Annotated in this window: 56 protein-coding genes and 1 riboswitch (1 of these 57 cut by a window edge); of the genes, 18 read left to right on the forward strand and 38 right to left on the reverse strand. The window is 36.2% G+C overall.

Translation table 11 applies throughout. From position 1 onward, the window contains the following. The 10 genes from MHB55_RS15170 to MHB55_RS15215 form a co-directional block, all read right to left on the reverse strand. Nucleotides 1-319, reverse strand: partial view of a MetQ/NlpA family ABC transporter substrate-binding protein gene (locus tag MHB55_RS15170; RefSeq protein ID WP_340863556.1) — the 5' end (the start) only. The gene continues 485 nt to the left of window position 1, outside the view; the window shows 319 of its 804 coding nt (coding positions 1-319); it begins with the start codon at nt 317-319; its stop codon lies beyond the left edge, outside the window. Between the two features lie 13 nt (nt 320-332). Further along, nucleotides 333-1001, reverse strand: coding sequence for a methionine ABC transporter permease (locus MHB55_RS15175; RefSeq protein WP_144538656.1), 669 nt, complete (start codon nt 999-1001; stop codon nt 333-335). Beyond that, entirely contained in the window at nt 994-2019 is a 1026-nt protein-coding gene (locus MHB55_RS15180) for a methionine ABC transporter ATP-binding protein (RefSeq protein ID WP_191697683.1), read from the reverse strand. The genes MHB55_RS15175 and MHB55_RS15180 overlap by 8 nt, the downstream gene beginning before the upstream one ends. Before the next feature lie 91 nt (nt 2020-2110). Continuing rightward, nucleotides 2111-2215: riboswitch (SAM riboswitch) on the reverse strand. Nucleotides 2216-2254: 39 nt separating this feature from the next. Further along, nucleotides 2255-2575, reverse strand: coding sequence for a thioredoxin family protein (locus MHB55_RS15185; RefSeq protein WP_340863558.1), 321 nt, complete (start codon nt 2573-2575; stop codon nt 2255-2257). Between the two features lie 11 nt (nt 2576-2586). Next, nucleotides 2587-2937, reverse strand: a complete 351-nt coding sequence (locus MHB55_RS15190) for a toprim domain-containing protein (protein ID WP_144538659.1) — start codon at nt 2935-2937, stop codon at nt 2587-2589. Between the two features lie 76 nt (nt 2938-3013). Further along, nucleotides 3014-3394, reverse strand: a complete 381-nt coding sequence (gene gcvH, locus MHB55_RS15195; protein WP_144538660.1) for a glycine cleavage system protein GcvH — start codon at nt 3392-3394, stop codon at nt 3014-3016. Nucleotides 3395-3466: 72 nt separating this feature from the next. Next, entirely contained in the window at nt 3467-3829 is a 363-nt protein-coding gene (locus MHB55_RS15200) for an arsenate reductase family protein (protein ID WP_340863559.1), read from the reverse strand. Between the two features lie 489 nt (nt 3830-4318). Then, nucleotides 4319-6100 carry an acyl-CoA dehydrogenase family protein gene (locus MHB55_RS15205; RefSeq protein ID WP_144538662.1) on the reverse strand — a complete coding sequence of 594 codons (1782 nt, stop codon included), beginning with the start codon at nt 6098-6100 and terminating at the stop codon, nt 4319-4321. An 85-nt stretch (nt 6101-6185) separates the two neighbouring features. Then, the gene (locus MHB55_RS15210) at nt 6186-7361 is read right to left on the reverse strand and encodes an acetyl-CoA C-acetyltransferase (RefSeq protein ID WP_340863560.1); all 1176 of its coding nucleotides are present in this window, start codon (nt 7359-7361) and stop codon (nt 6186-6188) included. Between the two features lie 28 nt (nt 7362-7389). Beyond that, complete coding sequence (locus tag MHB55_RS15215) at nt 7390-9774, reverse strand: 3-hydroxyacyl-CoA dehydrogenase/enoyl-CoA hydratase family protein (RefSeq protein WP_340863561.1); 2385 nt, start codon at nt 9772-9774, stop codon at nt 7390-7392. 197 nt (nt 9775-9971) lie between these two features. Between MHB55_RS15215 and MHB55_RS15220 the strand changes: the two genes are divergently transcribed. Further along, complete coding sequence (locus tag MHB55_RS15220) at nt 9972-10289, forward strand: thioredoxin family protein (RefSeq protein WP_340863562.1); 318 nt, start codon at nt 9972-9974, stop codon at nt 10287-10289. A 601-nt stretch (nt 10290-10890) separates the two neighbouring features. Continuing rightward, entirely contained in the window at nt 10891-11367 is a 477-nt protein-coding gene (locus MHB55_RS15225) for an STAS domain-containing protein (protein ID WP_260866628.1), read from the forward strand. 43 nt (nt 11368-11410) lie between these two features. Here the strand turns inward: MHB55_RS15225 and MHB55_RS15230 are convergent, their stop codons facing one another. After that, nucleotides 11411-12667: a GNAT family N-acetyltransferase gene (locus MHB55_RS15230; protein ID WP_195761986.1), complete on the reverse strand. Its 1257-nt coding sequence runs from the start codon at nt 12665-12667 to the stop codon at nt 11411-11413. 221 nt (nt 12668-12888) lie between these two features. Between MHB55_RS15230 and MHB55_RS15235 the strand changes: the two genes are divergently transcribed. After that, nucleotides 12889-13407, forward strand: a complete 519-nt coding sequence (locus MHB55_RS15235) for a C39 family peptidase (protein WP_151113286.1) — start codon at nt 12889-12891, stop codon at nt 13405-13407. On the opposite strand, the gene MHB55_RS15240 is transcribed toward MHB55_RS15235, so the two are convergent. Beyond that, complete coding sequence (locus MHB55_RS15240) at nt 13400-14281, reverse strand: 5'-3' exonuclease (RefSeq protein WP_151113284.1); 882 nt, start codon at nt 14279-14281, stop codon at nt 13400-13402. The genes MHB55_RS15235 and MHB55_RS15240 overlap by 8 nt on opposite strands. Before the next feature lie 99 nt (nt 14282-14380). Between MHB55_RS15240 and MHB55_RS15245 the strand changes: the two genes are divergently transcribed. After that, the gene (locus tag MHB55_RS15245) at nt 14381-15595 is read left to right on the forward strand and encodes an NAD(P)/FAD-dependent oxidoreductase (RefSeq protein WP_340863563.1); all 1215 of its coding nucleotides are present in this window, start codon (nt 14381-14383) and stop codon (nt 15593-15595) included. A gap of 99 nt (nt 15596-15694) precedes the next feature. Here the strand turns inward: MHB55_RS15245 and MHB55_RS15250 are convergent, their stop codons facing one another. From MHB55_RS15250 to MHB55_RS15315, 14 genes are all read right to left on the reverse strand, one after another. Beyond that, nucleotides 15695-16615, reverse strand: coding sequence for a polysaccharide deacetylase family protein (locus MHB55_RS15250; RefSeq protein ID WP_191963835.1), 921 nt, complete (start codon nt 16613-16615; stop codon nt 15695-15697). Between the two features lie 70 nt (nt 16616-16685). Continuing rightward, entirely contained in the window at nt 16686-17420 is a 735-nt protein-coding gene (locus MHB55_RS15255) for a hypothetical protein (protein ID WP_340863564.1), read from the reverse strand. Between the two features lie 24 nt (nt 17421-17444). Then, entirely contained in the window at nt 17445-18857 is a 1413-nt protein-coding gene (locus tag MHB55_RS15260; protein ID WP_340863565.1) for a hypothetical protein, read from the reverse strand. 144 nt (nt 18858-19001) lie between these two features. Continuing rightward, nucleotides 19002-20099 carry a glycosyltransferase family 4 protein gene (locus MHB55_RS15265; RefSeq protein WP_144538675.1) on the reverse strand — a complete coding sequence of 366 codons (1098 nt, stop codon included), beginning with the start codon at nt 20097-20099 and terminating at the stop codon, nt 19002-19004. Between the two features lie 27 nt (nt 20100-20126). Continuing rightward, nucleotides 20127-21836: a GNAT family N-acetyltransferase gene (locus MHB55_RS15270; protein WP_144538677.1), complete on the reverse strand. Its 1710-nt coding sequence runs from the start codon at nt 21834-21836 to the stop codon at nt 20127-20129. Then, nucleotides 21824-23380, reverse strand: coding sequence for a murein biosynthesis integral membrane protein MurJ (gene murJ, locus MHB55_RS15275; protein WP_225216139.1), 1557 nt, complete (start codon nt 23378-23380; stop codon nt 21824-21826). The genes MHB55_RS15270 and murJ overlap by 13 nt, the downstream gene beginning before the upstream one ends. Before the next feature lie 3 nt (nt 23381-23383). Next, entirely contained in the window at nt 23384-24607 is a 1224-nt protein-coding gene (locus MHB55_RS15280) for a hypothetical protein (protein WP_340863566.1), read from the reverse strand. Nucleotides 24608-24701: 94 nt separating this feature from the next. Next, a complete protein-coding gene (locus MHB55_RS15285) occupies nt 24702-25739 on the reverse strand; it encodes a glycosyltransferase (RefSeq protein ID WP_340863567.1) in 1038 nt (345 codons plus the stop codon). A 94-nt stretch (nt 25740-25833) separates the two neighbouring features. Beyond that, nucleotides 25834-26526: a CpsD/CapB family tyrosine-protein kinase gene (locus MHB55_RS15290; RefSeq protein ID WP_340863568.1), complete on the reverse strand. Its 693-nt coding sequence runs from the start codon at nt 26524-26526 to the stop codon at nt 25834-25836. Next, complete coding sequence (locus MHB55_RS15295; protein ID WP_340863569.1) at nt 26495-27253, reverse strand: YveK family protein; 759 nt, start codon at nt 27251-27253, stop codon at nt 26495-26497. Before MHB55_RS15295 ends, MHB55_RS15290 begins: the two co-directional genes overlap by 32 nt. Before the next feature lie 50 nt (nt 27254-27303). Next, nucleotides 27304-27885 carry a sugar transferase gene (locus MHB55_RS15300; RefSeq protein ID WP_225321648.1) on the reverse strand — a complete coding sequence of 194 codons (582 nt, stop codon included), beginning with the start codon at nt 27883-27885 and terminating at the stop codon, nt 27304-27306. Between the two features lie 492 nt (nt 27886-28377). Then, nucleotides 28378-28866 carry an MgtC/SapB family protein gene (locus tag MHB55_RS15305; RefSeq protein WP_144538689.1) on the reverse strand — a complete coding sequence of 163 codons (489 nt, stop codon included), beginning with the start codon at nt 28864-28866 and terminating at the stop codon, nt 28378-28380. A gap of 62 nt (nt 28867-28928) precedes the next feature. Beyond that, a complete protein-coding gene (locus MHB55_RS15310) occupies nt 28929-29279 on the reverse strand; it encodes a VOC family protein (RefSeq protein WP_340863571.1) in 351 nt (116 codons plus the stop codon). A gap of 65 nt (nt 29280-29344) precedes the next feature. Further along, complete coding sequence (locus MHB55_RS15315; protein WP_340863572.1) at nt 29345-29809, reverse strand: SAM-dependent methyltransferase; 465 nt, start codon at nt 29807-29809, stop codon at nt 29345-29347. Between the two features lie 151 nt (nt 29810-29960). Here MHB55_RS15315 and MHB55_RS15320 point away from each other — a divergent pair, with 151 nt between their 5' ends. Next, complete coding sequence (locus MHB55_RS15320; RefSeq protein ID WP_340863573.1) at nt 29961-30392, forward strand: GNAT family N-acetyltransferase; 432 nt, start codon at nt 29961-29963, stop codon at nt 30390-30392. Nucleotides 30393-31517: 1125 nt separating this feature from the next. Then, complete coding sequence (locus tag MHB55_RS15325; RefSeq protein WP_340863574.1) at nt 31518-34535, forward strand: efflux RND transporter permease subunit; 3018 nt, start codon at nt 31518-31520, stop codon at nt 34533-34535. 60 nt (nt 34536-34595) lie between these two features. On the opposite strand, the gene MHB55_RS15330 is transcribed toward MHB55_RS15325, so the two are convergent. Next, nucleotides 34596-35447, reverse strand: a complete 852-nt coding sequence (locus tag MHB55_RS15330; RefSeq protein WP_144538699.1) for a hypothetical protein — start codon at nt 35445-35447, stop codon at nt 34596-34598. 257 nt (nt 35448-35704) lie between these two features. Between MHB55_RS15330 and MHB55_RS15335 the strand changes: the two genes are divergently transcribed. Both MHB55_RS15335 and MHB55_RS15340 read left to right on the forward strand, forming a co-directional pair. Further along, nucleotides 35705-36187 (forward strand): RNA polymerase sigma factor, encoded by a 483-nt coding sequence (locus MHB55_RS15335; protein ID WP_151113256.1) that lies wholly within the window; start codon nt 35705-35707, stop codon nt 36185-36187. Beyond that, a complete protein-coding gene (locus tag MHB55_RS15340) occupies nt 36177-37064 on the forward strand; it encodes a zf-HC2 domain-containing protein (RefSeq protein ID WP_191697707.1) in 888 nt (295 codons plus the stop codon). Before MHB55_RS15335 ends, MHB55_RS15340 begins: the two co-directional genes overlap by 11 nt. A 173-nt stretch (nt 37065-37237) precedes the next feature. Here MHB55_RS15340 and MHB55_RS15345 read toward each other — a convergent pair whose 3' ends face one another. The 4 genes from MHB55_RS15345 to MHB55_RS15360 all read right to left on the reverse strand — a co-directional run bounded on the left by MHB55_RS15345 (nt 37238) and on the right by MHB55_RS15360 (nt 39203). Further along, the gene (locus MHB55_RS15345; RefSeq protein WP_191697709.1) at nt 37238-37447 is read right to left on the reverse strand and encodes a hypothetical protein; all 210 of its coding nucleotides are present in this window, start codon (nt 37445-37447) and stop codon (nt 37238-37240) included. Nucleotides 37448-37579: 132 nt separating this feature from the next. Then, on the reverse strand, nt 37580-38119 hold the full coding sequence (locus MHB55_RS15350; protein WP_191697710.1) for a hypothetical protein: 540 nt from the start codon (nt 38117-38119) through the stop codon (nt 37580-37582). A gap of 37 nt (nt 38120-38156) precedes the next feature. Further along, nucleotides 38157-38675, reverse strand: a complete 519-nt coding sequence (locus MHB55_RS15355) for a hypothetical protein (RefSeq protein ID WP_191697712.1) — start codon at nt 38673-38675, stop codon at nt 38157-38159. A gap of 162 nt (nt 38676-38837) precedes the next feature. Then, nucleotides 38838-39203, reverse strand: coding sequence for a hypothetical protein (locus MHB55_RS15360; protein ID WP_340863577.1), 366 nt, complete (start codon nt 39201-39203; stop codon nt 38838-38840). Between the two features lie 408 nt (nt 39204-39611). On the opposite strand from MHB55_RS15360, the gene MHB55_RS15365 reads away from it, so the two are divergent. The 3 genes from MHB55_RS15365 to MHB55_RS15375 all read left to right on the forward strand — a co-directional run bounded on the left by MHB55_RS15365 (nt 39612) and on the right by MHB55_RS15375 (nt 41164). Next, nucleotides 39612-39869, forward strand: a complete 258-nt coding sequence (locus tag MHB55_RS15365) for a DUF3953 domain-containing protein (RefSeq protein WP_154310147.1) — start codon at nt 39612-39614, stop codon at nt 39867-39869. A 253-nt stretch (nt 39870-40122) separates the two neighbouring features. After that, nucleotides 40123-40764, forward strand: coding sequence for a DUF3885 domain-containing protein (locus MHB55_RS15370; protein WP_154310145.1), 642 nt, complete (start codon nt 40123-40125; stop codon nt 40762-40764). Nucleotides 40765-40804: 40 nt separating this feature from the next. Continuing rightward, on the forward strand, nt 40805-41164 hold the full coding sequence (locus tag MHB55_RS15375; protein WP_154310143.1) for a hypothetical protein: 360 nt from the start codon (nt 40805-40807) through the stop codon (nt 41162-41164). A gap of 379 nt (nt 41165-41543) precedes the next feature. Here the strand turns inward: MHB55_RS15375 and MHB55_RS15380 are convergent, their stop codons facing one another. Then, nucleotides 41544-42383, reverse strand: a complete 840-nt coding sequence (locus MHB55_RS15380) for a methyl-accepting chemotaxis protein (protein WP_144538715.1) — start codon at nt 42381-42383, stop codon at nt 41544-41546. A gap of 18 nt (nt 42384-42401) precedes the next feature. Then, nucleotides 42402-43856, reverse strand: a complete 1455-nt coding sequence (locus tag MHB55_RS15385) for an aldehyde dehydrogenase family protein (protein WP_151113243.1) — start codon at nt 43854-43856, stop codon at nt 42402-42404. Between the two features lie 1448 nt (nt 43857-45304). Between MHB55_RS15385 and qoxA the strand changes: the two genes are divergently transcribed. The 5 genes from qoxA to MHB55_RS15410 all read left to right on the forward strand — a co-directional run bounded on the left by qoxA (nt 45305) and on the right by MHB55_RS15410 (nt 50537). Beyond that, nucleotides 45305-46261, forward strand: a complete 957-nt coding sequence (qoxA, locus tag MHB55_RS15390; RefSeq protein ID WP_191697713.1) for a cytochrome aa3 quinol oxidase subunit II — start codon at nt 45305-45307, stop codon at nt 46259-46261. Between the two features lie 61 nt (nt 46262-46322). Beyond that, a complete protein-coding gene (qoxB, locus tag MHB55_RS15395) occupies nt 46323-48272 on the forward strand; it encodes a cytochrome aa3 quinol oxidase subunit I (protein ID WP_144538721.1) in 1950 nt (649 codons plus the stop codon). Continuing rightward, entirely contained in the window at nt 48269-48865 is a 597-nt protein-coding gene (qoxC, locus tag MHB55_RS15400) for a cytochrome aa3 quinol oxidase subunit III (protein ID WP_154310141.1), read from the forward strand. Before qoxB ends, qoxC begins: the two co-directional genes overlap by 4 nt. Nucleotide 48866: 1 nt before the next feature. Continuing rightward, entirely contained in the window at nt 48867-49148 is a 282-nt protein-coding gene (gene qoxD, locus MHB55_RS15405; protein WP_144538725.1) for a cytochrome aa3 quinol oxidase subunit IV, read from the forward strand. A 933-nt stretch (nt 49149-50081) separates the two neighbouring features. Next, nucleotides 50082-50537, forward strand: coding sequence for an AraC family transcriptional regulator (locus MHB55_RS15410; RefSeq protein WP_191697715.1), 456 nt, complete (start codon nt 50082-50084; stop codon nt 50535-50537). A gap of 115 nt (nt 50538-50652) precedes the next feature. Here the strand turns inward: MHB55_RS15410 and MHB55_RS15415 are convergent, their stop codons facing one another. The 5 genes from MHB55_RS15415 to MHB55_RS15435 form a co-directional block, all read right to left on the reverse strand. Continuing rightward, nucleotides 50653-50886 (reverse strand): hypothetical protein, encoded by a 234-nt coding sequence (locus MHB55_RS15415; RefSeq protein ID WP_144538729.1) that lies wholly within the window; start codon nt 50884-50886, stop codon nt 50653-50655. Between the two features lie 233 nt (nt 50887-51119). Beyond that, nucleotides 51120-51854, reverse strand: coding sequence for a glucose 1-dehydrogenase (locus MHB55_RS15420; protein WP_144538731.1), 735 nt, complete (start codon nt 51852-51854; stop codon nt 51120-51122). Nucleotides 51855-52159: 305 nt separating this feature from the next. Next, nucleotides 52160-53263 carry a Ger(x)C family spore germination protein gene (locus MHB55_RS15425; protein WP_144538733.1) on the reverse strand — a complete coding sequence of 368 codons (1104 nt, stop codon included), beginning with the start codon at nt 53261-53263 and terminating at the stop codon, nt 52160-52162. Beyond that, nucleotides 53250-54356 (reverse strand): GerAB/ArcD/ProY family transporter, encoded by a 1107-nt coding sequence (locus tag MHB55_RS15430; protein WP_144538735.1) that lies wholly within the window; start codon nt 54354-54356, stop codon nt 53250-53252. Before MHB55_RS15430 ends, MHB55_RS15425 begins: the two co-directional genes overlap by 14 nt. After that, nucleotides 54353-55708, reverse strand: coding sequence for a spore germination protein (locus MHB55_RS15435; protein ID WP_186318195.1), 1356 nt, complete (start codon nt 55706-55708; stop codon nt 54353-54355). The genes MHB55_RS15430 and MHB55_RS15435 overlap by 4 nt, the downstream gene beginning before the upstream one ends. A 384-nt stretch (nt 55709-56092) precedes the next feature. Here MHB55_RS15435 and MHB55_RS15440 point away from each other — a divergent pair, with 384 nt between their 5' ends. Then, nucleotides 56093-56479, forward strand: coding sequence for a hypothetical protein (locus MHB55_RS15440; RefSeq protein WP_144538737.1), 387 nt, complete (start codon nt 56093-56095; stop codon nt 56477-56479). 591 nt (nt 56480-57070) lie between these two features. Then, a complete protein-coding gene (locus tag MHB55_RS15445) occupies nt 57071-57655 on the forward strand; it encodes a 2OG-Fe(II) oxygenase (RefSeq protein ID WP_144539166.1) in 585 nt (194 codons plus the stop codon). Nucleotides 57656-57671 lie beyond the last annotated feature (16 nt).

Consider the following 57671-nt stretch of genomic DNA (forward strand, 5'->3'; position numbering starts at 1 on the left):
GCTCAATATGGATTCCGCCAGCATTTGCGAAATCATAATCGAAATCTTTCATTTGAGATTCTAAGTATGGAGCATGTTGAAAATAATTGGCATCTAGATCTCCAGAATCTAGGTCTTTATTTGGTAGTACATAGTCTTGATAGGTTTCAATTTGAAGCTCAATACCTTGTTCTTCTAAGATAGGTTTTACCTGTTCTAAAATTTCTGCGTGCGGTACGTTGGATGCACCAACAACTAATTTATCGCTATCCTCGTCTCCACATGCAGCAAGCGTTAATGCACTAGCAGATAATAAAACTCCAGCCAATAATTTTTTCATCCCAATCTCTCCCTTATCGTTTATCTATTTTTGTAGTAATGATGTCACCAATCCATTGGATAATGAACACGATGATTAATATTAAAATAGTAGCTACGAGTGTGACATCCCCGCGACCACGTTGGAAACCATCTAAAAAGGCTAGATTCCCTAATCCTCCCGCTCCAATGATTCCTGCCATAGCTGTATAACCAACTAGTGAAATACAAGTTACGGTTATACCAGACACTAAAGCTGGCATAGATTCAGGCAATAAAACCTTCCATATAATAGTTGTGGTTTTAGCACCCATAGATTTTGCAGCCTCTAAAACGCCTTTATCAATTTCTCGTAAAGCAATTAAAACCATGCGAGCATAAAATGGAGCAGCTCCAATCACTAATGCTGGGAAAGCAGCATTCGGACCACGCATCGAGCCCATCAACAGTGTTGTAAGTGGGATCAATAAAATAATTAATATAATAAATGGGATAGAGCGGAATATATTTACTACCGCACCCGTTAACCAATTTGCCAATTTATTCGCCCAAGCCTGATGTGGGCTTGTCAAAAATAATAAAAGTCCTAAAATTAGTCCAAAGATTGCTGTGAGTACCGTAGAAACTGCTGTCATATACAGGGTTTCTAGAGTAGCGTCCCACATTTTAGGCCAATCAACATTTGGAAATAACGATTCAATCATTGTTGATCACCTCAGTGTTTACTTTTTGCGAGTGGATAAATTGTATTGCATCCTCCACGGCTTGGTCATTTCCATCGATTTGAAGAATTAGTGTACCGAAAGCTCCACTCTTCGTATGAGAGATGTTACCTTGCACAATATTAACTTCTAAATCAAACTGTTTGATTAATCTTGAAAGAATTGGCTGCTCTGTGGTTTCACCGACAAAAACGAGCTTGACTAGCTTACCATTTGGATAAAGCTGGACTAGTTTTTGAATCGTTTGCACTGGCTGGTTGGAATCAGAAATTTGAGAGACGAAACGTTTAGTAATAGCCTGTTGTGGCTTTTGGAAAACCTCTAGCACATCTCCCTCTTCTACAACTTGCCCATTTTCCATAACAGCTACTCGGTTACAAATCTTTTGAATAACTTGCATTTCGTGTGTAATCAATACAATTGTTAATCCTAGTTTTTCGTTGATGCTGACTAGTAGGTCTAGTATTGAATCGGTCGTTTCAGGATCAAGAGCAGATGTTGCCTCATCACAAAGCAATACCTCTGGTCCATTAGCTAAAGCCCTAGCAATTCCTACACGCTGCTTTTGCCCACCAGATAATTGTGAAGGATAAGAATCTCCTCTGCCCTCTAGACCAACAAGGTTCAAAAGCTCCTCTACTCTGGCTTTTCTTTTGTCCTTCGGAACTCCAGCAATTTCTAGAGGAAATGCTATATTTTCAGCGACTGTTCTCGACCATAAAAGATTGAAATGCTGGAAGATCATACTTACCTTTTGACGGAAGCCACGGAGCTTCTCCTCATTTATGGAAGTAATCTCTTGCCCATTCACAACTATTTGGCCGACAGAAGGTTTTTCTAAGCCATTCAATAAGCGGATCAATGTACTTTTACCGGCTCCGCTATAACCAATAATCCCAAATATTTCTCCACGCTGTATGTCCAGATTTACATTATCAACAGCAACGATTTCTCCTTGCTTTGTAATAAATCTTTTCGAAACTTCCTTTAAACTAATCATGTAAATCTAGCCACCTTTCCTATTAAAAAACCCCTTCTGCAAAAGAGCAGAAGGGGTGTAGGTTATCAATTTCAAATAACACTCATCCATTCTCTCATTTCTCAAAGCTATAGCTTTGCGTGACTTGGCACCATTTCACTTTCGCGACGGTTGCCGGGCTTCGTAGGGCACTTCCCTCCACCTCTCTCAATAAGAGCGACACTATTAAATTATTTTTTCAACACAACGAATGTTATCATAGGATCTTGTTTTCGTCAATAGTTTTTATTGTTTCCAATAGATAGGGTACGGATTGAAACGCATAAATCTTTTTTTCTACCCTGCCATTTTTAGATATTAATAAGCAAGGTACACTTTCAATTTCTTGTTCTATTGCCAAATCACCAAGAAAGTTAATATTTGCTTGGCCAATTGGATCAGAAACCATCTCTTTAATGACGTTTATCATCTTGCTTGCAATCTGACACGTACCACACATAGGGGTATAAATATAAAATAAGGAAAGTGGAGAGTTATCTTTTATGCTTTCCCATTGCTCTTTAGTCCACTCATTCATTACACATCATCCTAAGGCAAAAATTCTTTTTTCACCTTAATATTAACACGTTTTAATATGGATGCCAAAACCTTCGCCGGGGTATTCGCCACTTCACCATACATAGGATTTGTATAGAGGTGAATTGCCTCAGGATATTCCTTCCTGACAACCGAGCGTATTTGTTCGCCAGATTTGTCGGCATCTAGAAAAGCATAAATCGGCAAGCCATCATAAGGGCTTAAAAGCTCCTCCAATTTTACATCGGATATCGTTCCATTTGTACAAATGATTTCTGGAGATTCATCGAGAAGGGTCAACAATTGTAGTTTATCAGACCTTCCCTCGACGAGAATTATTTTATCACTAAATACATGTGCCATTTAGCTTCTCTCCCAACTTGTTACCTTTCCTTTATTATATGAAAAAAACGCCGATTATTAACCGGCGTTTTCATTATTACTCTGCAATTAATTCTTCATACTTTTCTGGAGACAATAAGCTGTCCACTTCTGATAAATCAGAAGGCTCAACAACGATCATCCAAGCATTTTCATAAGGTGATTCATTAACGAATTCGGGGCTATCTTCTAGCTCAGCATTTACTTCCACTACTTTACCGCTAATTGGTGCATATAGTTCCGAAACTGTTTTTACTGATTCAACGCTACCAAAAGCATCTCCTGCTTTAATTTCATCTCCAACTTGTGGAAGTTCAACAAAAACGATGTCTCCTAGTTCTGATTGCGCAAAATGAGTAATACCGATGCGGACATTTCCATCCTCATTTTTAACCCATTCATGTTCAGCTGAGTACTTAAAATCTTTAGGCACGCTCATAAATAAACCCCTCTCAATTAAATATTCCATCTATTTAATATTCACATATTTCCCTAGTAAATACAAGGTACTTTAAGAGGTTTTCCACATGTCCTCAAACTGCTCTTCCTTGAAACCAAGTGTAAGCTTGTTTCCATCATAAACAAGTGGGCGTTTAATAAGCTTTCCATCCGAAGCAAGCAGCTCCAACTGTTCATCCTCCGACATAGTAGGAAGCTTGTCCTTCAGTTGCAATTCACGGTACTTCACTCCACTAGTATTAAAGAACTTTTTAAGCTCATAGTCTCCGTTAGCTACCATCTCTTTTAAAAGTTCTTTTGATGGTGGCGCATCTACAATATGGTGATTCTCGAATTGTACTTGATTGTCTCTCAACCATTTGCTAGCTTTGTTACAAGTACTACATTTAGGATAACCGTAAAATTTTATAGTCATTTAAATCTCACCTTTTTCTTTTTATCATAATAATATTTTGCTGCTCATGCAAGAGGGATCAAACCAAGTTTTAAATTTCAATATTTTATAGTACATTCTATTAATAAGTAAAACCGCTTCTATATAGTTTCCCTTACTAGAATGCAGCTAACTCATTCTTTTCAATTGACCCTTAGGATCAAGCGCAATTAGAGATAGTATTTTGCTGAACGGTCATATATTTTTCTATCCGGTCATAAATCCTTGCTATGCGGTTATAAATATTTTTATCCGGTCATAAAATTGTGCTATCCGGTCATAAAACTGTGCTATCCGGTCATAAAACTGAACTATCCGGTCATAAACTTAATTCCACTTAAAAAGTTGCTGGATTTCGTTGCTAATTATGCTTTTTTGTTATGATTTCTCCTGAGTGATCAATTACTTATGTAAAAAACTGCCCTCAGGAGTCAATAGGAGACTCTTGAGGGCAGTTTTGTTTTTATATGATTAAACTACGAATTTTTCTGCTTCGATTAGTTTTACTGAAGCCTCACGCTTTTTCTCGATTACGTTGTAAGGTGTGTAGCGAGTTAGTTTACGAAGAGCAGAAAGCATCATGCGTAAGTTGTCGCCATCTACAGAAGCTATTAAAGTTTCTTTCGCTGCTGCTTCGATTTCATTGAATGCTTCTTGGCAGAAGATTTGAGTGTATAGAAGCTTTTGAGCTGCTTTTTCTTCTCCACTGCGTCCGATAGCTTTTTCTGTACGAAGTACTGCTGATTCCATAGCGAAAATGTTGTTTGCAATGTTTGCGATGTGTACCAATACTTCTTGCTCGGCTTCTAGCTTAGTTCCGAAGCGTTGAGCAGCCATACCAGCAGCTAAAATACCAATTTTCTTAGCGTTAGCAACTAGTACCTTCTCTTGAGCTAGAGCTTCATCGCCAACTTCTTCTGGCATCATCATTAATAGCTCTTCTTGTAGTCCTTGTGCCTTTTGAAGAAGTGGCAATTCACCCTTCATTGCTTTTTTCAAGAATGTTCCAGGAACGATTAAACGGTTAATTTCATTTGTCCCTTCGAAAATACGGTTAATTCGAGAGTCACGGTAAATGCGCTCTACTTCATACTCTTGCATGAAGCCGTATCCTCCATGTAATTGAACAGCCTCGTCAGCGATATAGTCTAACACCTCTGAACCAACTACTTTGTTAATAGAGCATTCAATAGCATACTCAGCAATTGCAGCTGCAATTTTGCTTCCGTCTTTTTGATCTTCTTCGCTCATTTGGCTCATACGGTCCTCGAAGTAACCAACTGTACGGTAAATCAAGCTTTCAGTAGCATAAAGCTTAGAAGCCATAGTTGCTAGTTTTTGTTTTGTTAAGTTAAATGAAGAAATAGGTGTCTTAAATTGTTGTCGTTGGTTTGAATAAGAAATTGCTAGCTCTAATGCACGTTTAGAACCACCGATTGTACCTACTCCTAATTTGTAACGTCCGATATTAAGGATGTTGAACGCGATAATATGACCACGGCCTATTTCTCCTAATAAGTTTTCAACTGGTACTTCTGCATCTTCTAGGATCAATGTACGAGTAGAAGAAGATTTAATACCCATTTTCTTTTCTTCAGCCCCTACTGAAACGCCTGGGAAAGTTCTTTCTACGATAAATGCAGAGAATTTGTCTCCGTCCACTTTTGCGTATACTACGAACACGTCTGCAAATCCAGCATTAGTGATCCATTGTTTTTCCCCATTAAGTACATAGTGAGTGCCTGCTTCGTTTAGTTTAGCAGTAGTTTTTGCTCCTAGAGCGTCGGAACCTGAACCTGGCTCCGTTAAAGCGTATGCTGAGATTTTATCTCCAGAAGCTGAATTTGGAAGGTATTTTTTCTTTTGTTCCTCGTTACCGAAAAGAACGATTGGTAGTGTACCGATTCCTACATGTGCTCCGTGAGTAATAGAGAATCCGCCTGCTACAGACAATTTTTCAGCGATTAACGCAGAAGAAATTTTGTCTAATCCCAATCCATCATATGCTTCTGGAATATCAGCCGCCAAAAGACCTAAATCTCCAGCAGATTTTAGTAAACGGACAGAGTGCTCAAACTCGTGATGCTCTAAATTCTCTACTACAGGCAATACTTCGCATTTTACAAAATCTTCTGCAGTTTTAGCAATCATCTTTTGCTCATCATTGAAATCCTCTGGTGTAAATACGCGACTTGCTTCAATGTCTTCTACTAAAAAGCTTCCACCTTTAATTGCATCTTGAACTTGTGTCATTTCCTTCTCCTCCTATGTGTGTAAACGTTTGAATTAGTAATCGTGAAATGCGCCAAATATTAAAAGCACATTTCACCTATTGAAATTAAAGAAGTTCAAATACTCCTGCAGCTCCCATGCCTCCACCGATACACATGGTAACGACACCGAATTGCTTTCCTTGTCTTCTTAATTCGCTCATCATTTTAAGTGTTAGTATTGAACCCGTTGCTCCAAGGGGATGCCCCAATGCAATGGCTCCACCATTTACATTTACTTTATCCATATCAATGCCTAAATTACGTACTACTTGGATTGATTGAGAAGCAAATGCTTCGTTTAGCTCCCAAAGGTCAATATCTTCAATAGATAGGCCTGCAATTTTCAATGCTTTTGGCACAGCAACGATTGGTCCAATTCCCATTACGTCTGGCGCAACTCCACCTACTGCGAAGGAGCGGAATTTAGCAAGTGGCTTTAAGCCCTGTGCTTCTGCAACTTCACGATCCATTACTAATACTGCTCCTGCACCATCAGATGTTTGAGATGCATTTCCTGCTGTTACAGAACCACGCACATTAAAAGCTGGACGTAATTTTGCAAGTGTTTCTACTGTTGTTCCTGGACGTACACCCTCATCCATTTCGAACATAATTTTTTTAGATTGTGCTTTGTTGTTTTCATCTACATAATGCTTGATTACTTCTACTGGTACGATATCGTCGTTAAACTTCCCAGCAGCAATTGCCGCTGCAGCAAGCTGATGAGAACGGACAGCGAAAGCATCCTGGTCCTCACGGCTCACATTATACTTATTCGCTACCTGCTCTGCCGTATGTCCCATCCCCATGTAATACTGAGGTGCTGTTTCAGCTAAATGAGCGTTTGGTCGGATAACATTACCCATCATCGGAACCATACTCATCGACTCTACTCCTCCAGCGATAATTGCTTCAGAGTGACCTAGCATAATACGTTCTGCTGCATAAGCAATTGATTGTAATCCAGATGAACAGAAACGATTAATAGTAATCGCTGGAGTTGTATCTGGAAGTCCAGCAAGCGCACCGATATTACGAGCAACGTTCATCCCCTGCTCAGCTTCTGGCATGGCACATCCTAATATTAAATCATCTATAGGGCCATCGTATCCGTCCGCTCTTTTCAATGTCTCTTTTACCACTAGTGCCCCAAAATCATCTGGGCGCACATTAGCTAGAGATCCTTTTTTCGCTTTACCAACTGGTGTTCTTGCACCTGCTACGATAACTGCTTCACGCATGAGTTCTCCTCCTTTTACCTAACGCAGACTAGTTGCGTAATGGTTTACCTTTCACTAACATGTGCTGCATTCTTGCCTGAGATTTAGGATCTGCAACTAAACTTAAGAAAGCCTCGCGCTCTAAGTTAAGTAGATATTGCTCATCCACTAAAGTACCGTATGGCACCTCTCCACCAGCAATGACATATGCAAGCTTCTTCGCAATCTTCAAATCATGCTCACTAATGTATCCTGATAAGAACATTCCTTCTGCCCCTAATAACAGTGCTGCATATCCAGGGGATCCTACAACCGGAACCTTCTCACGAATCGGAGCCTTGTAGCCAGCATCAGCAAGAGCTAGCGCTGCTTGTTTCGCGTCGTAGATCAAGTGGTCAGGGTTTACACTGATTCCATCTGCAATGCTTAAGAAGTTATTTTCACGTGCTTCTTCAGCTGAAGTCGAAACCTTCGCCATAGCTATTGTTTCAAACACCTTGCTAGCAACATTCAGATAATCAATTTGAACTCCATTCGGAATTCCTTTTAGATGTTTAAGGTAAAGCTCTTTATTACCTCCACCGCCAGGGATAAGCCCGACGCCCGCTTCAACAAGTCCCATATATGTTTCAGTAGAAGCTTGAATGTGTGCTGCAGGTAAAGTGACCTCTGCGCCTCCACCTAGTGTCATTCCAAATGGAGCAACAACGACTGGTTTTGAAGAGTATTTAATTTTCAGTGTCGCATTTTGGAATTGACGAACGACGAAATCTAGTTCAAAAATATTGTCATCTTGAGCTTCCATTAAAATCATTCCAAGATTTGCTCCAACGCTGAAATTTTTTCCTTGGTTACTAATAACAAGACCTTTAAAGTTTTTCTCTACTTCATCGATTGCAAAGTTAATCATTTGAAGAATGTCTAATCCAATTGAATTGGACTTAGAATGGAATTCAAGTAAAGCAATTCCGTCTCCTAAATCGATTAGACTAGCACCTGAATTCGACTTAATGACACCATGCTTTTTCTTGTAGCTTTTTAAGTCGATTACTTTTTCATTGACTGGAATCGCTTGGTAATCTGTTCCATCAAAATAGAAGAAATCGCCATTCTCTTCTTTATAGAAGGATTCAAAGCCTTTATCTAATAAAGATTGAACGAATGCTGGGATATCATTACCCTCTGCCTTCATTTTTTCTACTGAGTCTTTTACTCCAATTGCATCCCATATTTCAAAAGGTCCTTGCTGCCAGCCGAAGCCCCATTTCATCGCATTGTCAATAGACACGATATCATCAGCTATATCTGTGTGAAGCTGAGCAGAATAGATAAGCGTCGGACTTAAAATACTCCATAATAGCTCGCCAGTACGGTCTTTTGCATATGTCAACGTTTTCACTATTGCAGCTAAGCCTTTTTGCTGCTTAGCCATTTCCATTGAAGGTGTTTTAAGCTTTTTCATTGGACCATATTCTAATGTTTCAGGATTTAGTTCTTTAATTTCTTTTCCTTCTTTTAAGAAAAAGCCTTGACCTGTTTTAGCTCCAAGCCATTTATTTTCAAGCATTTTTTTCATGAATGCCGGTACTTCAAATACCTTTTGCTCTTCCCCAGTTGTTTGGTCATATACATTTTTGGCTACGTGAGCAAATGTATCGAGACCTACAACATCAAGAGTACGGAACGTAGCAGACTTCGGACGACCAATTAGTGGACCAGTAACTGAATCTACCTCACCAACAGAGTATCCTCTTGCTTGCATTTCACGAAGAGTTACAAGCAAGCCATAAGTCCCAATTCGGTTAGCGATGAAATTTGGCGTATCCTTTGCTAGTACTACACCTTTTCCAAGAACATCCTCACCAAATTTCTTCATGAATTCTACTACTTCAGGAGCAGTTGTTTGAGCTGGAATTACTTCCAACAGCTTTAAATAGCGAGGTGGATTAAAGAAGTGAGTGCCTAGGAAGTGTTTACCGAAGTCTTCTGATCTTCCTTCCACCATCGCATTAATGCTGATACCTGATGTGTTAGAAGTGATGATTGTACCCGACTTACGTACAGCATCAATTTTGTCATATAGGTTTTTCTTAATTTCTAGGTTTTCAACTACTACCTCAATAATCCAGTCCACGTCTTTTAACTTTTCTAAGTCATCCTCTAGGTTACCTGCTGTAATTAGCTGTAGGTTTTTCTTAGACGTTAGTGGTGCTGGTTTTTGCTTTAATAATTTCTGTAAAGCGGTATCTGCAAAACGATTACGTACGGAAGGATGCTCCAATGTAAGTCCTTTTGCTTCATCCTCTTTACTAACTTCTTTTGGAACGATATCCAACAATAGCGTTGGTATACCTATGTTTGCTAAGTGAGCTGCGATTCCAGATCCCATTACCCCCGAACCAAGTACAGCTGCTTTTTTAATTTGATATGTCACGTGCAAAGCCTCCCCTTCATCTTGAATGAACGCTCATTCATTTTGTTTACAAAAAAAATAGAAGCAATCTCTATATCTATTATTCTAGTGCAATGTTCAAATTTTCGCAATAATAAAATGAATAAATTAATACATTTTTCTTTCTCCTATATGGGAAACAGTGTAAACTGTATGTATCATCCATGGAGGTATATAATATGAAAAAAATTACAACTGCAGAACAATTTAATGAAATCATTTCCGGAGACAATGAAGTACTAGTTAAATTCGAAGCTGGCTGGTGTCCTGATTGCCGCAGAATGGAAATGTTTATCGATCCAATCATCGAAAAATACAATCAGTACGAGTGGTATGAAGTAAACCGCGATGAGCTACCAGAAATCGCTGAAAAATATGAAGTTATGGGAATCCCTAGCCTTCTAATTTACCAAAACGGCGAGAAAAAAGCTCACCTACACAGCGCCAACGCAAAATCACCGGAGCAAGTAACTGACTTTTTAGATGCACAAAAGTAATTAGAAGTTATCTACATGTCAAAGCATCTAACTTTCATACTGCGACGAGCAGTGCGCAGGAGCAGGTCACTGAATTTTTAGATGCACAAAATTAATTAGAAGTTATCTTCAAATCAAAGCATCTACCTTTCATACTGCGACGAGCAGCGAAGCGCGCAGGAGCAAGTAACTGAATTTTTAGATGCACAAAATTAATTAGAAGTTATCTACAAATCAAAGCATCTACTTTTCATACTGCTACGAGCAGTGCGCAGGAGCAAGTAACTGAATTTTTAGATGCACAAAATTAATTAGAAGGTATCTACAAGTCAAAGCATCTACCTTTCATACTGCGACGAGCAGCGAAGCGCGCAGGAGCAAGTAACTGAATTTTTAGATGCACAAAGCAAATAATAAAGTATCTACAAATCAAAGCATCTACTTTTCATACTGCGACGAGCAGTACGATGAAGTACGTCATAAAAGATGCACGATTAGAATAAATAGTTTATTCTTTCTATAGAAGATGTTTTTCGCTTTATAAATTATTTACCGTTAAAAGGGGCTGCTCTAATAGAGGGTCCCTATTTTTTTCTAAGTCCACAGAATAAAAAAGTCAGAGGTGTTTTATTTGTCGCAAGAAAATGAGATTCTTGAATTAAAAGAGAAAATTGCTCACTATGAGCGCATTATTAAAACTATGTCTACTCCGATTATTCCATCCATTGTCCCAAAAACAATTTTAATGCCAATTGCTGGATACATGTACAAGGAACGCTTTGAAAATATTGAGACACAAACATTGCAATATATTGGAGAGCATAAAGAAGTTGAGCATGCCATTTTCGACTTTACTGGTGTTAGCGTTGAACATATAGAGGAGTTTGACTACAATGATTTGGCTGTATCCATTTCACAGTTGAACAGTTCTTTACGTTTAATGGGAATTCGACCTATTTACGTAGGTTTCAATCCTAAATTTATCCGAGAAATTGTTCATGCGGATTTACATGTGAATATTGAAACCTATAAAAATTTCCGTGAAGCTCTGAATCATCTCTTAGCAGAAGCAAACAAAACGATTACTTCTAAATACTAAAAAGAAAGGCTTCGGAAATCTGAAGCCTTTCTTTCTTTTTATCTTAAAAATTCGTCATACAAATAGGGCCATTTCTTGGCATAAACCAATCATCTAAATCCTCGGCAACAATATTGTGAAGCTCTACTTCCCCGTAGCTATTTAATTCCTTAATTGAGACACACCCCATCCACCAGGCACTCAGGTCCTGAATAGTGATTTGGATATTTGGTTGTTCCATTTCTGATTCAAGCTTTCTTGCCAGCCATTTCTCATTAAAAAAGCTAAGCTCGAAGAGGCCATTTTGTTCTGGAATAAAACTATCCTCAATCTTTACTACTATTTTAGTATTTTGTATAGGTTTACGAAGAGCTTGATCATTCATATTTTCTATAAACTGAAAAATTCCTGTAATACGGTACATTAGACCAGAACCAGTCCTCGCAACCTCGTGGTAGACACTAGGTATTAGATGATTGGAATCATTCGGTGGATTGTTTAGGCTATAAATAAAAGCGGGATTGTTAGTACTATAAATAACACGATCCACTTGATCTTGCTGTGAATGAACCCACGCCGCTAGCTGTTTATACGCCTTCTGACTTAACCAAACCCATTCATGAATTACTAAGTTTTGGTGTAAAAAATTGCTATCCTTCACTGGATCTAAGGTAAACGCTAATGCACCAATGAGTTGACCTTCTTCTCTTACACCTACATAGCGGGTCTTTGCATTTTTTATGTGCTGTCTCTCATTCCATGTTCGTTTCATCATTCCATGATGCTTTTCTGCAAACTTATTGTATACAGCTACAATCTCCTCTTCGTCCGCAGGAGATAGCAATTGAACATGATCCTTCTTACCATTGCTGTTAAAAGAGCCTGGTTTTATTTTAAATTCATACTTTATTGGACCATAGCCATATCCCATTTTTCGATAAAAGCTTGAGCTAAATGGATAAAGAGCTACAAGTGTAACCTTTTCCTTCCGGGCCTCCTCATGAAAATGAGAAAGCAATTGGAAAGCCACCTTTTCTTTTTTATGTAAAATATGTACAGCTACCATTCCAATGCCGAAAATTCTTTGAAACTGTCCATTTATATTGCATTCGAAATCGCTTCTTCTGTATATACCTACTAATTGGTCCGCTTCATTAAAACAGCCATAATATTGGATGCCATTATGTTCCTTCTGTTCTCTTATGAATCGTTCTACAAGTTCCTGCTTTTTCTCCGATGACTGAATTCCCATCCCCGGGTAAGCCATTGAAACTAAATCTGCTGTAGCTGCATAATCCTTTTCCTCTAGAACTCTAATCAATCCATCCATCCCCTTCCATCACGTCAAAACAATTTTTGCTTTTACTCACAACTTTTTGGGTAATATAAATGTATTATAAATTATTTTCTGGAATTAGATATAGCTAATTCCAGAAGCTTCAACCTATTCATATAACAAGTCATAAATATTCAGTTTCAGCTAATAAAGTACTATTATGAAATAAACGCATTAGAAACGTAAAATATGCAGGAGGTTATTTTATGAAAATCCAATTGCCTGTTAAAGGTTTTTCTCAATACGATGCAGCAGTGGATGCTAAATTCCAGGCCTCCGCCTGCGGGCCTGTTACCGTTTATGTGCTCTTAAATTATCTAATACCAGATAAACATGCTTATATGCCTAACGAATTATATAAAAATCTGAAGGGTACTCGAATTGGCCTGTTTACCTATCGCTTTATAAAATATTTGAGAAAGATGCTTGGCTCTAGTTGGACAATAGACAAATGCTCCGTTGACGAAGCTATAGAGGAACTACGTCAGGGGCGTCCGGTCGCATTGAAATTTGATAAGTATTTCACCTTTCAGTGGAGAAAAAAATTTTCTTTTTCCTATCACTGGGTTCCTCTGATCGGCTTTGAGCAGACTAGCAGTGGCCTTTTTTTAATCGTTCATGATAACGGAGGAAGAAATCGAGCGAGCACCATTCGAAAAATAAAGTATGAGGTAAATGCTCCTATACTCACCTTCGTAAAAATGGTTCCTCCACAGATTACTTAGTAGACTGCAGCTGTCTTGCCAAAATGGTATATCCTTGATCATATAAGAAATCGTATTTATCAGACCCAATATTTTGAAGCTGAAGATGATCAAGCTCAGCATCAATTGGCACATCTCTTCTAATAGTAGCAAGTTGCTTTGAAAGATGAAGCATATCTAAATCCGTTTCTATTTTTGTTCGTTGGCCTGTTTTTAGCAGGTGGAGAGATTCTACTACATTTTCAACAGATCCATAAGTTTGAATAAGCTGCAATGCTGTCTTTGGTCCAATTCCCTTTACCCCTGCATAACCATCACTCGAATCCCCCATAAATGCCTTAACATCAGGGAAAAGTAACGGGGAAATTCCATACTCCTGCTGAAATCTGTCCTCGGTATACATATCGTATATTGTGAAGCCTTTTTTAGTAAAAGCAATTTCTGTAGAGGAATGTAATAATTGAAGTAAATCCTTGTCCCCACTCACAATCGTAAAGCGTGCGTCATCCTGCCATTTATGCGTAATGGATGCAATTGTATCGTCAGCTTCCATTCCTACTAACCCAAAGTTTTTCCACCCTAAATGCTCGGAAAGCTCCTGGGCCATATCAAATTGTGGAACAAGTTCAACAGCAGGTTTAGGTCGATTCGCCTTATATCCGTCAAAAAGCTCATTGCGAAATGTATTCATCCCTTTATCCCAGCAAATAGCCATATGAGTCGGTTGCATAATATTTTGTGCCGCTAGTACATGTCTTGCAAAGCCCTGTACCGCATTAGTTGGAATTCCTTTGTCATTTTTAAAATAATTGCCTGACATTGCTGTTGCAAAAAAAGAACGGAACAGAAGTGCCATGCCATCTATAACTAATACATGTGGTTTATCTTGGTTCATATATAACATCCTTCTTAATTTTATTAGCTTATAGTATACCATGGATTGAACTCCAAAATTTTGGGTATATAATCTATAAAAATAATCGGAGGATAATATATGAATATTCATAACGGGTCTCTTTATTGGCCAACTACTACAAAAGCATTTGAACCTAAAATAGCGGTAAATCCATTAGAAATGTATGATGTTGTGATCGTTGGTGCAGGAATGTCAGGCTCTTTGACTGCCTTGGCTCTCGCGGAAGCAGGCTTACAGGTAGCTCTATTAGATAAACGAGTAATGGGCTCAGGCAGTACTAGTGCAAACACTGGCCTGCTACAATATTCAAATGACATTATGTTACATGAGCTAATCGACCAAATTGGAGAAAAAGATGCAGTTCGTTTCTATCAGCTTTGCTACGAGGCAATGGACCATTTAGAGCTTGTCGCTAAAAGTTTAGATGAAGATTCTGACTTTATTAGAAGACCGAGCCTATGCTTTGCAAGTGAGGAAAATGACGTAGAAAAACTGAAAGCGGAGTACATAACTCTACAAAAGTATAACTTTCCATGTGATTATCTAGGAAGAAATGAGATAGCGAGCAAATTCTCCTTTGAGAAGGATGGTGCCCTACTGACGCTGGGAGATGCAGAGGTGAACCCTTTGAAATTTGTTCAAGGAGTTCTAAGAAAAGCTGAAAATCTAGGTGTTCACTTGTTCCCTTATACGGAAGTGATAGATGTATTAGATGTAAGTGACCATTTAGACATTCGCACTTCTGGTCAAAACTTCTTTGCTAAGAACATTGTCTACACAACCGGTTATGAAACAACGCCGGTAGGAAAACGTGTTGGTGCAGACATTAATCGTTCCTATGTAATGGTGAGTAATGTAGTGAAAGATTTATCCGATTGGCATGAGCAGGCTTTAATATGGGAGACACAGCGTCCCTATTTGTATGCTCGGACGTGTAAGGAAGGACGTATAATCGTCGGTGGATTAGACGAGGACAAACCAGAGGCACCTCAATCAGATGAGCTAATCATGAAAAGAGCTGAAAATCTCTTAAAACAAATAAAAGAGTTATTTCCTCAATACGATTTAAGTATCGATTATGCCTATGCGGCTAGTTTCGGAGAATCAATTGATAACCTCCCATTCATCGGTCAGCACCCAACGAAGGAAAAACACTATTATTTACTAGGGTACGGTGGAAACGGAACTGTTTACAGTATGCTAGGCTCTCATATATTAAGAGATTTATTGACTGGTCAAAAGAATGATGATGCTGAGATTGTTCAATTGGAGAAGAAATACGGGGTTCGATAATTTTAAAATAATGAGGAAAGTGCTGTCTTATTTATGGAAAGCAAGAATGTTGTAACACATTCTTGCTTTTTAGTTACTTTAAACCTTTGGGTTGGAGTACTAGGTGATACTATCCACTTCTCTTTGTTCAGCCAAGAATTTATCGGCTACCTCTTTCATATTTAGGGATTCAAAACTATATTTATCCCTCAAAATTTCTACATGCTTTAAGATTTCCTCTAAAAAGCGTAGGTTTTCTTCTATATTTACCCCGAAATTATGTGGGTGCCACCAGAGATGAAACACCTTATCTTCCCTTGCTGCTTCCGTTAATCCTTTTTTTATTCTTTCTAGTCTTAGCCCTTCTAATACACGAAGTTTTTTGTTGTATGGACGCAGAAATCTACTAGATTTTATATTTAAAACGGAAGTTGCCTTTAAACTATTTATACTGTAAGTATGGTGACCAGTCACCATAACATAGGCGTCTAGCAGACGCATTGCTCTCTTAATCGGCAAATTAGTTTTGCTTGTATATGGCCTATAGATCCAGCTATCTTCATTTCCTCTATAGGCACTTATACCGTACATTTTACAAACTTTCAAATACTCTTCATTTGTTTGGTTTCTTGGAAATACTAAAGAAGTAACACCCTCCTGTAGTTCTGCCACGTTCTCTAAATCCTTTTCAAAGTTTTTAATACTTTGTCCAGATTCTAAACAGTAATAATGAGAAAATGTATGTGTCGCGATTTCTTGATTTGGAGCTGTCTTAATAATTTCAATCAATGAACCTGCGTAGTGGTAAGGGTCTACACTCTCCTCCTCTCCAACATAGGATAATATGTGTTTAGGAGAAAATTCCTCTTGTTCGTATGGAAGATCTAAATTATCCAGTCTTTGTAACAGCTCTTTTTTATTTTTACAATATAGCATCCCAACGATCGCCCAAGTAGCGTGGATCTCATAATCATTAAACAACTGCAGCATTCTAGGAATGGCAATCCGAGACCCTAATAAATTTCCCTTATACTTTTCCAATGAAAGAACGTCATGTACTCCCCAATTCATCTCCATGTCTAAAGAAATTACAAGAACACCCAGTTTCTCTTCACCTCCTCATATATAAATTTCTTCCCCACAAAACTATCTTACCAACAGAGGATTTTGCCTTATAACCTGAATATACTTCTACGATATCCCCTCCAAATTCTAGTTTAAAGTTTCGTATATTTTCATTGTCCGTAAGCCCACCCATGTCATAACGTTTATGATTAGTCCTTTTAAAGTAAAGGATATTATGCCACAGCAAATATCTACTTGCTTCACTTAACATTCTTTTTTCTATTGCGCTTTTAAATTCCTTATAATAAGAAGCAGAGTATAGCGACAGCACGTTTTCACCATCAGAAATATATACTCGATAACATAGAGTTTCTTTATCGTTATTTAATATTTTTGTAATAACTAAAGCATTCTGATCTCTAAGTCTTTTCATTGTATTTATATGAAAAGCATTACAAGAATAGGTATCCTTTGTTTTAGCAAATGCATTATAAAACCTCCGGAAATCATATATGTCTCTAATTGTAGGATTATCTAATTCTTCTATTATAAATTCCCTATTCATTGCTCTTCTAATTTGTTTTCTATTGCTAGATCTTAAATCAAAGAATAATAATTCTTCCTCTCTTGTTAAATCAATACAGCTTGTTTCCACCTTTGAAAGTCCCGTTGAAAAGGTGGAATGAGAAAACCCTTCTATATCTTTGCTTGATTGCAACTCTTGGTTTTTTTCAGAAAAATAGTAGCTGTGCATTTTAAAAAACAAAAATTTTCTTTCCAAAACAATTATAAAGGCACCTTCTCTTTATTTTACTTTTCTTCTCATCTTGTGTGCACTATTAGCCTGGTCCAGCTTTAATCTCTCAATAATTTGAAATCCAAACAATTTTAGTTTTTCTTGACTCACCTTATCTGTAAAATCGACCAATACATAGATATTATTTGGAAGATAGATTTTTTGTATAAAAGAGAGTTGTTTTTCAAGTTCTTGTCTATTCCACGAACTTAAATATACGGACCTTGCTGGTAATTCCTTGAGAAAAACCGTATCTTCATTAAAGATAAAATTTTCATTTACCCAAAATGCCTTAGAAGGATCTATTGAATAATAACCTTTGCTTTTCCTAAAAGCCTTCTCCAGCGATTCCCTTCTATTATTTTCTGAAGTCAGTATGTCTATATTAGTCACACCTTTAAAATCACTTACTGTCTTTACTTGAGTATCAGTAAGCCTAGCTAAAAGGTATTTATATTTTCTTACACTAAGAGATTTACTCTTTTTGAATGAAAACTTTTTTCTTGCTAATTGTTTTTTCTTTAAGAAAAAGATTGTTTTGGTGAACCTTGCCTTTAAAGTTTTAGTCGAAACTACAAAACTATTAGCTGAAGATGAATGCATTAAACTATTATTAACGACTTTTATGTGATGGCTTAGTACCTTTTCAAGTTCGTAAATTGTAAAGTCTGGGTGAAAGCCATATGCGTATTCTTCATATGTCCCTCTACATTTCAATACAAAGGAAAAAGCGACAATTTCCTTCTCAATTGCTACAGTAATCACTTTCAATTCCAGTGCTGCTATTTTGAGCTCCTGTGATAAATTTTCTAAAAAAGTAAGATCGTAAGAAGAAGAAAAGCAGAAAGGCTCTCTAGATTTACAAATGAATTCCTTATATTGAGAATAGGAAATTTCATCAATAGCCACATTACCTAGTTCTTGTAATCTTTCTATTCTTAATATATTATTTCCCTCATCTATGATGGGGGCATTCAAGCTTATAGTTACTTTACTTAGTAAATTTCGAGCTTTTAAATAGGCAGAGAGCTTTAAGAAAAGAATTTCACTCATTTCTGTAAAATGAAACACAGCATGTTTATGATTTTCTATTAATTTATCCATCAAAAACATAAGCACTCTATCTAGATTAGAATGCTGTACTATAAAATCTAATTTACATATTCCAGGAAGAGATAACATTTGATAAATAGGTATATTATATTTTATTGATATATTAAAAGGAAAAAAAGCTATTACTTTTAAATTTTCCTTAATCCCAAATACTGTTACATTATGGTTAGAAGCTTTGTTCTTCCACCAATTTATAAAAAATTCATATTCAAAAAAATGGTTAGTATTGTGGTTTAATTCTAGAATGGAGGACCATTCCTTCTTATACATCTGCATTTGCATTGGACTTTTTATAACGAAAAGTTCCAAATAAAACTCCTTTCTTTTTTTATTTAAACCAAATCGTCAGTAAAAAAACTATATGATTATGCTTTTGTCATAGAAAACTTCTCCAGTAAGAGCAATAAGCGTTTGTACTGTGACTGAGTAGTTTTTCATATACAGTCTCCTACGTTATAGTAGTTCTTTTTTATTAATCACTTTATGATAAACTGAACACGTTTTTTCATACATAATTGAAAACGTAAAAGATTCTAAGTAAATATTTCTGCTCTTTTTCCCCATTCTTAATCGAAGTTCCTCATCTTCGATCAATCTTTTTAAAAGGTCCGAGAGATTGTCCTTAATAAGAAATCCATTTTTGTTATTAGAAACCGCCTCTCTTACACCCCCTACGTCTGAAGAAATCACAGGAAGACTGTGCATCATAGCTTCTAATATACTTAATGGTAATCCCTCCCATGAAGAAGTGAGCACAAACAGGTCAGAGTTTTTCAATACAGAAGAGACATCAGAGCAATTACCTAAAAATAAGACTCTGTTATCTAGCTCATTTTCTACAGCTGCTAACATTACTTCTTGCTTTAATGATCCATCCCCTACAAAAATCATTTTCCATTGCAGGTCTTTTAATTGAGCTAAAGCTTTTATTACATCTAGATGTTTTTTGGGGGCTTCAAAACGTGCAACCATTACTATTACTACTTCATCCTTTATGGTCCTATTACTTAAAATGCTGTTATCATGCACTCCGTTTGTAATTGTTACTAGTTTTTCCGAAGGAAGTACTCGATTATTTATGGCTAACAGCCGATCTTGTTCACACACAGTTATAACAGTGCGTGATAATTTTCCAATTTGTTTTTCAACCAATCTATAAAACATTTTTTTTCTTGTTTCAACCCCTTCAGCAAATGCCCAGCCGTGTGCTGTAAAAACAAATGGAAGCCTCAGAGACCAACAAGCAATTCTTCCTAATATACCAGCTTTAGACGAATGGATAGCGACGATATCTGGACTCAGTTCCTTTAGCTTTTTCCTAATCTCCAAGATAGCCTGAGCATCTTTCCATAGGTTAATATTTCTTTTTAAAAACTTTGTTCGAACATATGCAATACCATCTACAACTAAATCCGAATCGGTAGTTTCTTCACCACCCGACATTATAGTAACCTCATGACCATCAGTTAAAAGCTGTCTAGATAAATCCCGTACGTGGACTTGGGCTCCTCCAAGCTCATTCATATGGGTTATCAATTGAACAATGCGCATTTATCTCCCTCTTCTACATAGGGTAATTTAAGTAATCATCATCTTAGTAACACCGAAAACAGTTCTTTTAACAATCTTCTCTTTTAATATGAAACCCTGTTTTTCTAACTCTGCTATTTTCTTTTTTTCCCGTCGTTTAACAAAAACGAATAGCTTATTCACATTACTTTTCTTTTTTATATAGGAACAAATCTCCGCTATATTTTCTATTCTCCAATTTTCTATTGAAATAGAGCTTTTTCTAAAGTCCTTCAAATAGGATATCTCATCTATACGAAATACCTTTTCGTTTAACCAAATAACATTCTCGTATTTAACCCCTTCACTATCATAAAACCCTTTACTTCCTCCATAAATTTTTGTACAAATATCTCTCATAAATGGCTGAAATATAGAGTACTTAGAAGTTGAATCCTTTATAGTAAGTTCCGTATATGACTTAATTCCATCTCTTGCTTTTACATCTTTTCTTGGTATTTCATATATATAGTAACTTTTCATATGGAATATTTTTCTAAATTGCATTGCAAGAAATTCTAAAATTATTTTCCTAGCTTCTTTTGCTTCACCTTTACGGAAAATATTTTTTATGATGTATACAGCTTTACCTAGCTTGTTTCTTTTAAATAACACTATCTTTTGGTTTAATTTTACTCTTGAGATTAAACCTTCTTTCCCCGATAAGATTCTCCTGTACATTCTACTTAAAGGTGTACTAGATGAAAAAATCATTTTAGTCGTATGATCCACATCTGTATTCCACTCAAATTTATACGTTTCATATCCAATACTTAAATCGAAAACTGTTATGTCCCGTTCACTACATTGAAGGATTTTTTCTTTTTCTAGAATTCTACCTGGACTAAATACATCGTAATCATCATCAAATCCTAGTACATAGCTGATATATCTTCCTCTGCATCGGTATCCATAGTTAAAGGCAATCATTTTACCATCCAAGTAAAGGCCATCTATCTCAGTTTGACAATCTCCAGTAGTTCGAGTGGCTAAACTCTTATAAAACTCTCTTTCTTGTTTATAAGTAAAACGACTCGTATCATGTTTCTTTTTCCATCTCTTATGATGAATATCAAATATTTCTTCCATTTTATCCGGCCCTGTTACTAATACATCAACATTCCCATTTTCCCTTATACGTTTTTCTCTTCTATCTAATCGGTGTATTTTTTTCCGCTTTTTCATATATTCTTCAAGTTCAATTTTCTTTAAATTAATGTATGGAGTAATAACACGATGTTTAGTATGAGGATAATTATTTTTTTGCAGAAATTTATTTAACGCACGAAAGGTGTCACTGCTTTCAAGTATGCCATGCAATTTAAAAACTACATGCTTTTTCTTTTCTATAATTGAGTCAATTACAAATCTAATAAGGGCTTCTAGTTTTCTATTAAAAGCGATAATTTCCATATAATTTGCTTGACCTAGACCTAAAAAGGAGTATTCATATAAAGCACCTTTTTTTGTATATAGGAAAGGAAATATAGCTACTATCTTTCCATTTTCTTTTACAACGGAAATTTCAATATTTTTACTTCCCCCCAGATGCTTCCACCATTCATATATCCACATAAATTCTATAAACGGATTTGTATTTTGCTTAGTATCTAGTATCTTTGTCCATTCCTTTTCAACAAGTGCCAAATCCTCAAAACAGACAATTGTATGCAGCTCCAAGTTTTTCAGTAGCTCAATCCTTTCTTCTAATTGATCCATTTCTCTTTTATATAATTTATAATTGTTTTTGTTTCAGATACTTTAAATAAAGTGATCAGTAATATATATATAACTATTCCTACTAATACAACAATTGATAGTTTTAATAATTCACCCATAACTAAAGATTGATTTAAGAAATAGACAACCCCTCCCATACCTCCCGCTGCAATAGATACTTTTACAAAAGTGATGAGGCATTCCTTTAAACCAAAAGGTCCTATTTTTTTTCTCAGATGAATAACTAAAAGAAAAGAGCAAAATAATGCTGAAATACTCGTAGCTAGCGCTAAACCACTTATGCCTAAAAATCTGGAAAGGATTAAATTAAGAACTATATTTAATCCAACTGCAATAGCAGCATTATACATAGGCGTTTTAGAATCCTGTAATGAATAAAATGTTCTATTGAGAATTTCTCTAATTGCATAACCAATCATTCCAATGCAATAAAAAAATAATGCATGAGAAGTCATTTCCACTGCTTGACCATCAAAATGTCCATGACCAAATAATATTTTGATTATTGGATTAACAAGTATCATTATTCCAACACTAGCTGGAACCACAATAATTATTACACTGGATATTACCTCACTAATAGACTTTTTAAAGTCCTTTTGATTGTCTTGTGCCGCCATCTTTGAGATGAGAGGGAACATAACTGTAACAAAGGAGAGTACAAAAATCCCTTGAACAAAATCATTTAAACGACTTGCATATGTTAACGCCGATATCCCGCCTTCTACCAACATGGATGCAATTGTTTTATCAACCATTAAGTTTATTTGATCAATGGATATTCCAATCATTACTGGAAAAACAATAGTAGCCATTTTTTTTATATTTTTATCTGAGATACTTACAATACGCTCATATTTATAATTAGTTTTCTTGAGTGCAGGAAATAGAAACAGCATTTGAAAAAAGGCAGCTAAAACACTTCCTATAGCTAAAACAACTATATTCGAATGTACGCTAAAATATATGGACAAAATGATGATGAAATTGAATGGTAAACCTACCATTGCTGAGGCAGTAAACTTTTCGTTTATTTGCAGATATCCTATAAACAATTGAGTTAGACTAGTAAAATATATCCCTATCAAGCCTATGCGAGTGAACATCACTGCTATTTTCAATGTCTCCCCATCGAAGCCTAAGGCAAACACTTTTACAAGTAGGTTAGAAGATAGCAAACCTATAACTATTATTCCTGTAGTAATGATAAGAACTATGTTTATCAAATTATTAGTAAAACCCAATGCCGATCTCTTTCCGTCCTCATGTTCAATTTGTTTATACATAGGTATATATGCAGTCGAAATACCCGCAATAATAAGACTGAACAAAACGGAGGTAATAGTGATGGAAATGATATACGCATCACTAATAGCAGTTGCTCCATAAAAATAAGATAAAGTTATATCGCGTAGAAAGCCTGTGACCTTTGATAAAACTGCTATAATCATTAAAAATACTGCTGTCTTTTTCATCTTATCAATAGAATTTCCTTCTTTTCTCAAGAATTTATATTTATCCAACCACTACTCATATTCGTAGATATTTTTTATCGCAAATAGTAATAATAAATAGAAGCTTTCATTTGATAGTGCATTTATTGACAGATAGCTAATACCCATAGCTAAAATAGGCAGCCAGCTGATGAACGCTGTTCTTCTAAGCTTCTTGGAAGAGGCAAAGACAGTTAACACCATTAAAAACAGGAAGAAAATGATAAAACCTAATAATCCCCATACAACAAATAGCTCTATAAGAATATTATGCGTTTCAAGATAAACTCCAGATCTTATATGGTAATCCTGAATTCCCATACCAAAAACCATTAGCTTCCAATCTGAATTCATAAGTGTGAAGTAACTTTCAGCAATAATATTCCTATTACTTGTCAAAGCATCAGGGTCATTAATATAATTTGTAAACCTTGAAAAAAGCAAATCTAACAAAGAAAGAATTTCTTCATGATAAAAAAAAGAAAGTATCGTCGTGAGGATAATAATCATTACAATAAACTGTATTAACTTCTTACTCTTCCTAAGCGAAAGCAGAAGTTTTAGGAGCAAGAACATTAAAGTGATCGTAACAACCAATATGAACATTCTGGAAAGACTCAATATTCCAAAGCCTGCGAAAAAGACAAATAAAAGAGGATAAAATATATTTTTACCTATACCCTTTCCTCTAATAACAAGATGAAGCATCGAAAACATGGCTACCATAATATACATAGAAAAATAATTAGAATCTCCAGCTCCGCCTCGAAAACGAATCGTCGCATTTTGATTCAAAATTGATCCGTATAGCTGATAGAACTCTACAATTCCGTACAATATAGAAATAACCAACCCTACAAGAAAGTACTTAATCGTATTTAAATGATTATATGTGTTCCTTGAATAGATTAAGTACAAAGCAGCATATAAAACTGCACCTATCCAACTAAAAAGTAAAAAGATAGATTTTAAATTATACGAAAATAAATGTAATGCTTCATAAAAAATAATAAAAATAATAAAAAATAAATACCATTTTGATATATCAATATTTCTGCATTTAATCACTAGCTTAACAAGAGATATACAAATAAGAATGTTCAAAGAAGGAATTGACACAGTACTTGCTGTAAAATGCATTATCCCTAAATTAGGAATTAAAAAGACTAATATAGAAAAGTTTTGATCAATAGTAGAGAATAATATACGAGCAATAAAGTAAATTACAAGTACATACATCCCAAGACCACTATTCAACAGCTGGTCACCAATGAGACAGAAAATAGTAAAAAAAACATCTAAAATCATCCAGCTGTTTTTAAATAGAAAATTTGTAATATGAGATTGTGGCCTACTGTAGAACACTACTGTATACCTGTCCAAGATGATATTTAAATTGAGCAATATCACTTAACTCTTCTGCTCTTTGATATGCACCTTTTTTTAACCTTTGGTATTCTTCTACAGAATTTAACAGTATGATTATCGCCTCTACAAACTCAAAATCATTTTCACAAATGTACGAGCATGAATCATCTACTATATTGTCTATGCCTGGTAGAAGAGGCACTATCACAGGCTTACTTAAAGCTAGTGCTTCCATTAGAACCATAGGCAAACCTTCTGATTTGGATGTCATTACAAAAACTTTAGAGTGTAAAAGTGCTGGGTAAGGATTCATTTGGAATCCTCTTATTTCAATATTTTTTTGCAAATTTCTTTGTAAAATAACTTTTTGACATACTTGCTCTAGAGACCCGCCACCTAGCATGACAACTCTAAGATTTGGAATTATTTCAATCACCTTTTCACATATCTCAATAAATCGAAGCGGATTTTTTATATCTTCATATCTACCGATAAATGCTATATCAAAATCTTTATCCTCCACTAAAAGGGCATTTTTCTTTATCGCATTTATATCTACGATGTTTTTTATTGAGATACATCTAGAAGGAAATCTATTTAAAAATGAAGTTTCTTTTATGATAGGAGATACTACAACTATTTTTTGTATTTTTAAGCATGCTAGAAAAAATACGATAGAATATTTATTTACAGATTGAAGCCAATGTGGATTTTGATGAATATGGGATATAACTGGAATAGTAAAAGTTGCTAACGAACATTTTATAGTTGCAGTAAAATCATGGGCATGTATTAAATCGGGTTTCCATTCTCTAATAATTTTTCTGAGTTGCCGTATAGATAGTTGTTTCATTTCTACATGCTCAATACCTCTGTTTTGTAGAACGTCTTCAATTAACCCACTCGGAGAAGCATAAGCACTTTCATATGAATCTGAAAGAGTGGTGATAATTCCAATTGCTACGTTTTCTGCTCCAGCCAAATCATTAGAACTTAATACATGTAATATTCTTTTTTTCATTTCAACCCCCCCCTGTATTTTAAAAGTAAGAGCCACTTCACGTTAGAAATTTATTTTGAAAACAATTAAACAAGTTACTTCTAATGGGGTTAGTTTACTTATCTCCGTAATACTGATAGTAATAATGATCTTTTTCTATTTTGTAATTGTTCAAAATCATACCTATAACCTTTGCCTGAGAGTTATCAAGTGCGTCTTTTACTTTGCTTAAGGTCTTTTTTTCTGTTTTACCTGCACTTATCACTATTAATGTCCCATCACATTTATTGGCTAATATTTGCGCATCTGAAACTGAAAGTATTGGAGGAGCATCATAAATGATAAGATCGTATAGTTTCCTTGTTTCTTTTATAAAATTATCCATTTCAGCTGAATCTAATATTTCGTTTGGATTAGATGGGATGGTACCACAGGTTATTAGATCCAAATACTCTTTACCTGAATTCTTAATGATACTTGGAAGGCTCTCCTCATTCCGCAGGAAACAACTTAGTCCTTTGGAGATATGTTTATTGAATGTATAATGGACTGTCGGTTTTCTTAAATCGGCATCTACCAGCAATACCTTTTTTCCTGCTTGTGCAAAGATCAAAGCTAAATTGGAGGCTATTGTCGACTTTCCTTCACCTACAGAAGGAGAGGTAATAAGAAGAGTTTTAAATTCCCTATCTCTCATTGCAAACTTAATATTTGCCCTTATTGTACGAAACTGCTCAGCAACTATTGAATTTAGATGAGAGTTCAATACTAGTCTTTTACCCTTCGGAATGGTCTTTTTCTGGATCACTTTTTTCCCTCCTCCTCCTCTTTCTTTGTGTTCCTACAACATCCATCACATTTGTATTTATTGGACTAACTATACCCAGCAAGGGATAGTCAATAAGTTCTTCTATATCCTCTTCAGTCTTGACAGTAGTATTAATGAGGTAGAGAAAATAAGCTAAACCTACTCCGAAAACAACTCCTAGGATGCTAGAAATTATTAAATTTAATGGTAGGTTAGGCTTAATAGGCTTAACGCTCTTCTTTTCTAGTGCTGGAGATAAAACAGTGACATTATCAATGCTCATAATTTTTTTTATCTCTTCTTGAAATACATCTGCAGTCATATTGGCTGTTGCTACGGCTGTTTTAAGTTTTTCATGCTCAACAGAAATATTTAATACCTGAGAATTTTGTTCATTCGTTACAGATATTTCTTCAGCAAGAAGATCTGATGTCGTTAACAAAGAAAGATTTTCAATGACCTTATCTAAAATGACAGGACTTTTAATAATGACATTATAAGTATTTATAATTTGTAAATTTGATTGAATATCTTGAGTTTCTAAACGGTTACTACTTTTTTCTTTTTGATTAATAAGAAGTTGAGTGGTAGCTTCATATTTAGGTGTTAGAAAAAAGTAGCTAACAACACCTGTTATTAGCACAAATGAAAGAAAGACTGTTATTAACAATATTCTTTTCTTCCTTAACAGTAGATAGAACTCATTGAGACTCATATCCTTATCCATGTTTATCTACTCCCTCTATTTACAACTATCAATTAAGTTTCGTCTTTTGACTATGAGGACCATTTTCCTGTTACAACTATCCAAAATGTATTTATTAATATTTTTAAATCTAAGAAAAAGGAACAGTTCTCTACGTAATACAAATCATATTTTAATTTTTCACCATGAGTAATGGTTGACCTACCTCGAATTTGAGCGTATCCAGTAATTCCCGGTCTCATAAGTAAGCGTTTTTTTTGTATAGGAGAATAATGTGTAGTAATCTCAATCATTTCTGGCCTAGGTCCAACTAAGCTCATATCTCCAATTAACACATTCCATAATTGGGGCAATTCATCTATGCTATATTTCCTGTAAATTTTTCCTACCTTCGTTATTTTAATATGGTCTGGCTTTTCAAATGTAAAGTTTTGAGGCACTTCGTAGCCCCACTGATAGGAATGACCTGGAGAATCTACATCTGATGAATCCATTGTTCGAAACTTCCATATTAAAAAAATCCGTTCATGTCGTCCTCCCCTTAGCTGATAAAAAAATATAGGAAAACCTGAGACAAAATATGAAATTATAGAAAAAATTAAGAGAAATGGAGAGAGAATAACTAGAAGAATAAAACTCCCTAAAATATCCAATAATCGCTTTCCATATTTTTGATAAATTACAGATTCCTCCTTTCAAAAATAATTATTATTCTGTACTAGTTCTTTTACATTCATTCTGGATTAATTCGTAATACTAAAGAAATATATGAAAAAAAACTAAAAGTATTATTTTAAAATAATATAATTAATCAGACGCTTATAAATTACCTTCTAGCAAATTAATTAACTCTTTTGTTTTGAAGTTACTTAAAATTCGACCTCATAATTTTTCTTAATAGAGTATATTCACTTAGACAAGCAATAAAGAACAAAAATTTATGATTGTTTTAAGAAAATCCACGACAAAAAAACACCAGTTGTGCCTTAACTGGTGTTTTGAACATTATTAGTGAAACTTTCAATAGAGTACTTGTTTAACAAAGCTCAAAGAAAACGATAAGATATAAAAGCTGATAATATAAATTGGTAGACGAGAGAAAAATTTAAAACATTTCTATGTAAATAAATTTTTCTTTGTTTTCATTATTCACCATCGCTATCACTATCTTTATCATCAACTTCCTTTCCTCTTGGTGGAAGCATGCCCATTTTCTCTAATAGTTTAGGTAGATTCATCGCTACAAACATAAACACAACAGTAATTATTGCTAAGTCGTAAGCGCCATAGCCAATCGTTAAGCCAACGCAGGCAGTAATCCAAAGATTTGCTGCAGTAGTTAGTCCTCTTTTTACATTATCCTTGTCTACCCAAATAACCCCTGCTCCAAGGAACCCAATTCCACTGATGACTTGAGCAGCTAAGCGCATTGGGTCCATGTATGGCCCTTGGTTTAACGTGGATAAGCTCATGGCTAATGTAGAGCCTAAGCAAACTAAAATATGTGTCCGTATACCGGCAGGCTTATGCTTAATAGCTCTCTCCAGGCCAATTAGCAATCCGATAAACGTTGCAACAGCTAATCTAATGTACAGATCAACATGTGAGTTAAATAATGAAGTGATAAAATCCATTGAGCATTACCTCCCTTAACAGGTTAGTCTAATTCTACAGTATATTGCTCTTTGGAAAGTCTTTATTCCCAAAAACAGATCTGTGACTTGTTGCCATCTAAATCATATAGCTCAAAATAAGTATTAATGCCATCCTTTTGTATCGACGACACTCGGACTCCGCGAGCCGAGAGTAGCTGATGGGTCTCATCAATGCTTGAAGAAAAGAAGATTGGATATGTAGCATTATCTTGTGCAGCCGGCTCTCCCTTTTCTAACGTCAATGGGACACTGCTCTCTCCAATTTTCAAAATAACGTAGTGGTCTTCCTTGTAATGCTCCTCTAGTCCTAACATTTCCTTATACCATCGACTTGCCTTTTCAATCTCACGGACCTTTAAACAGACAGTATCAATTCGTTCAATTAAGCTCATAGTTTCTCCTCCCCAAAAAGATATTTTATGTTTTATTCGCGAAAGAACGCTCATTTCCTTTTAAGTTACTCCCAATAATTCGACATCAAGTCAACTGACCAGTTTGGCTGTTTTACCTCTCCCTTTGGAAGAAATTCGTTCATGACAGGCTTAATGTCTAAAACCGGAGTTCCATCTATGGCATCCAACCCTTTTACAAAGATTGATAATCCCTCCCTTTTAATGAGTTCCACAGTAGTAAGCCCTATTTTATTTGGACGATTTTTACCACGTTGCGCGAATATACCAACCTTCGGGTAGTCCGTGTTATTTCTCGGATGCCTAGCAGTATATTGAATCTTATCGTCTGATACAAGGTGAAATAAAAAAATAATCTCTACATGACTAAATGCGTCAATACCATCTAAACTTGTCACGTCCCAATCATTGTTCAATCTTATCTCAGATACTACTTGACCCCAATAATCATCCTCCGGAGTTTTTCTAGTGTTATGTACCGTTCCAATAGAACTAACGTTAAATGTATTCATAATATTCTCCCCCTTTAGACAAGCATAGCAAATCATTCTTAAACGAAACATTACTTATTTGTTATATGAGGTGATAGATAATTCAAATGAGGACATTAAAGGATTCTCATCAAACCTTGTGGAAATAAAATAGCATAAAGGGGGGAATGAAATGATTACACAAGCAACTAAAGAGGAAGTCGAATTTATTCTTTCTCATGCAGTAAGCTCTACTTATGATGCAACTCAAATGGAAATTAGTGAAGAAAAGGCAGTCGCAATGCTCCAAGGAGTTTTAGATAAAGGAGGGTTCTACTTAATTGCCAAAGAAGAAGACGGTACCATTACTGGATGGATACTGCTAGGAAAAAACACAGATTACTTTACGGATCAAACATATGGTTTTATTTATGAAATTTATGTACTACCCGAGCACAGAGGGAAAGGTCTATCTAAGTTGCTAATAAACGAAGGAAACGCCTATTGGAAGAGCCAGGGCTACGACGAGGTTCGTCTAAATGTCTTTGCCTCCAATTTCGCTAAGGAAATTTATAAAAAAATGGGCTTCGAAGAGATCAACTTCATCATGAAAGCAAAGTTATAAATAGATTTAGTAATGACATACACACCTATGGGGCTCTTGAATCTTTCAAGAGCCCTTTCCTTTGTATAGCAAGATTATGACCGTTCGCAATAAAATTTTAGACAGATTATACATGCAATCAATGCTAAACCGGCTCTATTTAGTGTTTTTTAATTAGAAAGCAAGCTCCAACATAGATATTTGAAGCAGAAAAACAAAATTATGACCGTTCAGAGTACATTTATGACCGGATAGATTTTTTTATGACCGGATAGGAAAATTTATGACCGCATAAGCCGGATTTATGACCGGATAGAAAATTTTATGACCGTTCGCAATAAAATCAACCTTTTGGACAGATTCATCATGTAATTAAGGCTAATCTGGCCCTATATAGTGTTTTTTAATTAGAAAGCAAGCTCCAGCATAGACATTTGAAGCAGAAAAACAAACTTATGACCGTTCGGAGCACATTTATGACCGGATAGGAAAATTTATGACCGCATAAGCCGGATTTATGACCGGATAGATATATTTATGACCGTTCGCAATAAAATTAGCCTTTTGCGCAGTTTATCATGCAATTAAGGCTAATCCGGCCCTATATAGTGTTTTTTAAACAGTGAGCAAGCTCCAGCATAGACATTTGAAGCAGAAAAACAAACTTATGACCGTTCGCAACAAAATCAACCTTTTGGACAGATTCATCATGTAATTAAGGCTAATCTGGCCCTATTTAGTGTTTTTTTATTAGAAAGCAAGCTCCAGCATAGACATTTGAAGCAGAAAAACAAACTTATGACCGTTCGGAGCACATTTATGACCGGATAGATTTTTTTATGACCGGATAGGAAAATTTATGACCGCATAAGCCGGATTTATGACCGGATAGAAAATTTTATGACCGTTCGCACTCATTTGCCCATTATCTCCCTATAAAAAACTCCTTCTTTAAGCCCTATAATCTTATCAGCCTCCAGACCTAGCAATAGTTAATCCTCTCGCTCAATGTGGAAATCATTTCTATTTTCTACAATGAAATGGTAAAGCAATGAAAGGAGTAACTAGCGCTGTAAATTAATTGAAAATTATAACATCAAGATGCACTCATACGTACTGTTCTTAATTCAAAGGAGGAGTTGGAAGATGTCGAGTTTTACCAGATGGGCATTTGGCAATAAAGCGGGTGTAGCGGTATTAACCGTTTTAGTATTAGTAATTGGAGTGTTTAGTTATTTTAGATTGCCGATGGAGTTTTTACCCTCTGCCGATAATCCGCAGGTAACCATTATCACTATGGGACCTGGTACAGATGCGAAAACGATGGAGAGCGAAGTGACCAGTCCTATTGAGAGGGCTGTTGTTGGATTGAACGGTAAGTCTTCGGTTTATTCTAGAACCGGGGATGGGTATTCCCATGTAGATCTTGTGTATGAATCTGGCTATGATATGAAACAAGCAAAACAAGAAGTGCAGGAGGCATTGACCCGTGTACCTTTGCCACCTTCTATATCCGAACCAGTTGTTTCCCAGCTTCACACATCCATGATCCCAATTATCAATATTGCGATCACATTTGAGGACGGCCTCACTTCTGAAAACATGGAGCTTGCGAAAAATGAGCTGAAGTCACGTTTTCAAGAGGTTAAAGGAGTTGCAAATGTTGATGTGTATGGGATTACTGAATCCACCATTTCGATTCGTTTAGATGAGGACAAATTAGCGGATTCTCAAATTCCTCTTCAATCGGTAATGACAATCCTCCAGGGGCAAAATACGGCTGTTTCTGTTGGTGAGAAAAATATCGATGGGAAGACGAGCAATATCAAAGTGATTGGTGACTTAACTAGCATAGAAAAGCTAAAAAATCTCTCGATAGTCCCTGATGTGACGTTAGTCGAAATTGCAGTAATTGAAGAGACAATTGACTCCAGCTTTATTAGTAGATTTAATGGCAAGGAAAGCTTAGATATAAGCATTACAAAGGATAGCACATCGAATGCTGTTACAATCAGCAAGGAAATCGAGCAAGTGACAAAAGAATTGAATGAACAATATAAGCAGCAGAAGTCTGTTATTTATGTATCCTCTTCTGATTTGGTTCAAAATTCTGTTCACACAATGATGAAAGAGGTTTTGCTTGGCGCACTTTTTGCAACCATTGTTATTATGATTTTCCTACGCAATATCCGCTCTACTTTCATAACAATTATTTCTATTCCGTTATCCCTTTGCTTAACGCTATTTTTACTCTGGATTTCGGGAGTTACGCTCAATATTTTAACACTAGGTGGTGTAGCTGTTGCGGTTGGCCGTTTAGTAGATGACAGTATTGTCGTTATTGAAAATATTTTCCGGAAGATGCAAACGGAGAAGTTTTCTGTTCAGATGGTCATAGATGCTACAAAGCAGGTAGGGGTTGCGATTACCGCATCAACGCTTACAACAGTGGCAGTATTCCTTCCTATGAGTTTATTGGATGGCACCCTGCAGGATTTCCTTCTTCCGTTTGCTTTAACAGTAACCTATTCTCTATTAGCCTCCTTGTTAGTAGCACTGACTGTCGTTCCTATTATGAGCGCAGGCTTATTGAAAAACACGAAACTTCCGGAGCATAAACCCGCTGTCCGTTTTCCAAAGGCTGTAACCTGGTCTTTAAATCATAAGTGGGTTATCTTTGTAGTTTCTTTATTCCTGTTTGCTGGCTCAATTGGCACTTACCTTTTAATTCCTAAAGGAGCAGTGGATAATTCTTCTGCGGATTTTATTACGGCTTCCTTAAGCTATCCGTCTAATACACCTGTAGAGGAGGTTAAGGAAAAAACGATTGAAATGGAATCCCTTATTCGGGAGATGGAGGAAGTCGATTTTGTTTTTGCACAAGTTGGTACGCCTCCCGAAGCAGCACAATATGGATCTGTAGGATCTCAGACCGAGGCACTTTTTAGCATTTTATTGGACGACAAAAAAGATATAGATAAGGTCATAGAGGCTATAGAAGAAAAACGCGGTCAGTTTCCAAAGGCTGAATTAGAAATTACTGCTGCTTCCTTTATGATGGGAGGAACTAGCACAAGTATTAACATTGATATTGTGGGCGATGACTTAGCAAGTCTGGAAAAGCTGGCACCAGTTATTCAAGAGAAGATAGAGCCTATTGAAGGAATCGAAAAGGTAACTACGAATCAGGATGAAAAGAAAACAGTACACTCCTTGGTAGTCGATTCATCTAAAGGAAACACCGAGCAAATTGCACAGCAATTAAGTGTTATGTTGAACAAGACACCTATCGGAACAATCCAGGTAGAGGATAAGCAAAAAACAGTTTTTCTAGAACCAATATTAGATACTAAAACACCAGAGGATTTAAAGGCTATCCAGATAATGACAAGCGATGGTCCTGTTCCTGTATCTTCTATAGCTACGCTACAAACTGAGCAACGCTCCACTATTCAGCTGCATAAGGATGGGAAGACTTATCTCCGAGTAACGGCATCTGTGGATCCAGCTAAGCTTTCAGAGGTAGCAAGTGACATGAATATTGCTATTTTTGGAGATAATGAAAAGGAAAAAGGTATAGACATTCCAAAGGACACACAGGTTTTCATTGGTGGCTCCAGCAGTCAACAAGCAGAGGAATTTGAAGATTTATTTTTAATCATGCTCGTTTCTATTGGCCTAGTTTTTCTAATTATGGTCATTACCTTTAAATCTATAAGAACTCCAATTGCCATTCTTTGTTCCCTACCCCTAGCTGCAATCGGTGCAGTTTTAGGAATAGTGATTAGCGGGATTTCTGTAGATATCACCGCATTACTAGGTGCTTTGATGTTAATCGGAATTGTTGTTACCAATGCTATTGTATTATTGGACAGAGTAAAGCAAAATGAAAAAACCATGACCATTCGCGAGTCCTTAGTAGAAGCAACCTCTACAAGAATGCGACCAATATTCATGACAGCAATCGCCACTATATGTGCAATGCTTCCACTGTTGTTAAAGCAAGCGGAAACAGGTAGCCTTGTATCACAAAGTCTTGCAATCGTCGTGATTGGTGGGCTTGCAATGGCAACGCTTCTAACCTTAATAGTTGTGCCATGTATTTATGAGCTACTCTATTATAGAAAGTCTAGGAAGCAAAGAATGGCGAAAGAAAGAAGCTAAATATGTTAATCATAAATAAAACCAGATCTAGCTCAATGACTAGATCTGGTTTTATCTTTTTTATTTGAAAGAAATTAGTTCTCCCACAGTATTTCCATCATTACCTACTGCTTTAATAATTCCAACACCTGGAGCTAAATAAAACGTAACTCCATATTCTTTACTTTTGAATATGACAACATTTTGGAATGTCCCTGCTTTGACCTTTACAGTACTAGTTGTACTAATAACATCTATATTTTGTGTTACTCTGTTGTTTTCTTCATCATAGAAAATTTCTTTTGTTTGCTTGCCTTCAATTAGAGGAAATTCAATAGCAAATAATCCCCAATCTGTATGATTCACACCAAAAGAAAAAATCTGTTTACCTTCGACATTGTTAATCTCATTATACACATAACTCTCATATTGCTTACCTGGAACGGTTAAAATAGTTTGAATATAACCATCTTCCTTTATAACAGTAGTAACGAAATCTCTTTTAGTATTCTCTGTAAAACTTGGAGAATAAGTAAGCTTCATACCCGCTTTTGGGACTAGCCCACCGTTTACCTCTTTGTTAAGCAAAGCAAGTTTGCTTTTTGAAGGAGTTTCATATTTTACTTTTGACCCCTTTTGAACAAAGCTACTTGCACCTAATCCGTATAAGCCACCGTTTGAACTCTTATAAGTGTAGACTCTATATTCTTCACCTTTTTTAAGTGTTCTCACTTTGCTAAGTGAGCCATTAGCTCCGATTTTTACTAAGTCGGTGTCCGCTAGAATTGTTACTTTACCAATTTGTCCTACTTTTAGTTCCGTCTTACCCCACATCACCTTGTGTGTGGCTGCCTCTGCGGATGTATTAGCTGTCGCCGTAATTCCCAAAGCTAAAACACCTACTAGTACTGCTTTACTAAGTTTTTTAATCATTTTAACTCTCTCCCTTCCCTCTTATTCTATCAGAAAATAAAAAAATATAGTTGATATTGGTTAAATATAATAAAATTTGTAATTTTAAAATATTATTTTCATATATTTTCCATTTATTATACAATAACATCTTCTAAAATTCGTGTTTCCTAATTAACCCCTTTTCTCATGCTAAGATAGAGTATAAAAAATAAATTCTAAAAGTTTGTAACGAATTGATAATTTTATAGATATATAGGGTGAAAGGAGGTTGAACATTGGGGGAGCTTACGGAAATTTATAAGCAATATGCGGATGGTGTCTTTAAATATTTGATGGTTCTTTGCAACAATACAGACGTTGCAGAGGAGCTAACACAGGAGACTTTTTATCAGGCAGTTCGATCAATCGATAATTATAATGGTGAGTGCAAAATGTCAGTTTGGCTCTGTCAAATTGCCAAGCATACATATTATAAATACGTAGATAAGCAAGTAAAACAGCCAAAACAAGCCAATGCGCCAAACCATGTACCTTCACTCGAAAGCAACCTAATTGAGAACGAAAATAAAATTGCGCTTTATCGTACGATTCATTTGTTGGAGGAGCCATTTAAAGAAATTGTGCTGCTGCGTATGTTAGGTGGCCTAAGCTTTAAGGAGATTGGTGAAATACACAAAAAAAATGAAAATTGGGCAAGGGTTAGTTTTTACCGAGCGAAGTTAAAATTAAGGGAGAGAGGAATTTTAGATGAAGAATGAATGCTATATTGTACGTGATTTGTTACCCACTTACATAGATAAGCTTTGTAGTCTAGAGAGTGCAGAGTTTGTAGATCAACATATTGCCACATGTGACAAATGTACACAAATCGCAAAACAAATGCGTGCTGAATTCGATATAGATGAAAACGTGGACATAACGGCTAATATGGAACAAAAGAAACCATTAAAAAAACTTGCAAACTTTTTTAATGCACAAAGAGGTTATACAGCTTTTTTGCGTGCAGCATTTTGGATTTCACTCATAGTAACCGTTGGATTTTTCATATATTCTCTGAGTGTATTAAATGATATAAACGATGAACGAAAAGTAGCACGATCGGTTGAGCAGGAAAAGCAAGAGGTAATGGAACAGTCATTTGAAGTCTTGTCTACTAATCTAGATGAAACAGCACTTCAAAAAATATTTCAGGAATACAGCGACCATCTGCAGCATTTAGCCGTATTTTCTACCGATCACATAAATGATTTCACACTCATCAGGGAAGGGATAACACATCCTTATTCTATTGATTTTTCTCGGCTAAAAGAAGGACCTTCTAACGCTTATCCTATTAATTATTCTCAAGCGGAGTTAGTTGTTGGAGATGGTGGAACAGTTACAGAATTAATCATACCGAATGATTATGATATTGGTACTGTGGCAATGGCCAATGAAGAATGGATTATCCAATTTGAATATAAGGAAGCATATTTTGATACTGTGGAAAGGGCACATCAATCTAAATATTATGGGCCATCTAATTGGATAATCTTTCAGCTACCACTTATATTACTAGTCATCACATCGTTTATATTAGGTAACTGGATCTTTCAAAAACGTATTACCAAACCAGTGAATAATATGTTGGACTAGTATTTAAAATTAGTAGTCCCTCTTATTGCTAAATATATAGTTTGCTTGATTGCAAGAATCAACTATATGGAACACTTTTTTTAATTGAAAAGTCCAAAACTGCCTGACAAATTATTGGATTTAATATTTTTACCATAAGAAAAGAGCTGTCCTAAGGGCAGCTCTTTTGCTAATTAACGTGATGGTTTAATTGGGGCACATTCCGTACAGCTTTTTTGATTACTTCCCTTAAACTTCGTAAATGTTTTTTCAAAAAGATTCCCACAGGAACATTTAAACTGTAATTTTTGGGAGAAACCTTTATATTCAGTAGAAAGTAATTCACTTGTTGAATTCTTTTTAACATACTCACGGATTTCTTCAATCGTCCATTTTTTATTCATCATGACACCTCCGACATAGCTTCCGAATAGACATGCAGGAAGAAGCTTCGGAAACTTCCTTTCAATCGGGATCATCTGCTCCTAATCTACCTAAGGTCACTATTATATCATAGGAATTGTTTCCTTTACCATTTACACTAGCTGAAATTCAGCATCCTCGGGATACAACGAAACATAGCTATCCTGCTCCTGCTCGTAAGCAATTTCAACACCTTCTGTCAATTCGTGTTCAGATAGCTTCTTCCAGATAGTGTTAAAACCAATCTCTACATCTACGACAAAAATTGTAATTGTTCCTGCCCCTGCTCCGACCTCCAAACCACTTACGTCCCCATTTCCTGTGAAAAGGAGAGCCTCCTCTATAATATCCTCAACATCAAAGCACTTTTTCTCTGTCGCTTCAAACTGAGCTTCATCAGCTTCTTCATAGCGATACTGGACAACTAGTTTGTTCATGTCTTTGTCATTCACAAATTCATAGCCCAGATTTGCTTTTTCCTTGGCTAATTTTTTCACAATTTTTTTAGGACTTTCCCAAAACCTTAAGGACGGCCTCTCCTCTATTCCTTCTTTTCCTAATGTACCAGTTAAAATACTTAATGGAAATTTATAATTCCATGCCTGCCAATATAGCGTTTCCTTACCATTCTTCTTTATCATTCTTATCATCATCTTAACCGGTCCCCTTTGTTTTCCTTTAGATGTGCTTTTATGATTTAATATCCTTTACCATTACATCAATTGGCTCCCCACCATTGTCCAAAGATATTTGGTTAACGTTTATCAATTTCTGGCCTGATATTACTTGTCGAATTCTTTGAATGGCAATATCCATGTCTTCAACAAAGCAAGTGATAATAACCCTTGATTCGTCGTTAATATCAACACCATCCGGGAAGCCTATACTAGTTTCCATAAGCTCTTTCTCAATCATTTCATATAATTCGAAGCTAGCTTTTTTCAATACGTCATATTCACTTACTCCGTTATCATTGTGGATAACAATATCTATCGCTTCTTTTTCATCGCTATTTACGTAGCCTTGGCTCCGCTTTTCCTCTACTAATCTTTTCATCAGCTTACTTCCGTTATCAAAAAGTTTAAGCTGGATTTCTTCGGACTCTTTGCTGACTCCAATAACTCCATATTCGACGCAAATTCTCTTCTGATGCTTCCACACTTTCCAATAATGCGTTTCATGAGCTAACTTTTTGGACAGTTCATACATATAATAAAAACTCCTTTGTTTAATTATTATATTATTAATAATATTATAATTATATCTCATTTTGATAGTTTGTCGCTTTAAATACCCTTATACTAAAAGGACAGAAGAACAATTGTGTTCATTATGTAAAATTTATTCCAGTATCTAACCATTGCTTAACAATTAGTCTTTGGATTGGTATGTATTTGCGCTTATGTAGTTTCCGTCTTCCTGTAGTAAAGAGACACTGCTTTCGTTTAATAGCTTCTGTTCAAGTAAAATCTTTTGTATTGCTACAATACCTAAATCTTCATCTACTACGAAGAAATAAATGGTAGCTCCGCTTTCATTGATTGTGATACCTTCCGTATAGCCTATACCTGTAGACAATAAACTATCATTTATCTTATCTTGTAAATCATAGCTTGCCTGTCTAAAAGTCTCATATTCTGCTGCATCTTCACGATACGCAATGTCCACCTTTATTTCCTTATCCTCATGGCATTGGACAAATCCTTGATTTTCTTTCTCCTCTACTAACCGTTTCATTAATTTATTGCCTCTTTCAAATAAACTTAGCGGTTGCTCCTCACTTTTATGCTCACTCCTAGTACTCCATAGGTAAAATGTAGACTTCTTCCGGATTTCCACACCTCCCAGTAGTGTGTTTCATTAGGCAACTTTTTAAGCAGCTTATACATACTTCTCCCCCTAATCTAATTACGTATGTTAATTATATCTAACTTTCGGTATGGTTGTGGAATTCTTCTTTACAGTTTCTCTTTGTACAAGCATCATACAATCTAACTTTTTTAAATAAATTGGCTATGTTAAGGGCTGGGGTTGATTTTTCGTGAGGTGATTTTATTTGTGAAATGTTACACTTAAACGAACGTCTCAGGTTAGTTTAAATTGGTATTTTTTGAAGATGACGGATTATCTGTTGGAGGTATAAAAATGAAAGAAAAAAAGTTTGACATTTTAATGATATTTCAATTAATTTTTGCAGTCCTTGGTATGTTAGTTGGTATTTACAGTAAGGTTACGGAAAATTACAACTTACTACCATTGATGTTAATACTTCTAAGTGTAACGTTACTAATAATGGGAATACGAGAATATAAAAGAACTAAGAGTTTATTGTGGGGCATCTTTATTTTGTGCACTTCTTTATACATTTTAATCTCTGCGGTTGAAGGCATTATGATAAATTAAATAGAAGTAATATTTAACTTAAAAAACATTCAATATCTGTATTATAGTTTCTTTAATCTTGGAGGTTGGCTGGTTCTAGATACTTGCGGGATATGCAAAATTTTATTTTTTTGGCAATAAAAGAACCCACTTTTTCAAGTTTGTATTCCCTTTGCGCTTAATAGAATTATAGACATAGGTTGTATTTTTACTAACGATGCAGGTTAGTTGATTAAGGAATGGTAAAATTGAAGAAATAAAATGAGGTGTGGCAATGCTTTTAAATGACTATATTAATGAAAATTACCCTAACTTAAACCTTAGACCACCATTGTTTTATAACTGGGAAATTGGCATACGGTTCAAATTAGGGGTAGAGTGGGATGGAGAATACAATTTCGAAAACAGTACTTATGTTCAGGGGTTATATAAAAGGGCTGTCATGTTATTTGAATCCTTGCATTCACAAGACGAGGAGATTTTTGTTGTAGTAGATGTAGACGATTTTGGAAATGGAAAAACCTTTAAGCACAAAGCAAGGATTTTTTCTCCCTATGTCTATGAAAAATCAATCTTATATAAATTGAAGCATGCAGAAATACCTTATGTTTTCCCAGAAGATGATGAAGACGGGAAATGTAAAACACATAGGTTTACTCTTAAATGCAAGGCATCTGATATGAAATATATTTCATTGTTAAAGGCAGTATGCAATCAGGATTTAGGAATCCAACCAAGTATTTTTCATAGGATATATTTTATAAATATCAAAAGGAAAACCATTTTTCACGTGTACGATGATAGAGGATGTGATTTGATTGCTACCTTCCCTGAATCTATACGAGACATTTATAGCACATACAATGATTGGATATTAGATTACGACAAAGATGAAATAGATAAAGTATTTAAATAAGAAGTGCAGGTTTGTTTGAAAAAAGGAGGCGAAGTGATAAGTGGAGCAAGTAAATAGGTTTTTACGTTCTCTTATCTTTAATAAATACGATGAATTTGCAAATGCTTTGGGCTACACAAATTGGAAAGTTGCCGAAGAAAACACGTTCTATATTTATCGCCTAGAGGAAGACGCAGGTTGGTATGCAACAGAACTTCCAAGTAATAAGTGGGCAGTTTGGAATGATGAAGGACAACCCCCGTACTCTATGAGTGAATTTGCAACATGGTCCGAAGCAATTGGACAACTTCGAAAGTCATTTGTGGGAAAAGGATTACCAGAGGAATACTGGCAGCCCGAAGGATTTAAAGATAATGAGAATGTGTTTATGAAAGAACCTGACAGAGAAAAAAAGATGTAAAAAGAGAATTGCTTTATTCAACTCCCATGAAAATTAAAAAATGCCCAAAATATACAAGTTTACATACCAAAAGAGACTCAGAAATTGCTTTTTAAAAAAAGCTGAGCCTTCAGAATGTTTATATTAAGTTAGCCAGCCATAGCATCCTATACCCGTTTTTCACATTTTCATTCTCTGTGGTGTAGCGCTTGTTTTCCGCTACATGGATGGCTAACTGGTGCTTTAGTAAAAAAGGAAATCAAATTAATATGCTCTTGGCGAAAATATCCAAGGTCATTTTTTATTTGTATATTAAATCAACCCTCACCTTTAACATAGCCAATAAATATTAGAATTTTAAAAAGAGCGACCGTCATATAGACGGTTTGCTCTTTTCATTTTAGTTATCTTGACTAAGTGATTCTTGTGCAAGTGTTGCTAGCTCTTGTGCCTTAGAGCTAATTTCTTGAATAGTTGCAGAAAATTCTTGAATGGAACCGGATTGGTTGTCAGTCAATGTATTTACCTCTGAGAAAGCTTGGTTCAACGTTAACAGAAGCCCTTGAATGTTTTTTGTTATGTCATTAATCTGATTTACATTTTCCTTCGAATTGGTTGCTAGCTTACGTATTTCATTCGCTACAACGGAAAAGCCCTTCCCTACATCCCCTGCTCTAGCCGCTTCAATCGCTGCATTTAAACCAAGCAGATTACTTTGGTCTGATATTCCCTTAACTACAGAAGAAATTTCACCGATTTGCTCTGCACTTGAGCTTACGGCTTTCATTTGAGACGTAATATCTGTCACTCGATCAGCAAGTGAAGTCACCGATTCACTTATATCTTCAATGCCTGCTGCTGTTTGCTCCACAATTACAGAAAAGCTTTCAGCCATTTCAAATAGCTTGTTTGCCTTTTCCAAGCTTGTTCCGATTCCTACACCGCCTATTACATTACCCTCATCATCATGAAGAGGTAGTGCACGAGCTATTAACGGAAATCCGAATAGCTCCTTCGGAAGGACTGCCGATAAAGGAGAATCGGTTCTAATCGCATTTGTTACGATATCCCCTTCCATTAATGGATCACCTGGGTTTACATTTAAAGCAAACGTTTTACCTGGTATATTAATGATCAGCTTCTCCGTATCGTAAATTCCAACAGTTATATCGTCCTGGACAAGCTCATTAAGCAATGGAGCAACTTTAACAAATGCTTTTATTAAATCATGTTCTGCCATCAATTTTCACTCTTTCTATTAATATGGTAGGTTTCTTTGACCGTAGTTCACTGAAATCCATTTTAATGTTGTAAATTCATCTAAGCTCCATTGGCCATTTAAGCGACCTAAGCCAGATTGCTTTTCACCACCGAAGGCTACAATCGGTTCATCATTAATCGTTAAATCATTAACATGAATCATCCCTGTGTGTACCTTCTTAGCCATTTCCACTCCTCGTTCTAGATTAGATGTATGAATAGCTCCACTTAGTCCAAAACGAGTATTGTTAGCAATATCAATTGCCTCTTCTTCTGTATCAAAAGGAATAACACATACTACTGGTCCGAAAAGCTCTTCCTGAGAAACACTCATGTCAGTCGTAACATCTGTTAAAATGGTTGGCTCTAGCAATCTTCCAGTAACATTCCCTTTAAGGTAAGGTGTAGCACCTTCTTCAATCCCTTTTTCGATCAAGGCTTGCAGGGTTTGGGCTTGGCGATCATTGATAACTGGCCCAATGATTGTTTCAGGATTTAATGGATCACCGACTTTAAGAGAAGAAACCTTTTGTGCATATTTTTCAATGAACTCTTTATAAATAGATCGTTGAACAAGAATTCTATTTGCTGACATACAAATTTGTCCTTGATGGGTAAATCTACTGAAAGTAGCAGCATTCACAGCATACTCGAGGTCAGCATCCTCTAAAATAATAAAAGCACTGTTGCCGCCTAGCTCAAGTAATGGCTTTTTGAAGTTTTTAATAGCTACCTGACCAATATAGCTTCCTACTTGTGTAGATCCAGTGAAGGAGATAATTCTTGGAATTGGGTGCTCCACAAATGCATCGCCAATTTCTTTGATATCTGTAACAACGACATTTATTAATCCTTTCGGTACTCCTGCTTCTTCAAAGATTTTTCCGATTAGCGTTCCGCCCATAATAGGTGTGTCATCATGAGGTTTTAATACGACACCATTTCCAGCTCCTAGTGCAGGTGCAACAGATTTCATCGATAAGAAGAATGGGAAGTTAAATGGGCTAATAACTCCTACAACGCCTGCAGGAATTCGGTATAGTCTATTTTCCACGTCATCTATTGTAGAAGGTAGAATTTTCCCTTCCATTCTTAATGGGAAGGTAGCTGCCTCTTTAATGATGTTTTTAACAAGACCAATTTCGAATGCTGCCTTCAGTCTAGTACCACCTAATTCTTCCATAATAATAGAGGTGATTTCTTCCTCATGCTCTTCCATATATTTTACTGCATTTTCTAAGATATCACGTTTTTTATAAGGATTTACTTTGTCCCATTCTAGCTTCGCTGCATGTGCAGCCTTATATGCTAAATCTATATCTTCTACATTTGCTAGCTTGTATGTATTAATAGGCTTGTCATTGTAAGGGTTTGTATTATTTAACACGAGACTACTGTTTCCGTCTCTCCATTCACCAGCGATAAATTGTTTGCCTAACATTTCTAAGTTCATCTTTTTAACCTCCAGGATATTATTCTTATTAACTCTTTGATTATCGTCAGGATTAGTAAAATCTTTACTGAAATAGAAATGTATTGTGAATAATTTATCTAATAGTTACTGAAAAGTTTTAAAAATAGTCCCATACACCCATTCGATTCTTTCAGACAAACAAACATTATTACCTAATCTAATATATAAGAATAGCGCAAGAGTTATATCTGAGTTACTAAGAACTATTAATATAGATGGCTGATTTTCGCTTTAGGCGGTCGCTTTCCGTGGGGTGAGCGATAAGCCATCACCGTCGCTTACGCGTCGTTTGTGATGTCTTATCTGTCTCACTCATCCCACTGGAGTCGCCGCCTGACGCTTCAATCACAGGTGGAGGATGAATTAGATAAGTTAGAATGAAAAAAATTATACCGTTATATTTAGCTATTAAATCGAATTAATTTACACTTAAATTTTGAATATAGATGGTAGATTTCCGCTCTAGGCGGTCGCTTTCCGTGGGGTGCGCGATAAGTCATCACCGCCGCTTGCGCGTCGTTTGTGATGTCTCATCTGTCTCACTCATCCCACTGGAGTCGCCGCCTGTCGCTTCAATCACAGGTGGAGGGTGAATTAGATAAGTTAGAATGAAAAAAATTATACCGTTATATTTAGCTATTAAATCGAATTAATTTACACTTAAATTTTGAATATAGATGGTAGATTTCCGCTTTAGGCGGTCGCTTCAATAATAGGTAGAGGGTGAATTAGATAAGTTAGAATGAAAAAAATTATACCGTTATATTTAGCCATTAAATCGAATTAATTTATACTTAAATTTTGAATATAGATGATAGATTTCCGCTCTAGGCGGTCGCTTTCCATGGGGTGAGCGATGAGCCATCACCGCCGCTTGCGCGTCGTTTGTGATGTCTCATCTGTCTCACTCATCCCACTGGAGTCGCCGCCTGTCACTTCAATCAACAGGATAAAATATTATTTAGAATTCCATTAGCTTGCTATGTAGATATAACTTTGTTAATGGCATATTTAGAATTTTATTTATTTTGTGTTCCTCCGTTAGTTATTAATGCTTGTTCTGCTAACCTCAATATGGCTACCAATTTATGTCCTTTCTATCTCCAATAAGACATCCTACAGATATCTAATTCTTCGTTTTAGAGCCTTTCCAAGATGGAAAATGAACAACATTACTTGAAAACTGCTCAAACAAAAAGTACAAAAATACCAATTAAGCCCATAATTATGAACGAAGTTGACACTTTCTTAAATATTTCACAATTGTGTTAAAGAACGTTCAAATCTTCTTGAACAATTCGTGAAGTCCGGTTTTTATATTCGTTTTTTTGAAGGCATGGTAATAAGATAGAGGCACAGAGAGGAATTCTTTGAAAGCAACACTAGTTACCTTAGCTTTTTATAATAGATTGGAAAGGGGTACAACGATGAAATTAAAATTGAAGTGGGCTCTCTTGACGATGGTTTTCACTATTGTCACTGTGTTAACAGGATGCGAGCCATTACTTGTTTTAGACCCTAAAGGCCCTCAAGCCGAGGCACAGGCAAATGATATTATGTTATCTATTTTCCTAATGTCGGGGATTGTGATTGTCGTTTTAGCTATCTTAGTTTTTGTGTTAATAAAATACCGTGCTTCTAAACAAAGCGAGGATTACGAGCCACCTCATATAGAAGGAAGTCCGATTGTGGAAGCAATTTGTATCGGTATTCCTATTATAATAGTTATTTTTCTTTCAATCGTTTCAGTTAGAAGTAACTATATTGTAGAGTCGACGCCTCAAGGCTATGAGGATCAGGAACCATTAATCATTTATGCATCTTCCTCTAACTGGAAATGGCATTTTAGTTATCCTGAACAAGGTATTGAAACGGTTAACTACTTATATATCCCAGCTAATCGTGCGATTGAGTTTAAACTATACTCCCACGGACCAATTACTAGCTTTTGGATTCCACAGCTAGGCGGGCAAAAGTATGCGATGTCTGATATGGTGACTACGTTACACTTAGCTGCCGATGTTGAAGGCGAGTTCATGGGCAGAAATGCGAACTTCAGTGGATCTGGATTTGCAGAAAACGTCTTTGATGTTACCTCTATGTCTAATGCCGATTTTGAAGATTGGGTAGAGGAAGTACATGAAACTGCACCTGCTCTTACAGAAGAGAAGTTTGAGGAATTATTAGAACCAGGTCATCTTGGCCGTTCAACTTATACAGGAACACATTTAGAATTCTCACCTGCTCCTAGTCATGACCATGGCGATAATGCAGAGGAATCTGAACACGAGCACCATGAATCAACTGATAAGGATGAGAAGTCCGATCATGAGAATCATGGACAAACTAATGAAACTGAGGAATCAGATCATTCTCAGCATTAATTGAAGGATTACAAGATTACTATAGTAAAAGCTATAGATTCCTGAAAGGAGAAACAAAAGTATGGATTTCTTTGATCGCTTTGCCGTACCACATCCAAGCTTTTTGATATATGCATCCATGGTCGGAATTGGCCTTACGATGGTTGCAATAGTTTTAGGTATTACCTACTTTAAGAAATGGGGATACCTCTGGCGTGAATGGATTACTACAGTAGACCATAAGCGTATTGGTATTATGTACTTGCTTACAGCATTATTGATGCTGTTCCGTGGTGGCGTTGACGCCATTATGATGCGCTATCAGCTTTCGATGCCAGAAAACACATTTTTAGATTCACAGCATTATAATGAAGTCTTCTCCACTCATGGAGTAGTAATGATTTTATTTATGGCAATGCCGTTTATCATCTTTTTCTTTAACTATGTTATTCCATTACAAATTGGAGCAAGAGATGTAGCGTTTCCACGTTTAAATGCACTTAGCTTCTGGCTGTTCTTTATGGGTATGGGATTATTCAACATTTCCTTCATCGTAGGTGGATCGCCTGATGCAGGTTGGACTTCTTATTTCCCACTTGCAGGCAATGAGTTCAGTACATCTGTTGGTACGAACTATTACATGATTGCTATTCAAATAGCTGGTCTTGGTACATTGATGACTGGTATTAACTTTATTACAACTATCCTGAAAATGAGAGCACCTGGTATGACTTTAATGAAAATGCCAATGTTCACATGGTCAGCGTTTATCGCAAACATCATTATCGTTTTCGCTTTCCCAGTATTAACTGTATTACTAGCAATGGGAACAATGGATAGACTGTTTGGGACAAACTTCTTTACAACGGACAATGGCGGAATGGATATGCTCTGGGCTAACCTGTTCTGGGTTTGGGGACATCCGGAGGTATACATTCTAATACTACCGGCATTCGGTTTATTCAGTGAGATTATTTCAACCTTTGCTCGACGCAATCTATATGGCTATAAGTCAATGGTTGCTTCCATGGTAGTTATTTCTGTCCTATCCTTTGTCGTATGGGCGCATCACTTCTTTACAATGGGTCAAGGTCCATTATCAAATAGTATCTTCTCGATCACTACGATGGCGATCGCTATTCCGACAGGGGTTAAAATATTTAACTGGCTGTTCACCCTATGGAAGGGGAAAATCGAGTTTACGACACCGATGCTTTACTCCATCATGTTCATTCCACTGTTCACTTTAGGTGGGGTTACAGGGGTAATGCTTGCAATGTCAGCAGCTGACTATCAATATCACAATACGATGTTCTTAGTTGCCCATTTCCATAACGTAATTATCCCTGGTGTTGTTTACGCAATGCTAGCTGGTCTTACTTACTATTGGCCGAAAATATTCGGCTTTATGTTAAACGAGCGACTAGGAAAATGGACTGCATGGTTATTATCCATCGGTTTCGTACTAGCCTTCATCCCAATGTATATTACGGGATTAGACGGTCAAGCGCGTCGTATGTACACTTACTCTGAGTCTACAGGTTTCGGAATGTGGAATATGGTTTCCTTCGTTGGAGCAGGTATTATGGCAGTAGCCTTCGCGTTACTTGTTTATAACATCTATTACAGTATCCGTTATGCTTCTCGCGATATTGGGGATGACCCATGGGATGCACGATCACTGGAATGGGCTACACATACACCAGTACCTGAATATAATTTCGCTGTTACACCTCAGGTCGAGTCTACACAAGCGTTTTGGGATTCTAAGAAAAACGGTCATGAAATATTCAAAGGAAAAATCGAGAAAATTCACATGCCGAATAATAGCGGTTTACCATTTATCATGAGCTGTATCTTCTTTGCCCTTGGGTTTGCAATGATCTTCAGCATATGGCCACTTGCCATCGTTTCATTGATTGGTATTTTAGGTTGTCTAGCATACCGTTCATTTGAACAGGATCATGGAAGATACATTTCGGTAGAGGAAATCGAAGAAACGGAAAGAAAATTGCGAGGTGCTAAAAAATGAAGGTAGATAAGTCACTTCCACTTGAGTACAGCACAGAGGAAAACAGCTTAAAAGTCTTGGGCTTTTGGATTTTCATCGGGGCGGAAATTATGCTTTTCGCAACACTTTTCGCCTCCTACTTCACCTTAGAGGATCGCATAGGTAGCGGTCCCTCTGGTGCAGATATTTTTGAAATAACACCAGTGTTAATTGAGACACTTTTACTTTTAACGAGTAGCTTTACAATCGGTCTTGCCATTCATGCAATGCGAATGAACCGTACAAAAGCAACAATGGCTTTCTTTGGGATTACACTTCTTCTAGGAGCTGCTTTCCTAGGAGTCGAGATTTACGAGTTTACACACTATATACATGTTGGAGCAGGACTTCAAACTAGTGCCTTTACGGCGATTTTATTGACGACGTTAGGGACACATGGTTTGCACGTAACATTTGGTTTCTTCTGGGGATTGTTCATTCTCCTACAAATCAAGAAGCGTGGTCTAACTCCGGAAACTGCTAATAAGTCATTTATTTTCTCTCTATATTGGCATTTCCTAGATGTGATTTGGATTTTCATCTTCAGCTTCATCTACTTGAAAGGAATGATGTAATATGAAAGAATTATTCCCTCTCAAGCAAGTAATGGGCTTTGCATTTTCATTGGTCCTAACAGCAGTAGCATTATTGGTGTACTTTATGGATATGTCCTTTGGAGTTGGAATGACTATCTTACTGCTGACTGCGTTTACCCAGGCCGGTTTACAGCTAGTGGTATTCATGCATGCTGGCGAAACGGATGATAAAAAATCCATTTATGTCAATGTCTATTACGGCTTATTGCTCGCATTATTAACGATTTTAGGTACGTTACTTGTAATGGTGTGGGATATGTAATAACGAAGAAGAGCGTCTATTAGGCGCTCTTTTTTTGTTGATAAAGATGGAAAGATATAAGAATAGATGACTGATTTTCGCTTTAGGCGAACGCTTTCCGTGGGGTGAGCGATAAGTCATCACCCGTCGCTTACGAGCGCGGTTGTGATGGCTTATCTGTCTCACTCATCCCACTGGAGTCGCCGCCTGTCGCTACAATCATAGGTTGTGTAGGAATAGAAAGTCATTTGAAAAAAGCTTGCTAAACTATCTAAACGGTTACTTGAAAAGAATGAGAGAGAGATGGGAGATTTCCGCTTTAGGCGGACGCTTTCCGTGGGGTGAGCGATAAGTCATCACCCGTCGCTTACGCGCGCGGTTGTGATGGCTTATCTGACTCCACTCATCCCACTGGAGTCGCCGCCTGTCGCTTCAATCATAGGTTGTGTGACGAGAAAGTAGTTAGGATAAAATCAAATTCAGTTCGGGCAGTTTGTATCAAAAATAAATCTCAAAAAATAAATGGCCGATCTCCGCTTTAGGCAGGCGCTTTCCGTGGGGTGAGCGATTAGCCATCACCGTCGCCTACGCGCGCGGTTGTGATAGCTTATCTGACTGACTCATCCCACTGGAGTCGCCGCCTGTCGCTTCAATCATAAAGTGTATGTAGGGTAAAATGTTGTGAGTCTGGAACAAGCTGAATTCATTAATATGTATCAAAATAAACCTCAATATAAGACTCAAAAAATAGATGGCTGATTTCCGCTTTCGGTGGACGCGTTCCGTGGGGTGAGCGATAAGTCATCACCTGTCGCTACAATCAATAAAGTGAGTAATTTTCATTTTTTGTAGGCAAATTGCTGCCTATAAAATTAACTCGTGTATATATTTTTTAAGCATGTTACATTCGAAATGTACCAAACAATTCCAAAAGAAGAAAGGAAGTAAGAATCGATGAAGTTTGAAGTTGAAACGCTACCTAACTATCGCTTGGTTTATGTACGACGGGTTGGTCCATATGGTTCTGCAAATATTGAAGTTATGCAGAAGTTAAAAAATTGGGCTAAAGAGAAAGATCTTTCGGGAACTATACTTGCTATCCAACAAGATAACCCTACGACAACACTTCCCGAAAACTGTAGATTTGATGCTTGTTTAGTGATTTCAGAGGATTATCAAGTGGATGATTCGATTTGTGAAGGCGAACTAGCTGCAGGTGAATATCTTGTTTACAAGGTTAAACATACAGCCGAGGACATTCAAATTGCATATGCTAGCATTTTTCCTTCTTTACAAGACAATGGATATCAAATTGACAACAAACCCATTTTAGAAAGGTACACGGAGGATATGGTAAACAACCATTATTGTGAAATATGTGTACCGGTAAAACCATTAAAGATTGGTTAAGAAAGTTGTGCCTTTCTGGACTTTGCACATGAGGAGTCACTACTTACACTTAACCAATAAAAAAAGGCATTTAGAGTAGCTCCTCTAAATACCTTGTTCACAGAGAGTATCTTGTTTAGATGCTCTCTTTTTTCAATTGTTTGGAGTTCAAAATCATTTCCTCTGAAGCAACTAATATCATCCCAATGATAAATGTGAAGACTGCTCCCATGACGATTCCGATTCCAACGCCCATAACTGTACTATACTCACTTATTAATGTTCCATATAAAAAGACAGCAATTCCTATAGTTAACAAGGCTGCACCTACAATTTTTGTAGCGTGTAACATTTTTACGTATGATTCCATTCGAAACACCCCTCTTAACCTATATTATTCACCTTGTTCACAATTTTGTCAATACTTTTTGTCCGAAATGTGAACGACTGTGAATAGTTAGAGGTCCCTTCTTCCCCAATTATATGCTTCCTCTCCAGTTACTATTAGCGTAAGTCATATAAACAAAAAAACTCCCCAGCAGATTCATACCTGCTGAGGAGCTCTCTATAATAATGGAAGTATTATTCCTTCCATCAACTTTATTATTGTGCAGTTAATCCACCATCGATTACGAATTCAGATCCAGTTGAATAGCTTGATTCGTCAGATGCTAGGTAAAGAACAAGGCTAGAAACTTCTTCAGATTGAGCTACACGTTTAAGTGGGATATGCTTAGCGAACTCTTTAATCATTTCTACCGCATCTCCTTGGGTAACCATTGGTGTTTCAATAACACCCGGGTGTACGGAGTTTACTCGAATGCCATAGTGAGCTAATTGAAGAGCTGCTGCCTTAGTCATACCACGAACAGCAAATTTCGTATCTGTATATCCGACTGCTCCACCTACTAATCCGTTCATAGAAGAGATGTTGACGATAGAACCACTACCTGCTTTTTGCATAGAAGGAACAACTGCTTTTGTTCCTAGGAATACAGAAACTTGGTTGATGTCCACAATTTTACGGTAGTCAGCTTCAGTCATTTCCATTAAAGGCTTGCTCATGCTGATACCAGCGTTGTTCACTAAGATGTTAGCTGGACCGAAAGCTTTTTCTGTTTCTTCAATAACAGTTGTCCAGTCCGCTTCTTTTGTTACGTCTTGTTTTACAAACAAGACGTTTTCTCCTAGTTCTTTCGCTAGAGCTTGTCCACCTTCCTCGTTCAAGTCAGTGAAGACAACTTTCGCACCTTCGCTTACGAATTTACGTACATGAGATTCACCCATACCACGAGCTCCACCAGTAATAATAGCAACTTTGTCTGTTAAACGACCCATTCAAATTCCTCCCACTAATCTATTTTTCTTTTTTGTAAACGGTTACAATTCCATTATATACCTACTTTATCCTAAATCAAGTAGATACAATAACGTTTAAACATTATGATATGAAGGAATTAATGTTAACAAAAATTTAGCCTAAAACACTTAATTTCCCCTATAAAACTGTCCTAAAAACAGTGGTTAAGATTTGCAAATTTGAGTCTATAACGCTACACGATTTTGACTTTATGGAAGGCAGGGATTAAAACCAAGGTAGACTACTCAGCAAAGCTTTCATACTCCCCTTGTAATAAGTATTTCTATTGGATTGTTCCAGTACTTTTTAATGCGATATCTACGGTTACATCAATTGGTAGGTTTGGGTATGCCTCTTCCCATTTTTTAAACGTACCTTTATCATATAGCTGCATTGTTCGATATCTAAGCCCGAATCCAAAGGGGTCTAGCTCTTCCTTTTGAAGCGTGGTGAGTAATTTCTCCAAATTTCCTTTTATCTCTTTGGAAGCTAATTTATTATATTTGTCTAAGTTGTTTAGGGGCAATTGCTTATTTGACTGGCTGATGACTCCTGTCATTTTTACGTCTACCTTGATGGATGTAGGTCGTTCATTATCATTTATTACTTTATATTTCATCTTAACGGTTCCCATATTTAGTACTAGCTTTAAATCATCAGTCACTATTTTAACGCTGTACCCACTTATACTATTTGCCAGTGAATTGTAGTCTCTCGTTAAACTAGAGGATAATTCAAGTGGCTTAATCCTCTCCTTCACTACTACGGATTTATTGACGATTAGCTGAGTACCTGACTCATTTGACTCCACGATTGGTATAATCGGATCAACACCTTCACCATGAAAATCTCTTCTAAATTCATATAAATAAGTTGAGACTATATAGGGACTTTCCGTACCTGTATTCCCAAAAAATTTAGTAAGTGGAGATGCAACTGCAGCCTCCCCCTTTGGTTCAGTTCTAAGTATAGCTTCCGCCGAAGGTTTAGCTACAGCAACCCAAGCGATTGTTTGTATATCCCCTCTTCTAAAAAGATAATCCATAAAATCCTTGAGCTCTTCTTCTAATAGCGCTTCATTTATTAGGATTATTTTTGCATGCCCAAATTCCAAAACCTTATCCGTATGTGTTTCTAATATTCTAACCGCTTCTTCTATATTTTCACCCTCATGCACTAAATACTGATAGCTCGGTTCTTTTTCTTGTTTGATGGATGAAACAGGGATAGCTAGCTTCAATGTAATTTTATATTTACCGCTTTCTTTTTCAGAAGGATCAATTCCAATCGCTGTAACAAATATTCGATTATCAATATCTTTAAATCCACAGCCCGAAAGAAAGCTTGTAATGACTAGTATAATTGTCAGAAATTTAAGATGAGCCATTAGACTTTAACCTCCGTTTTGCAAAAAGTAAACTTACGATTAAAACGATGTAGAATATTGGCAATATATTATAGAAATAAGTAGAAAGTTTAGTTAATTGATATTCACTAATTTGTCTCGTCACAGCTATTCCTATAATCCCGAATAGAAAAACAAATAGATAAGATGTGAGATTTCTTTCTTTCCATTTCAATTTTTTAAACAGAAAAATACTTTCAAATATTTTCAGTGAAACATGCCAGTGGATCAACAGGCTAATAAAGGCTACTCCCAAAAATAAAATGACAAAAATGAAAATGGCTCGCTCAATTATTCCAAACTTCATGCGTACAGCATCGCTTGTTGTCACCCAAGGAAAAGTAAAATTATCAATTTGTTCAAAGCCATTAAAACCTATAGGTATGAAATATGTTGTAAACAAAGTGAAGATACCTGTCAAACTTAAAATGACTATTTCCTTAAATCCTGCTTTCTTCTTAAACTTAATAAATTTATTGAAGATAATTATGTTCACAGCACCTATAAAAATATACGTAGATGCTGAATAGGCATTATAGCTTGGTAATTCATTGATGTGTGTAATAGCTACCTTTACAAAATCCCAATCTAATCGTGAATCAGTATATATTTTTACTACTAAAAAGAAAATGACAGGTACAAACAAAACTAACACGAGCTCAGTTGTGTAAAGAACACTTTTCTCCTTCATTAACACCCCAAAGGAGATGATCAATATAAATGCCAGAGTTGTTATGGTAACAGAAGTCTCATAAGACAAAAAAGTAGTAAACAGCATAACATACGTTGCAATAGTTATTAGACCCGCAGCATACCATGAAATTGCAAAGTAAAATAAAACAGGGTAATAAAACCACTTAGAAGTATACTTCTGTAATATTTCTGGAAAGGTCATATTTGGAAAATGCCTAAATAAGTTTATAACAGTGATAGTAAGAAATACTCCAACAATGATAGCAATAATCATGGACACTATGGCTCCATTTTTGCTCTCACTCATTAAAATTCTTGGCACAGATGCGATGATGTTAGTAACCATTGTGACAATTATTAAGTAATATAGATACCGGCTCATCCTTTTGATCGCACCCCTATTTCTTTCTTCTCCCCCCACCAATACATTTTTAGATAGGGCTCACCAAAGCTTCTTTTGTTAGCCAAGAACATTACAAGCCCTAGAGATCCTAGTATTAACCCTATCGTTCCAAAAAGCGTTGTATAGATGATTAGCATATATCGACAAATACGGATAGAAAAGCTCATCTCACTAATCGGAATGACAAAGCTTGTAATAGCAACAGCAGACACAATGATAATCATGATATTGGAGGTTAATGCTGCTTCAGTAGCCGCAGTTCCTAAGATCAGTCCTCCAACTGTCGTAGCTGTTGCAGAAATGGCCTTAGGCAATCGTATACTTGCCTCAGTAAGAAACTCCATGAAAATAAGCATGAATAATACCTCGATAAAGGACGGATAAGGCACTCCAAGTCTACTCCCTGCTACAGTAAGCGCCAATTCCGTTCTCATAACATCTGGGGTATAGGACGTCACGGCAACATACAACGCCGGTAAAATGAGACAGATGATCAAACCTATATACCTCAGTATCAATGTAAACGTAGTAATCCAAAAAGTATGATAGTTATCTTCCATCGAGAGCATAAAGTCAAAGAAAACAACGGGAGCTATTAATGCATGAGGACTCCCATTAATCATGACTACAACTTTTCCAGCGGCCAGATTATATGATATTCGATCAGGTCGCTCCGTCAAAATCAGGGTAGGAAAAAGAGTAATTTTAGACCCATTTAAGTGGAGCTGCAAATCTCCAGCAGACTGAATAAGTGTCGCATCTAAATTCTTTAATTTTTCTTTGACATTTTTGAGTACAGACTGTTTTACCGTCTTTTCGTCATAAATAATGGCCACGGGCTGGTGAGCCTTATCCTTCAATTGGTGCATTTCAAACTTTAAGGTAGGCTCATGATAACGCTGCCTAATAATGTTTAAATTCGTCTCAATATCCTCACTTAAAGCTAATTGTGGACCGTAAATAGTAGGCTCCATTAATGTTTGCTGTACTTCATTCGAATTCACTAATTTAATATCTATTAGATAAAACTCATCTTCTATAGCTACTAGGACATGTCCCTTCGTTATTTCAATTTGCAGTTCTTCTCCCGATTTCATCGTAGTTAAGTCCGGCAACGATTCGACATAAGATTGGTAACTCCCAAAGGATTTCATTTCAAAAAAAGGTTTAATAATCGTTCCATGTAGCTTAGCACCATCTACAACTGATTTTAAATAGAACATAAATACTGTATTCCCTTCCATTTGTAAGGGCTTGAAGATTATATCACTAGAAGGGGTAAACTTTTCAGATAGCTCATTCATCAATGTAGGAGGATTCGGTTTCGACATACTATCCAAGCTCATAGCCTCCATATAAGAATATTTTTAATACATTTAGGTTAACCGAAAGTACAAAATTCTAACCAATTAATGGCTTTAATTATGTAAGTCTTTAGAAAAAATGAAGAACCCCATTTCTTTTGAAATGAGGTTCTAGTTTTGGGGCAGTATATGGTTAATTTAAAGAGACAAGTTAGTCTTCCCTATATCTGTTGTTCTATATTCTCTACTTTTGTTTTATTTACACTTCCGACTTGTAACAATTTATATCTCACACCGTTTAATCGTGTATCTGTGATAGAGCGTTCCTATGACAAACAAAGCAAAATCTACAGCTTTAGATGTTTCGTTTAAGCTATATATAATACTCGTTTCAAAACTGGAGGTAAACATATGAAACGCACTTTATTGACTATGGTTTTCACAATCTTACTCTCAGGATGTGGACTTGAAACATTGACAATTGACGATTATTATAAAAAGAATTTAGAGAATGTATCCAAAATAGAAGTTTTTGACAGCAGTAATAGTAATAGTCGAACAACCACAAATAAAGAGGAAATAATGTCTTTTATAAAAGAAATTAAGGATATTAAATTTATACCAGACGAGGATCAAAGTGAAAGAGATGGATTTCTGTACTCCATTACTTTCTATGAGGACGACAAAGCAACCCTCCAATTCGGTTTAAATCAAATTGGTGATGACTATTATAATACCGAGCCTGATATTGAACCGATTGTATACGAATTTTTTAACTCTATGAGTGAACAAGACTAGTAAATATTATGTATTAATTCAAAACAACGCCCACCTGCATAAAGGTGGGCGTTGTTTGATGCATACACTATTGCCATTAAATCTGAGTAAAGATAACTAGCTACATGGTTAAACACTCTTGATCAGTAGATAAATAAAATAAGGTGCCCCTAAGATGAATACCACCATAGTGTAGTCTATCCACTCCTAATAAGTTGGCACCTTTTTACCTCCCCAGTAATTATCGATGATTCAACGCATCCGTTGGCTAAATACTACTTCACAAACTTTATAATTTGTAATCAATGATGCGCAGTTATTTATCACTATTTTCTTCCACCATTAGCAAACAACAGCTCTGAAAAATTATTTTTGCTATAATTTTCACAAAGTTGCGATTTATAAAAATTCTGTGATAAAATAAAATGAAATTTATTCCAGAAGAAAGTACATACCCTGAAAGTATTTTAAGTAAAAAGAAGACCGTTAACGCATTTAAACATTATCCAAAAACGTACTCGTGTTAAATAATTTAATAGATTAAAAGGTGGTTTGAAGTTGATAACGGTAAATAAAGAGCAAACTATATTTGATCACGTTGGACATAAAATAATGACAGATAGAGAGATTGACATAGTCACAAGATTAGAAGAACCATTAATAGTGGTTTTAGGAAATGTGTTAAGTAACGAAGAGTGCGATGAACTAATCAGATTGTCTAAGGACAGAATGAAACGTTCTAAAATTGGAACGACACGCGAAGTAAATGAGCAGAGAACAAGTAGTAGTTCGTTTATTGAAGAAAGTGAAAACGCTATTGTTGCTAGAATCGAAAAAAGAATCTCCTCTGTTATGAATATACCCATTGAACACGGAGAAGGCCTTCAAATCCTTCAGTATACACCCGGTCAAGAGTATAAAGCCCATTACGATTTCTTTTCATCAACTAGTAAAGTAGCAAATAATAATAGAATTAGTACTCTCGTTATGTACTTAAATGATGTAGAACTAGGTGGAGAAACTTTTTTCCCTAAACTAAATTTTACCGTAACACCTAAAAAAGGAATGGCAGTTTACTTTGAGTATTTCTATAACGACCAAACTTTAAATGAATTAACCTTACATGGTGGAGCACCAGTTATAGCAGGTGAAAAGTGGGTTGCTACTCAGTGGATGAGGAAGCAGAAGATAAGATGAAAAAAGAAAAAAAGAA

The sequence above is a fragment of the Psychrobacillus sp. FSL K6-1267 genome, from assembly GCF_038003265.1.
In the GTDB taxonomy this organism is placed as follows: domain Bacteria; phylum Bacillota; class Bacilli; order Bacillales_A; family Planococcaceae; genus Psychrobacillus; species Psychrobacillus faecigallinarum.

Bases quoted from the DNA above. Each gene is read 5' to 3' on its own strand.
- MHB55_RS15175 (WP_144538656.1), bottom strand. From the start codon at position 1,001: ATGATTGAATCGTTATTTCCAAATGTTGATTGGCCTAAAATGTGGGAC.
- MHB55_RS15180 (WP_191697683.1), bottom strand. From the start codon at position 2,019: ATGATTAGTTTAAAGGAAGTTTCGAAAAGATTTATTACAAAGCAAGGA.
- MHB55_RS15185 (WP_340863558.1), bottom strand. From the start codon at position 2,575: ATGAATGAGTGGACTAAAGAGCAATGGGAAAGCATAAAAGATAACTCT.
- MHB55_RS15190 (WP_144538659.1), bottom strand. From the start codon at position 2,937: ATGGCACATGTATTTAGTGATAAAATAATTCTCGTCGAGGGAAGGTCT.
- gcvH (WP_144538660.1), bottom strand. From the start codon at position 3,394: ATGAGCGTGCCTAAAGATTTTAAGTACTCAGCTGAACATGAATGGGTT.
- MHB55_RS15200 (WP_340863559.1), bottom strand. From the start codon at position 3,829: ATGACTATAAAATTTTACGGTTATCCTAAATGTAGTACTTGTAACAAA.
- MHB55_RS15205 (WP_144538662.1), bottom strand. From the start codon at position 6,100: ATGACACAAGTTCAAGATGCAATTAAAGGTGGAAGCTTTTTAGTAGAA.
- MHB55_RS15210 (WP_340863560.1), bottom strand. From the start codon at position 7,361: ATGCGTGAAGCAGTTATCGTAGCAGGTGCAAGAACACCAGTTGGTAAA.
- MHB55_RS15220 (WP_340863562.1), top strand. From the start codon at position 9,972: ATGAAAAAAATTACAACTGCAGAACAATTTAATGAAATCATTTCCGGA.
- MHB55_RS15235 (WP_151113286.1), top strand. From the start codon at position 12,889: ATGAAAATCCAATTGCCTGTTAAAGGTTTTTCTCAATACGATGCAGCA.
- MHB55_RS15240 (WP_151113284.1), bottom strand. From the start codon at position 14,281: ATGAACCAAGATAAACCACATGTATTAGTTATAGATGGCATGGCACTT.
- MHB55_RS15245 (WP_340863563.1), top strand. From the start codon at position 14,381: ATGAATATTCATAACGGGTCTCTTTATTGGCCAACTACTACAAAAGCA.
- MHB55_RS15265 (WP_144538675.1), bottom strand. From the start codon at position 20,099: ATGCGCATTGTTCAATTGATAACCCATATGAATGAGCTTGGAGGAGCC.
- MHB55_RS15270 (WP_144538677.1), bottom strand. From the start codon at position 21,836: ATGGATCAATTAGAAGAAAGGATTGAGCTACTGAAAAACTTGGAGCTG.
- MHB55_RS15285 (WP_340863567.1), bottom strand. From the start codon at position 25,739: ATGAAAAAAAGAATATTACATGTATTAAGTTCTAATGATTTGGCTGGA.
- MHB55_RS15295 (WP_340863569.1), bottom strand. From the start codon at position 27,253: ATGGATAAGGATATGAGTCTCAATGAGTTCTATCTACTGTTAAGGAAG.
- MHB55_RS15305 (WP_144538689.1), bottom strand. From the start codon at position 28,866: ATGGATTTTATCACTTCATTATTTAACTCACATGTTGATCTGTACATT.
- MHB55_RS15310 (WP_340863571.1), bottom strand. From the start codon at position 29,279: ATGAGCTTAATTGAACGAATTGATACTGTCTGTTTAAAGGTCCGTGAG.
- MHB55_RS15315 (WP_340863572.1), bottom strand. From the start codon at position 29,809: ATGAATACATTTAACGTTAGTTCTATTGGAACGGTACATAACACTAGA.
- MHB55_RS15320 (WP_340863573.1), top strand. From the start codon at position 29,961: ATGATTACACAAGCAACTAAAGAGGAAGTCGAATTTATTCTTTCTCAT.
- MHB55_RS15325 (WP_340863574.1), top strand. From the start codon at position 31,518: ATGTCGAGTTTTACCAGATGGGCATTTGGCAATAAAGCGGGTGTAGCG.
- MHB55_RS15330 (WP_144538699.1), bottom strand. From the start codon at position 35,447: ATGATTAAAAAACTTAGTAAAGCAGTACTAGTAGGTGTTTTAGCTTTG.
- MHB55_RS15340 (WP_191697707.1), top strand. From the start codon at position 36,177: ATGAAGAATGAATGCTATATTGTACGTGATTTGTTACCCACTTACATA.
- MHB55_RS15345 (WP_191697709.1), bottom strand. From the start codon at position 37,447: ATGAATAAAAAATGGACGATTGAAGAAATCCGTGAGTATGTTAAAAAG.
- MHB55_RS15350 (WP_191697710.1), bottom strand. From the start codon at position 38,119: ATGATGATAAGAATGATAAAGAAGAATGGTAAGGAAACGCTATATTGG.
- MHB55_RS15355 (WP_191697712.1), bottom strand. From the start codon at position 38,675: ATGTATGAACTGTCCAAAAAGTTAGCTCATGAAACGCATTATTGGAAA.
- MHB55_RS15360 (WP_340863577.1), bottom strand. From the start codon at position 39,203: ATGAAACGGTTAGTAGAGGAGAAAGAAAATCAAGGATTTGTCCAATGC.
- MHB55_RS15365 (WP_154310147.1), top strand. From the start codon at position 39,612: ATGAAAGAAAAAAAGTTTGACATTTTAATGATATTTCAATTAATTTTT.
- MHB55_RS15370 (WP_154310145.1), top strand. From the start codon at position 40,123: ATGCTTTTAAATGACTATATTAATGAAAATTACCCTAACTTAAACCTT.
- MHB55_RS15380 (WP_144538715.1), bottom strand. From the start codon at position 42,383: ATGGCAGAACATGATTTAATAAAAGCATTTGTTAAAGTTGCTCCATTG.
- MHB55_RS15385 (WP_151113243.1), bottom strand. From the start codon at position 43,856: ATGAACTTAGAAATGTTAGGCAAACAATTTATCGCTGGTGAATGGAGA.
- qoxA (WP_191697713.1), top strand. From the start codon at position 45,305: ATGAAATTAAAATTGAAGTGGGCTCTCTTGACGATGGTTTTCACTATT.
- qoxB (WP_144538721.1), top strand. From the start codon at position 46,323: ATGGATTTCTTTGATCGCTTTGCCGTACCACATCCAAGCTTTTTGATA.
- qoxC (WP_154310141.1), top strand. From the start codon at position 48,269: ATGAAGGTAGATAAGTCACTTCCACTTGAGTACAGCACAGAGGAAAAC.
- qoxD (WP_144538725.1), top strand. From the start codon at position 48,867: ATGAAAGAATTATTCCCTCTCAAGCAAGTAATGGGCTTTGCATTTTCA.
- MHB55_RS15410 (WP_191697715.1), top strand. From the start codon at position 50,082: ATGAAGTTTGAAGTTGAAACGCTACCTAACTATCGCTTGGTTTATGTA.
- MHB55_RS15415 (WP_144538729.1), bottom strand. From the start codon at position 50,886: ATGGAATCATACGTAAAAATGTTACACGCTACAAAAATTGTAGGTGCA.
- MHB55_RS15420 (WP_144538731.1), bottom strand. From the start codon at position 51,854: ATGGGTCGTTTAACAGACAAAGTTGCTATTATTACTGGTGGAGCTCGT.
- MHB55_RS15425 (WP_144538733.1), bottom strand. From the start codon at position 53,263: ATGGCTCATCTTAAATTTCTGACAATTATACTAGTCATTACAAGCTTT.
- MHB55_RS15430 (WP_144538735.1), bottom strand. From the start codon at position 54,356: ATGAGCCGGTATCTATATTACTTAATAATTGTCACAATGGTTACTAAC.
- MHB55_RS15435 (WP_186318195.1), bottom strand. From the start codon at position 55,708: ATGTCGAAACCGAATCCTCCTACATTGATGAATGAGCTATCTGAAAAG.
- MHB55_RS15440 (WP_144538737.1), top strand. From the start codon at position 56,093: ATGAAACGCACTTTATTGACTATGGTTTTCACAATCTTACTCTCAGGA.
- MHB55_RS15445 (WP_144539166.1), top strand. From the start codon at position 57,071: ATGACAGATAGAGAGATTGACATAGTCACAAGATTAGAAGAACCATTA.